The organism is Methylobacterium indicum (assembly GCF_001043895.1).
Taxonomy (GTDB): domain Bacteria; phylum Pseudomonadota; class Alphaproteobacteria; order Rhizobiales; family Beijerinckiaceae; genus Methylobacterium; species Methylobacterium indicum.
Map to the genome: position 1 here is coordinate 1 of NZ_JTHF01000145.1, position 43,623 is coordinate 43,623.

General features: G+C 71.1%; 43 protein-coding genes and 1 other RNA gene. 24 read left to right on the top strand and 20 right to left on the bottom strand.

The genetic code is table 11. The annotated features are described in order from the left end of the window. The first annotated feature begins 89 nt into the window (after window positions 1-89). From QR78_RS17800 to QR78_RS17815, 4 genes are all read left to right on the top strand, one after another. Entirely contained in the window at window positions 90-1,169 is a 1,080-nt protein-coding gene (locus QR78_RS17800; protein ID WP_048428896.1) for an MlaD family protein, read from the top strand. A 122-nt stretch (window positions 1,170-1,291) separates the two neighbouring features. Further along, window positions 1,292-1,909 carry an ABC-type transport auxiliary lipoprotein family protein gene (locus QR78_RS17805; protein WP_048428897.1) on the top strand — a complete coding sequence of 206 codons (618 nt, stop codon included), beginning with the start codon at window positions 1,292-1,294 and terminating at the stop codon, window positions 1,907-1,909. Window positions 1,910-1,971: 62 nt separating this feature from the next. Further along, entirely contained in the window at window positions 1,972-2,259 is a 288-nt protein-coding gene (locus QR78_RS17810; protein WP_048428898.1) for a toxin-antitoxin system TumE family protein, read from the top strand. Then, the gene (locus QR78_RS17815) at window positions 2,256-2,600 is read left to right on the top strand and encodes an HVO_A0114 family putative DNA-binding protein (protein WP_048428899.1); all 345 of its coding nucleotides are present in this window, start codon (window positions 2,256-2,258) and stop codon (window positions 2,598-2,600) included. Before QR78_RS17810 ends, QR78_RS17815 begins: the two co-directional genes overlap by 4 nt. Window positions 2,601-2,604: 4 nt before the next feature. On the opposite strand, the gene QR78_RS17820 is transcribed toward QR78_RS17815, so the two are convergent. From QR78_RS17820 to QR78_RS17835, 4 genes are all read right to left on the bottom strand, one after another. Beyond that, complete coding sequence (locus QR78_RS17820; protein ID WP_048428900.1) at window positions 2,605-3,225, bottom strand: helix-turn-helix domain-containing protein; 621 nt, start codon at window positions 3,223-3,225, stop codon at window positions 2,605-2,607. Between the two features lie 135 nt (window positions 3,226-3,360). Next, window positions 3,361-4,161 carry a bifunctional hydroxymethylpyrimidine kinase/phosphomethylpyrimidine kinase gene (gene thiD, locus QR78_RS17825; RefSeq protein WP_048428901.1) on the bottom strand — a complete coding sequence of 267 codons (801 nt, stop codon included), beginning with the start codon at window positions 4,159-4,161 and terminating at the stop codon, window positions 3,361-3,363. Window positions 4,162-4,204: 43 nt separating this feature from the next. Beyond that, window positions 4,205-4,918, bottom strand: coding sequence for a thiamine phosphate synthase (gene thiE, locus QR78_RS17830; RefSeq protein ID WP_048428902.1), 714 nt, complete (start codon window positions 4,916-4,918; stop codon window positions 4,205-4,207). A 165-nt stretch (window positions 4,919-5,083) separates the two neighbouring features. Next, on the bottom strand, window positions 5,084-6,067 hold the full coding sequence (locus tag QR78_RS17835; protein ID WP_048428903.1) for a DMT family transporter: 984 nt from the start codon (window positions 6,065-6,067) through the stop codon (window positions 5,084-5,086). A 247-nt stretch (window positions 6,068-6,314) separates the two neighbouring features. Between QR78_RS17835 and QR78_RS17840 the strand changes: the two genes are divergently transcribed. Further along, the gene (locus QR78_RS17840; protein ID WP_420865473.1) at window positions 6,315-7,217 is read left to right on the top strand and encodes a UDP-2,3-diacylglucosamine diphosphatase; all 903 of its coding nucleotides are present in this window, start codon (window positions 6,315-6,317) and stop codon (window positions 7,215-7,217) included. Further along, window positions 7,214-8,311: a glycosyltransferase family 4 protein gene (locus tag QR78_RS17845; RefSeq protein ID WP_048428905.1), complete on the top strand. Its 1,098-nt coding sequence runs from the start codon at window positions 7,214-7,216 to the stop codon at window positions 8,309-8,311. The genes QR78_RS17840 and QR78_RS17845 overlap by 4 nt, the downstream gene beginning before the upstream one ends. A 15-nt stretch (window positions 8,312-8,326) precedes the next feature. Here the strand turns inward: QR78_RS17845 and QR78_RS17850 are convergent, their stop codons facing one another. Next, window positions 8,327-8,770, bottom strand: a complete 444-nt coding sequence (locus QR78_RS17850) for a DUF488 domain-containing protein (protein ID WP_048428906.1) — start codon at window positions 8,768-8,770, stop codon at window positions 8,327-8,329. Between the two features lie 202 nt (window positions 8,771-8,972). On the opposite strand from QR78_RS17850, the gene QR78_RS17855 reads away from it, so the two are divergent. Further along, window positions 8,973-9,833 (top strand): glycoside hydrolase family 25 protein, encoded by an 861-nt coding sequence (locus QR78_RS17855; protein WP_089504159.1) that lies wholly within the window; start codon window positions 8,973-8,975, stop codon window positions 9,831-9,833. A 267-nt stretch (window positions 9,834-10,100) separates the two neighbouring features. Here QR78_RS17855 and mmsB read toward each other — a convergent pair whose 3' ends face one another. From mmsB to chvE, 3 genes are read right to left on the bottom strand one after another with little or no spacing between them, the layout of a single operon-like run. Further along, on the bottom strand, window positions 10,101-11,261 hold the full coding sequence (gene mmsB / locus QR78_RS17860; RefSeq protein ID WP_425284149.1) for a multiple monosaccharide ABC transporter permease: 1,161 nt from the start codon (window positions 11,259-11,261) through the stop codon (window positions 10,101-10,103). Window positions 11,262-11,315: 54 nt separating this feature from the next. Beyond that, window positions 11,316-12,899: a multiple monosaccharide ABC transporter ATP-binding protein gene (gene mmsA, locus QR78_RS17865; protein ID WP_048428908.1), complete on the bottom strand. Its 1,584-nt coding sequence runs from the start codon at window positions 12,897-12,899 to the stop codon at window positions 11,316-11,318. After that, complete coding sequence (gene chvE, locus QR78_RS17870; RefSeq protein ID WP_048428909.1) at window positions 12,899-13,963, bottom strand: multiple monosaccharide ABC transporter substrate-binding protein; 1,065 nt, start codon at window positions 13,961-13,963, stop codon at window positions 12,899-12,901. Before chvE ends, mmsA begins: the two co-directional genes overlap by 1 nt. 456 nt (window positions 13,964-14,419) lie before the next feature. Between chvE and QR78_RS17875 the strand changes: the two genes are divergently transcribed. Together QR78_RS17875 and QR78_RS17880 are read left to right on the top strand one after the other, a co-directional pair. After that, the gene (locus tag QR78_RS17875) at window positions 14,420-15,280 is read left to right on the top strand and encodes a DMT family transporter (RefSeq protein WP_082171784.1); all 861 of its coding nucleotides are present in this window, start codon (window positions 14,420-14,422) and stop codon (window positions 15,278-15,280) included. Between the two features lie 115 nt (window positions 15,281-15,395). After that, a complete protein-coding gene (locus QR78_RS17880; protein WP_048428935.1) occupies window positions 15,396-16,373 on the top strand; it encodes an extensin-like domain-containing protein in 978 nt (325 codons plus the stop codon). 181 nt (window positions 16,374-16,554) lie between these two features. Here QR78_RS17880 and QR78_RS17885 read toward each other — a convergent pair whose 3' ends face one another. The 3 genes from QR78_RS17885 to QR78_RS17895 all read right to left on the bottom strand — a co-directional run bounded on the left by QR78_RS17885 (window position 16,555) and on the right by QR78_RS17895 (window position 18,358). Further along, window positions 16,555-16,983, bottom strand: coding sequence for a hypothetical protein (locus QR78_RS17885; RefSeq protein ID WP_048428911.1), 429 nt, complete (start codon window positions 16,981-16,983; stop codon window positions 16,555-16,557). A 137-nt stretch (window positions 16,984-17,120) separates the two neighbouring features. Continuing rightward, window positions 17,121-17,477: a GCG_CRPN prefix-to-repeats domain-containing protein gene (locus tag QR78_RS17890; RefSeq protein ID WP_053220973.1), complete on the bottom strand. Its 357-nt coding sequence runs from the start codon at window positions 17,475-17,477 to the stop codon at window positions 17,121-17,123. Window positions 17,478-17,608: 131 nt separating this feature from the next. Beyond that, window positions 17,609-18,358, bottom strand: coding sequence for a lysophospholipid acyltransferase family protein (locus QR78_RS17895; RefSeq protein WP_048428913.1), 750 nt, complete (start codon window positions 18,356-18,358; stop codon window positions 17,609-17,611). A 311-nt stretch (window positions 18,359-18,669) separates the two neighbouring features. Between QR78_RS17895 and QR78_RS17900 the strand changes: the two genes are divergently transcribed. Then, a complete protein-coding gene (locus QR78_RS17900; protein WP_048428914.1) occupies window positions 18,670-19,689 on the top strand; it encodes a TRAP transporter substrate-binding protein in 1,020 nt (339 codons plus the stop codon). A 33-nt stretch (window positions 19,690-19,722) separates the two neighbouring features. On the opposite strand, the gene QR78_RS17905 is transcribed toward QR78_RS17900, so the two are convergent. Then, window positions 19,723-21,792: a putative bifunctional diguanylate cyclase/phosphodiesterase gene (locus QR78_RS17905; protein WP_053220972.1), complete on the bottom strand. Its 2,070-nt coding sequence runs from the start codon at window positions 21,790-21,792 to the stop codon at window positions 19,723-19,725. A gap of 320 nt (window positions 21,793-22,112) precedes the next feature. Then, a complete protein-coding gene (guaA, locus tag QR78_RS17910) occupies window positions 22,113-23,669 on the bottom strand; it encodes a glutamine-hydrolyzing GMP synthase (RefSeq protein WP_048428915.1) in 1,557 nt (518 codons plus the stop codon). A 141-nt stretch (window positions 23,670-23,810) separates the two neighbouring features. Here guaA and QR78_RS17915 point away from each other — a divergent pair, with 141 nt between their 5' ends. Continuing rightward, window positions 23,811-24,047: a hypothetical protein gene (locus QR78_RS17915; RefSeq protein ID WP_048428916.1), complete on the top strand. Its 237-nt coding sequence runs from the start codon at window positions 23,811-23,813 to the stop codon at window positions 24,045-24,047. A gap of 78 nt (window positions 24,048-24,125) precedes the next feature. Here the strand turns inward: QR78_RS17915 and QR78_RS17920 are convergent, their stop codons facing one another. The 3 genes from QR78_RS17920 to QR78_RS17930 form a co-directional block, all read right to left on the bottom strand. After that, a complete protein-coding gene (locus QR78_RS17920; protein ID WP_048428917.1) occupies window positions 24,126-25,058 on the bottom strand; it encodes an alpha/beta fold hydrolase in 933 nt (310 codons plus the stop codon). Between the two features lie 106 nt (window positions 25,059-25,164). Continuing rightward, window positions 25,165-26,217 carry an alpha/beta hydrolase gene (locus tag QR78_RS17925; protein ID WP_048428918.1) on the bottom strand — a complete coding sequence of 351 codons (1,053 nt, stop codon included), beginning with the start codon at window positions 26,215-26,217 and terminating at the stop codon, window positions 25,165-25,167. Between the two features lie 254 nt (window positions 26,218-26,471). After that, the gene (locus QR78_RS17930) at window positions 26,472-27,758 is read right to left on the bottom strand and encodes an RsmB/NOP family class I SAM-dependent RNA methyltransferase (RefSeq protein ID WP_048428919.1); all 1,287 of its coding nucleotides are present in this window, start codon (window positions 27,756-27,758) and stop codon (window positions 26,472-26,474) included. A gap of 111 nt (window positions 27,759-27,869) precedes the next feature. Between QR78_RS17930 and QR78_RS17935 the strand changes: the two genes are divergently transcribed. Further along, window positions 27,870-28,058: a hypothetical protein gene (locus QR78_RS17935; protein WP_048428920.1), complete on the top strand. Its 189-nt coding sequence runs from the start codon at window positions 27,870-27,872 to the stop codon at window positions 28,056-28,058. A 93-nt stretch (window positions 28,059-28,151) separates the two neighbouring features. On the opposite strand, the gene QR78_RS17940 is transcribed toward QR78_RS17935, so the two are convergent. Further along, on the bottom strand, window positions 28,152-28,571 hold the full coding sequence (locus tag QR78_RS17940) for an MAPEG family protein (protein WP_048428921.1): 420 nt from the start codon (window positions 28,569-28,571) through the stop codon (window positions 28,152-28,154). Window positions 28,572-28,712: 141 nt separating this feature from the next. On the opposite strand from QR78_RS17940, the gene ssrS reads away from it, so the two are divergent. From ssrS to QR78_RS17960, 5 genes are all read left to right on the top strand, one after another. Beyond that, window positions 28,713-28,870: non-coding RNA, 6S RNA (gene ssrS, locus QR78_RS32950), on the top strand. A gap of 10 nt (window positions 28,871-28,880) precedes the next feature. Continuing rightward, on the top strand, window positions 28,881-29,468 hold the full coding sequence (locus QR78_RS17945; protein ID WP_048428922.1) for a 5-formyltetrahydrofolate cyclo-ligase: 588 nt from the start codon (window positions 28,881-28,883) through the stop codon (window positions 29,466-29,468). 8 nt (window positions 29,469-29,476) lie between these two features. After that, entirely contained in the window at window positions 29,477-30,298 is an 822-nt protein-coding gene (locus QR78_RS17950; protein ID WP_048428923.1) for a TIGR00282 family metallophosphoesterase, read from the top strand. 177 nt (window positions 30,299-30,475) lie between these two features. Beyond that, window positions 30,476-31,528 carry a MotA/TolQ/ExbB proton channel family protein gene (locus tag QR78_RS17955; protein ID WP_048428924.1) on the top strand — a complete coding sequence of 351 codons (1,053 nt, stop codon included), beginning with the start codon at window positions 30,476-30,478 and terminating at the stop codon, window positions 31,526-31,528. Window positions 31,529-31,547: 19 nt separating this feature from the next. Further along, a complete protein-coding gene (locus tag QR78_RS17960) occupies window positions 31,548-32,561 on the top strand; it encodes a peptidoglycan -binding protein (RefSeq protein WP_048428925.1) in 1,014 nt (337 codons plus the stop codon). Between the two features lie 227 nt (window positions 32,562-32,788). On the opposite strand, the gene QR78_RS17965 is transcribed toward QR78_RS17960, so the two are convergent. Beyond that, window positions 32,789-34,621: an ABC transporter transmembrane domain-containing protein gene (locus QR78_RS17965; RefSeq protein WP_048428926.1), complete on the bottom strand. Its 1,833-nt coding sequence runs from the start codon at window positions 34,619-34,621 to the stop codon at window positions 32,789-32,791. Window positions 34,622-34,848: 227 nt separating this feature from the next. Here QR78_RS17965 and rpmE point away from each other — a divergent pair, with 227 nt between their 5' ends. Beyond that, window positions 34,849-35,085 carry a 50S ribosomal protein L31 gene (gene rpmE, locus QR78_RS17970; protein ID WP_048428937.1) on the top strand — a complete coding sequence of 79 codons (237 nt, stop codon included), beginning with the start codon at window positions 34,849-34,851 and terminating at the stop codon, window positions 35,083-35,085. Window positions 35,086-35,287: 202 nt separating this feature from the next. On the opposite strand, the gene rcdA is transcribed toward rpmE, so the two are convergent. Together rcdA and QR78_RS17980 are read right to left on the bottom strand one after the other, a co-directional pair. Next, window positions 35,288-35,812 carry a protease adaptor protein RcdA gene (rcdA, locus tag QR78_RS17975; RefSeq protein WP_048428927.1) on the bottom strand — a complete coding sequence of 175 codons (525 nt, stop codon included), beginning with the start codon at window positions 35,810-35,812 and terminating at the stop codon, window positions 35,288-35,290. Between the two features lie 723 nt (window positions 35,813-36,535). Further along, complete coding sequence (locus tag QR78_RS17980; RefSeq protein ID WP_048428928.1) at window positions 36,536-36,727, bottom strand: DUF1192 domain-containing protein; 192 nt, start codon at window positions 36,725-36,727, stop codon at window positions 36,536-36,538. Between the two features lie 214 nt (window positions 36,728-36,941). Here QR78_RS17980 and rpmH point away from each other — a divergent pair, with 214 nt between their 5' ends. From rpmH to QR78_RS18010, 6 genes are all read left to right on the top strand, one after another. Continuing rightward, complete coding sequence (gene rpmH, locus QR78_RS17985; protein WP_010300405.1) at window positions 36,942-37,076, top strand: 50S ribosomal protein L34; 135 nt, start codon at window positions 36,942-36,944, stop codon at window positions 37,074-37,076. A gap of 30 nt (window positions 37,077-37,106) precedes the next feature. Then, window positions 37,107-37,601: a ribonuclease P protein component gene (locus tag QR78_RS17990; RefSeq protein ID WP_048428929.1), complete on the top strand. Its 495-nt coding sequence runs from the start codon at window positions 37,107-37,109 to the stop codon at window positions 37,599-37,601. Window positions 37,602-37,717: 116 nt separating this feature from the next. Next, a complete protein-coding gene (gene yidC, locus QR78_RS17995) occupies window positions 37,718-39,550 on the top strand; it encodes a membrane protein insertase YidC (protein WP_048428930.1) in 1,833 nt (610 codons plus the stop codon). Beyond that, a complete protein-coding gene (yihA, locus tag QR78_RS18000) occupies window positions 39,550-40,221 on the top strand; it encodes a ribosome biogenesis GTP-binding protein YihA/YsxC (protein WP_048428931.1) in 672 nt (223 codons plus the stop codon). Before yidC ends, yihA begins: the two co-directional genes overlap by 1 nt. Further along, complete coding sequence (locus QR78_RS18005; RefSeq protein WP_048428932.1) at window positions 40,221-40,592, top strand: DUF423 domain-containing protein; 372 nt, start codon at window positions 40,221-40,223, stop codon at window positions 40,590-40,592. The genes yihA and QR78_RS18005 overlap by 1 nt, the downstream gene beginning before the upstream one ends. Before the next feature lie 113 nt (window positions 40,593-40,705). Continuing rightward, a complete protein-coding gene (locus QR78_RS18010; protein WP_048428933.1) occupies window positions 40,706-43,528 on the top strand; it encodes a bifunctional transaldolase/phosoglucose isomerase in 2,823 nt (940 codons plus the stop codon). Window positions 43,529-43,623 lie beyond the last annotated feature (95 nt).

A 43,623-nucleotide genomic window follows, 5' to 3' on the forward strand; every position in this document is an offset into this window, starting at 1 on the left:
GCGGAATGGCCCGTGCCGCGAGATCCCGATCCGGCTCTCCCCTGCCGCCCCGCCTCCCCGCCCCGCACGCGCATGGAAACCGTTAAGGCATGGAAACCCGCGCCAACAACGTCCTGATCGGCGCCTTCACGCTGGCGGTGATCGCCCTCGGCTTCGCCTTCGCGTTCTGGCTGCGCGGCTCCTCGTCGAACCAGGCCCGGATGCCGGTGCGCATCGTATTCTCGGGCGGCGTCGGAGGGCTCGCCAAGGGGGCGGTGGTCACCTTCAACGGCATCCGGGTCGGCGAGGCGACGGACGTGCGGCTCTTGCCGCAGGACCCGCGCCGGGTGACGGCGATCGTCGAGGTCAATCGCGGCACGCCCCTGCGCGTCGACACGCGCGCGCGCCTCGACATGACGATGCTGACCGGCGTCGCGTCGATCGCCCTCGTCGGCGGCAGCGCCGACGCGCCGCAGCTCGCCCCGACCAAGGACGATCCGGTCCCGACGATCTACGCCGACGCCTCGGACATCCAGGACCTGATGGCGGCGGCCCGCACCATCGCGCAGCGCGCCGACGACATGCTCCAGCGCCTCGACCGGGTGGTCGCGGGCAACGAGGGTGCGATCAACCGCACGCTGGCCAATGTCGAGCGATTCTCGAAGACGCTGGGCGACAGCGCGCCGGCCCTCGACGCCCTGACCAAGGCGGTGGACGGGCGCAAGCTCGCGAGCCTGATCGACAACGTCGACCGGTTCTCGACCGCTTTGGCCGCCGCCTCGCCGGACGTGCAGGCCGGCGTGCACGATGCCCGCTCGCTTGCCGGCAAGCTCAACGCCTCCGCCGACCGGCTCGACGCGGTGCTGAAGGGCGCCGAGGGCTTCCTCGGCTCCGCCTCCGGCGACGCCGGCAAGAGCACCTTCGCCGAGGTGCGCGAGGCCGCGATCTCGATCCGCGATGCCGGCCGTGCCTTCCGCACCATGTCGGAGAACCTCGACAAGCGCACCGCCACCCTGACCCAGAGCGTCAGCCGACTCAGCGGCGCCGGGCGGCGCGAGGTGCAGACCCTCTCGACCGACGGCCAGCGCACCCTCAACACCCTCAACAGCGCCGTGCGCAAGATCGAGCGCGACCCGTCCCAGGTGATCTTCGGCGGCAAGCCGACGTTGCCGGAATACAACGGTCGCTGATCATGTCGCCGTGCAGCACCGCCGGGATTGCACCCACGCGCGCGCCCGCGCGTTGTCGGAGCATGTTCGGTCAAGCTTCCGGGCCGGTTCCGGCCCCGTCCGCCCTCGGTTCGTCGTCCCCCATGAGCCCTTCGGTGATCACCACGGTCCGCGCCCTGGGCGCCCGCCGGTCCGGCCCGGTCCTCGCCGCCCTCCTGGCGCTCGCCGTCGGCGCCTGCGGCAGCGGCGCGGTGCCGACGACCTTCGATCTCACCGCCCTTCCGGGCGCGGCCCGCAGCGGCGCGGCCCGCCGCTCGATCGTGGTGGCCGAGCCGGTCGGGCTCCAGCCCTTCGAGGCCGACCGCATCATCGTGCGCGAGCCGGGCGGCGCCGTGTCCTATCTCGGCGGCGGCCAGTGGGCCGACCGGCTGCCGCGCCTGGTCCAGACCCGGGTCATCCAGAGCCTCGAGAACGCCAACCGGCTGAAATCCGTCAGCCGCCCCGGCGACAAGGTCGCGGCCGACACGGTCCTGATCACCGAGTTGCGCGCGTTCGACATCGATGCCGGACGCCGCGAGGCGGTGGTCGACCTTTCGGCCAAGCTGCTCCAGGAGAGCAGCGGCACGGTCGTGGCGGCCAAGGTCTTCCAGGCCCGCGTCCCGGTCGCGGAGGTCAACGCGGCGGTGGCGGCCAACGGTCTCGACCGGGCCTTGTCGCAGGTGCTCGCCGACATGGTCCGGTGGATCAACGCCGGGGGCTGAGGGCGACGGCAAGTCCGCGCCTTTGGTTGCTCCACTGATGCCGTTGCGGCAATCTCGCCGTCATGAAGGCGGCTCTGCTCCTCCGAGAGCGATTGGTTCTGGCATCGGACACATTCGCCGAACTCGTCGTATGGCGCGTTCCGCATCCAATTTCGGGCAGCGTGCACAGCTTCAAGTATCGGCTCGCCCTGGTCGTGGAAGAGCGATGCGTGCTTCGCTATGATAACGAGGCCGGGAGGGGCGACCACAGGCACGTTGGTGCGGACGAGCAGCCGGTCGCATTCACCAGTATCGACGAACTGCTTGCTGCGTTTTGGCTGGACGTGGCCGCCTGGAGGAAGCCCGAATGACGACCGTAACCATCGGGGTATCGGGAATCGCGGAGACACGGGCGAGGCTCGAGGCGGCGTTTCGTGGCGAGCCGCAGGGTGCCTACATCTCCTTCCCCTCGGTCGAACTCCTCTGGACGATCCTGACCCCCCAGCGCTGGACCCTCGTCCAGCATCTCGTCGGTGCAGGGCCTCTCAGGCTACCGGACCTCGCCGGGTTGTCCGATCGAACCATCGACGAGGTCGAGGCGGACGTCGCGGCGCTGGTGAAGGCCGGGCTCGTCGACCGCATGCCGGGCGGCGGGATCTGCGTTCCATTCGACGCCGTTCACGTCGATTTCACCCTGGGACGGGCGGCCTGAGCCGCTACTCCATCACGGCCGCCTTCATGATGACCACCATCATGGCGCGCCCGGTCGTCTCGCTGACGCAGCGCACGGTGTGGGGCCGGTCGCAGCGGTAGCGCAGGGTCTCGCCGGCCCGGGCCCGCTGCACCGCGCCGGCCACGTCGACCTCGAACTCGCCCTCGGTCACCGACAGGGACTCGACCGAGCCGCGCTGGTGGGCGTCCGAATCGAGCACGCCGCCCGGATCGGCCGAGAGGTCGTACCATTGCAGCCATTCGACGGTCTTGATCCAGCCGACGATCGCGAGCCGCATCCGGCCGTCGTCGGAGACGAGGATCGGCGTGTCGGCCCTGGACGACTTCTCGATGAAGGGTTCCTCGTCGCCGGTGGCGAGCACCCGCTCGATCGAGACGTCGAGGGCCTGGCTCAGGCGCCAGATCGTCGCCAGCGTCGGGTTGGTCTCGTTGCGCTCGATCTGGCTGATGATCGACTTGGCGACGCCGGACTGCTCGGCCAGTTCCGACAGCGACAGGTTGTAGGCCTTGCGCAGGCGCTGGATGGTCTTGCCGAGCTGTCCCGACAAGACCTGCGCCCCGCTCACAAGGTCCCTGGTGCGCTCCCGCCCCCGCTCGACGCCCATCGCCCGCCCTCGAACCCCGCTGGATCACCGCCGGTCGTTCCGCATACCGAACGCCCGTACGCTCCATCAAACGCAATCGCCGGGAGCGCGCAAGGGTTCATCGGGCCGCGCGGGGCGTTTCTTGGTGGTCGGGCCTCAGTTCCACCACGCATGGAAATGATGGACGGGGCCGTTGCCGTGGCCGACCCGCAGCTGCCCGGAGGCCGCGAGCGCGGCACTCAGGTAGGCCTTGGCGGCGTCGGCGGCCTCCGGCAGGGGCAGGCCGCGGGCGAGCCCGGCGGCGAGCGCCGCCGACAGGGTGCAGCCGGTCCCGTGGGTGTTGCGGGTCTCGATCCGGGGGCCGGCGAGGCGCAGTACCGCCTCGCCCGGGCCGACCAGCAGGTCGACGCTCTCGGCGCCGGTGCCGTGGCCGCCCTTCATCAGCACCGCCCGGGGCCCGAGCGCCAGGAGGCGCCGCCCCTGGTCGAGCATCGCGGCCTCCGAGACCGCGATCCCCTCCCCCAGGAGCACGGCGGCTTCCGGCAGGTTCGGGGTCAGCACCGCGGCGTGGGGCACGAGCTTGGCCCGCAACGCCGCGACGGCGTCGTCGGCGAGCAGCCGGTCGCCGCTCGTCGCCACCATCACGGGGTCGAGCACCACGGGCAGGCCGGCGGCGTGGCGGGCCAGCCCCTCGGCCACCGCGGCGATGGTCGGGCTGCGCGAGAGCATGCCGATCTTCAGCGCCTTGACGTCGAGATCGGTGAAGACGCTCTCGATCTGGCGCGCCACGAATTCGGGCTCGACATCGTGGATCGCCTGGACGCCGCGGGTGTTCTGGGCGGTGAGCGCGGTGATCACGCTGGCGCCGTAGACGCCGAGCGCCGAGAAGGTCTTGAGGTCGGCCTGGATGCCGGCGCCGCCGCCGGAATCCGAGCCCGCGATCGTGACGGCGATCATGTCCGGTCCCCGACCGTGCAAGTCTCGATCATGCAGGTCTCGATCATGCGGAGCCCCTCGCGGCCAGCGCCGCATCGATGACGCCGCGCAGGTCGCGGGCCCGCGCCTCGACGTCCTGGCCGGTGCCGAACAAAGCCGAGATCAGCGCGATCCCGTCCGCCCCCGCCCCGATCGTCGCGGCGGCGTTGCCGCGGTCGATTCCCGCGATGGCGCCCACCGGCAGGTTGCCGCCGCGGGCGAGGCGTGCCCGGAAGACGATGCGGTTGAGCCCGTCGAGCCCGACCGGAGGATCCGGGTTGGTCTTGCTGGTGGTGGCGAAGACGCCGCCGATGCAGGCGTAATCGACCGGCAGCCGGTAGAGCTCGTCCGCCTGGGCGGCGTTCTTGACGGTGAGCCCGACGATCGCGCCGCGCGGCAGGAGCCGCTTGGCGTCGGCCGGATGCATGTCCTCCTGGCCGAGATGCACGCCCTCGGCGCCTGCGGCGAGCGCGAGGTCGACCCGGTCGTTGACGAGGAGCGGCACGCCGGTGCCCTCGAGCGCCGCATGGATCCGACGCAGCCGCTCCACCGTCTCGCGGGCATTGGCGATGGTCTTTTCGCGGTATTGCAGCAGCGTGCAGCCCCCGGCGGCCGCCTCGGCCGCCATCCGGGCGAGGTGCTCGGCGTCGCTGCCGCAGACCCCGACATCGAGGAGGCCGTAGAGCCGCAGGTCCACCGGCACGGTGTCGGCCGGACGTGTCGCCGGGCCGGCGCTCACGGGCGGGCTCCCGCGCGGGGCGTGAGGCGGCGTGCGGACATGACGGGCATTCCCTGCTGGGCCCGGGGGCCTGACGATCGTCCCCCGGAGTAAGGGCGGCCGAGCGCGGGCGTCAACGGCCGCCAAAGATGCGCGAAGCCGTCGCCCCCGCCGTCGAGGGGGATTCTACCCCGCTCGGGCCCCGCCCGCCGCGGCCTCGCGCGCCCGCTCGACCACCAGGCGCCGCTCGCGCCAGACCACGAACACGCCGGCCGCCGCCACGATGCCGCCGCCGAGCGCGATCGAGGCGGTGGGGAGCTGGCCGAACACGAACCAGCCGATCAGCACCGACCACAGCATCGTGGTGTACTCGAAGGGCGCGACCAGCGAGGCGTCGCCGTGCCGGTAGCTCTCGGTGAGCAGGATCTGGCCGATGCCGCCGAGCACGCCGACGACGACGAACAGCGCGAGATCGGTCCAGCCCGGCATCTTCCAGCCGAGGACGAGGGTGGAGAGACCCAGCAGCGAGGTGAACAGGAAGAAGTAGAGCACGATGGCCCCGGTACGCTCGGTGCCGGTGAGCTTGCGCACCTGGATCGTGGCCGCCGCGGAGCAGGCCGCCGCCAGGATGGCGAACAGCGCGCCCGTCGTGCCGCCGCCGCCCGCGCCGCCGAATTCGAGATGCGGCGCGAGCGTGATCAGGACGCCGAGGAAGCCGACGCTGACGCCGGCCCAGCGATAGGCCTGGACCCGCTCGCGCAGCACGATGGCCGCGAGCACCACGACGAGGAGCGGCGAGGCGTAGCCGATCGCCACCGCGTCGGAGAGCGGCAGGAAGGACAGTCCGGCGAAGCCCGCGAACATGCCGCAGGCGCCGATGATGCTGCGCAGCATGTGCCCCTTGAGGTTCTGCGTGCGCACCGCCTCGATCACGCCGCCCTGCCAGCGCAGCCAGACCAGCAGCGGCGCGATGGCGATGAAGGAGCGGAAGAACACGATCTCGCCGGTCGGGAACCGGTCGGCCAGGGTCTTCACGCCCGCCGACATCAGCGTGAAGGCCAGCGCCGAGAGGACCTTCAGGCCGATGCCGAGATAGGGCCGGGCGGCCCCGCGTGCCGACGCGCCAGCTCCGGTGACCGACTGGCCGGGGACGACGAGGGGGGCTGCCATGGGCGGGGCGCTTTTCTGAGGTCGCGGGGGGAGAGGCGCGGCCGCGAGAGCCGCGGCGGGGCGTCCTGTCAGAACCACGAATCGGCACGGCCGAGGTAGAGGCCTCCCCGAGCGGCTGATCTGCGCGATCCGCATGGTCGTCTTTAAATCTCCGCAAACGAATCTGCGCCTGCATCCCCGGCCAAGGTTCGGCGATCCGCCCGCGCGTCATCAAAGTGATACGCGAATGGGGTTTGGCTGGCGCGAGATGCCGCCAAGGAGAGTGCACGTGGCCGAGGACGCCGACGCGCTTCGCGTGCGAACCCTGTTCCTCTCTGACCTCCACCTCGGAACGAAGGGATGTCAGGCCGAACTTCTGCTCGACTTCCTGCGGGAAGTGGATGCCGACGAGATCTACCTCGTCGGCGACATCGTCGATGGGTGGAAGCTGCGCTCCGGCTGGTACTGGCCGCAATCGCACAACGACGTGGTGCAGAAGCTGTTGCGGAAGGTGCGGAAAGGGTCCCGGCTCGTCTACGTGCCGGGCAACCACGACGAGTTCCTGCGCGACTTCCTCGACATGCATTTCGGCGGCATCGAGATCCAGGATCAGGTGCTGCACGAGGCGGCGGACGGCAAGCGCTACCTCGTGATCCACGGCGACCAGTTCGACCTCGTGGTGCGCCACGCCCGCTGGCTGGCCCTGCTGGGCGACGGCGCCTACACGGCGGCGCTCTTCGTCAACACCCACCTCAACTGGGTACGACGGCGCCTCGGCCTGACCTATTGGTCGCTCTCGGCCTGGGCCAAGCTGAAGGTGAAGAACGCCGTCAACTTCATCGGCCGGTTCGAGGAGTTCTTGATCGCCGAGGCCCGCCGGGCCGACGCGAACGGGGTGATCTGCGGCCACATCCACCATGCGGCGAGCCGCATGGTCGGCGACATGCACTACCTCAACACCGGCGACTGGGTGGAATCCTGCACGGCGGTCGTCGAACATTACGACGGCACCATGGAGGTGATCCGCTTCGCCGAGTGGAAGCGGGCCAGCGCCGAGGCGCCGGTGCCGCTGACCTCCCGCAGCCGCCCGGTCGTCCCGGTCGAGGACCTGGCACCTGCCGCCCGCACCCTGCCGGAGCACCCGTCCATCGGCACCCGGGCCGTCGCGTGAGGCTCCTCGTCGCGACCGACGCCTGGCACCCCCAGGTCAACGGCGTCGTCCGCTCCCTCGAGCACATGGTCGCGGCCGGCCGCCGCCGCGGCCACGACCCGGTGATGCTGACGCCCCTCGACTTCGCCAGCGTGCCGCTGCCGGGCTACTCCGAGATCCGGCTCTCGCTCGTCACCGCCCGGGGCGTCGCCGCCCGCTTCCCGGCCCTCGCACCGACTCACGTCCACATCGCCACCGAGGGGCCGATCGGGCTCGCGACCCGCCGGGTCTGCCTGGCCCAGGGGCGGCCCTTCACCACGAGCTACCACACCCGCTTCCCCGAATACCTCGCCGCCCGCCTGCCGGTGCCGGAACGCTGGAGCTACGCGTGGCTGCGCCGCTTCCACGGCGCGTCGAGCGGCACGATGGTGAGCACGCCCTCGCTCGAGCGCGATCTCGCGGGGCGCGGCTTCAGCCGCCTGATGCGCTGGACCCGCGGCGTCGACACCGAGCTCTTTCGCCCCCGCGACGGCGCGGCGGTCCCGGACGCGCTCGCCGGTCTCCCCCGCCCGTTCTTCCTGTTCGTCGGGCGCCTCGCGGTCGAGAAGAACGTCGAGGCGTTCCTGCGCCTCGATCTGCCCGGCACCAAGCTCGTCGTCGGCGACGGGCCCGACCGGGCGCGGCTCGCCGGCCTCGCTCCCGAGGCCCGCTTCCTCGGCACGCTCACCGGCGAGGCCCTGGCCCAGGTCTATGCGGCGAGCGACGTCTTCGTCTTCCCGAGCCTGACCGACACTTTCGGCATCGTGCTGCTGGAGGCGCTGGCGAGCGGCCTGCCCGTCGCCGCCTATCCGGTCACCGGCCCCCTCGACGTGATCGGCGGCACGAGCGTCGGGGTCCTGGACCACGATCTCGGCGCGGCGGCCCGGGCGGCTTTGGCGATCCCGCGCGAGGCCTGCCGGGCGGAAGCCCTGCGCTACACCTGGGAGGCCAGCGCCGACCAGTTCTACGGCAACATCGAGGCCGCCCATGCCGAGGGCGCCACGATCCAGCGGCGCCGTCGCATCGGGCTGCCGCTTCCCCGCGAGGCGCCGCTGCGGCGGGTGGGCGAGGGCTGACCGGCTCCGGTCGCCTCACGCGAACAGATCGACGACCGCGAACCCCCTCCCCGCCAGCCGATCGCTCAGGATCCGCCGGTGGCAGCGCTCGGGGTCGCGCTCGAAGCAGAGCAGGCAGGTCGGCCCGACCCCGGCCAAGGCCGCCAGCTCGTCGAGGGCGGTCTGCCCGGCCCCGGTCTCCAGCACCTCCTCGCAGTAGATCCGGCGCATCAGCGCGGCATCGTCGGCCCGGGCCGCCTCGCGGCCGGCCTTGGGCGTGCCGAGGCCGCGCAGATGCCGGTAGCCGATGCCGGCCTCGGAGAGGCCGGCTGCGAGCGCGCTCTTCGAGAAGCCGCGCTTGCGCGAGGCCGCCACCGCGCGCACGTCGGCCAGGGTCGCGACGCCCGCGTCGCGCAGGGCCGCGGCGAAACGCTCGGTATCGGCGCCTTCGTACCCGATGGTAAATAGAACCTTATCCATGCGGCGCCTCGGCAAATGCCAGTCCTCGTCGGGGCTTATGCCCGGCGGGGATCACCGCGGCGAGCCGCGGCCCCCGCCTACGTGGCTTTCGCATCACGCTTTTCAAAATTCCGTTCAGATCCCGTCAAGCTTCCATTAACCGGCCCCACCGCATCGAATAGCCATAGTGTTCCGCGTCAAGTCAGGCCGCGCCCCGATGCCGATGGAGTCGACGATCCCCTCCGCCCCGTGGTCCTCCGTCCTGTCGCGCAGCGTCCTGTGGGGCCGGCGCGCGCTGGCGGCCGCGAGCCTCGCGACGCTGGCGGCCTGCGCCGGCGGCGGGGCCGATTTCTACCCGACCAAGGGCGACGCCAAGCCCCATCCGGGCGTCGCCAAGGCGAAGCTGCACCCGATCCAGGGCATCGATGTCTCGAAGTGGCAGGGGCCGATCGACTGGACCTCGGTGAAGGGCGCCGGCACCCAGTTCGCCTACATCAAGGCGACCGAGGGCGGCGACCACGTCGACGACCGCTTCCGCGAGAACTGGGATGGCGCCGGCCGGGCCGGCGTGCCGCGGGGCGCCTACCATTTCGTGTTCTGGTGCCGCTCGGCGAAGGACCAGATGGACTGGTTCAAGCGCAACGTCCCCAACGACCCGACCGCCCTTCCCCCGGTTCTCGACGTCGAGTGGAACGGGCATTCCCAGCTCTGCCCGAAGAAGCTGCCGAAGGCCCAGGCGCTCGCGATGACCGAGTACATGCTGCGGGAGATGGAAGCCTATACCGGCAAGCGGCCGATCATCTACACCGACATCACCTTCCACAAGGACGTGCTGGAGGGAGAGCTGCCGGACTACCCGCACTGGGTCCGCTCCACCGCGGCCGAGCCCGAGCAGCGCTACGTCAACCGCGACTGGATGCTGTGGCAGTTCACCTCGACCGGCCGGGTGCCGGGCGTGCGCGGCGACGTCGACCGCAACGCGTTCTACGGTACCAAGGCCGAATGGGCCTCGTTCCTGGCCACCGATTGCGATCCGCGCAACCATCGCCGGCTCTCGGCCGCGGGGCTCTGCACCGACAAGTGAGCCCGCCGCGCCGTCGAGCGCACCCGTTCGGGGGTCAAGCCCGAACGGGCGCCGGTGCCGATGCGCCGGATGCCTCGGCGTCGACGTTTATCGATGCCAGGAGGCGGGGAGATGGTACGGCCCTCGCCTTCCGACGAGATCAGCTCACCCGTGTGATATCATCGGCCCGAGATGCTCACGCATCGGGCCGACGAACGGTCTCGACGTCGAGTTCGAGCATACGATCACCGGCGCATGACGCGGGCCCAGCGCAGAGCCCCGCCGATCTTATCGCTTGCGATAATACTGGTCGATGCTCACCGCCCCCAGCAGCACCAGCCCCTTGATGACCTGCTGGTAGTCGATGCCGATGCCGAGGATCGACATGCCGTTGTTCATGACGCCCATGATCAGCGCGCCGACCACCGCGCCGGTGACCTTGCCGACGCCGCCGGAGGCCGAGGCGCCGCCGATGAAGCAGGCGGCGATGACGTCGAGCTCGAAGCCGAGGCCCGCCTTCGGGGTCGCGGTGTTGAGGCGGGCGGCGAAGATCAGGCCGGCGAGCGCGGCCAGCACCCCCATGTTGACGAAGGTCAGGAAGGTCAGCCGCTCGGTGTTGATGCCCGAGAGCTTGGCCGCCTTCTCGTTGCCGCCGAGCGCGTAGATCCGCCGCCCGATCACCGTGCGGCTGGTGACGAAGCGGTAGAGCAGGATGAGGGCGAACATCACGATCAGCACGTTCGGCAGGCCGCGATAGGTGGCGAGCCAGGTGCTGAAGGCGACGATCACCGCGGCGACGAGCCCGTTCTTGAGCGCGAAGGCGCCGATCGGCTCGGGCGCGAAGCCCTGGCGCTGCTGGCCGATGCGCCGGCGCAGGTTCGAGCCGACGAGGATGAGGGCCAGCGCGACGCCGACCAGCACCGAGGTGATCCGCAGCGAGCCGCCGGTGACGATGTCCGGGATGAAGCCGGAGCTGAGCTTCTGGAAGTCCGGCGGGAACGGCCCGACCGACTGGCCGGCGAGCAGCGCCAGGGTCAGGCCCTTGAACACCAGCATGCCGGCGAGCGTCACGATGAAGGACGGGATGCGCAGGTAAGCCACCCACCACCCCTGCGCGGCGCCGATCAGCCCGCCGGCGACGAGGCAGAGGAGCGTGGCGAGGAGCGGATGCAGGCCCATCTGGACCATCAGCACCGCGGCGAGCGCCCCGATGAAGCCGGCGGTCGAGCCGACCGACAGGTCGATGTGGCCTGCCACGATGACCAGCAGCATGCCCAGCGCCATCACCACGATGTAGCTGTTCTGCAGCACCAGGTTGGTGAGGTTGAGCGGGCGCAGCAGCGCCCCGTCGGTGAAGAACTGGAAGAAGAGCACGATGCCGACGAGGCACAGGATCATGCCGTAGTCGCGCAGCGAGCCGGAGAAGGCCTTGGCGTTGAGGCCGGCCAGGGTCGGCGGGCGCGGCGCCTCGAGGGGAGTGGCGGTGTCGCTCATCGTTGGTCTTCAGCCTCCCGAGGTGACGATGGCCCGCATGATCGCCTCCTGCGAGGCCTCCGCGGCGGGGAGTTCGCCGACGATGCGGCCGCGATTCATGACGAGGATGCGGTCGCATAGGCCGAGCAGTTCCGGCATCTCCGACGAGATGATCAGCACGCCTTTCCCCTGGGCGGCGAGGTCGTTGATGATCGCGTAGATCTCGTATTTGGCGCCGACATCGATGCCGCGGGTCGGCTCGTCGAGGATCAGCACGTCCGGGTCGGCGAAGAGCCACTTGCTCAAGACGACCTTCTGCTGGTTGCCGCCCGACAAATTCACCGTGGCCTGGTCGATGCCCGACGAGCGGATGCGCAGGCGCTCGCGGTAGCGTTCCGCCACCGCCCGCTCGCGGTCCTCGTCGATGACGCCGCGTGCCGCGACGCCCGCGAGGTTGGCCAGCGACACGTTGGTGCGGATGTCCTCGTGCAGCACCAGGCCGTAGCCCTTGCGGTCCTCGGTGGCGTAGGCGAGGCCGGCCCGGATCGCCGTCTCGACGCTGCGGAGATCGGCGGGCTCGCCGCGCAACCGCGCTTCGCCGGCGACGCGCCGGCCGTAGGCGCCGCCGAACAGGCTCATGGCGAACTCGGTCCGCCCGGCCCCGAGCAAACCGGCCATGCCGACGACCTCGCCGCGGCGGATCGTGAGGCTCACGTCTTCCACCGCCAGCCGGTCCGGATGGAGCGGATGGCGCACGCTCCAGCCCTTCACCTCGAGCAGCGGCTCGCCGATCGTCACGCCCTCCCGCGGCGGATAGCGGTGGGCGAGGTCGCGCCCGACCATGCCCTTGATGATCCGGTCCTCGTTCAGCCGCCCGTCCGGCCCCAGCATCGCCTCGCGCGGCAGCGTCTCGACGCTGGCGCCGTCGCGCAGGATCGTGACGCTGTCGGCGACCCGGGCGATCTCGTTGAGCTTGTGCGAGATCAGGATCGAGGTGATGCCCTGCCGGCGGAAGGCTTCGAGCAGGGTCAGGAGCGCCGCGCTGTCGCTCTCGTTGAGGGAGGCGGTCGGCTCGTCGAGGATGAGGAGCCGCACCTTCTTGGAGAGTGCCTTGGCGATCTCGACGAGCTGCTGCTTGCCGACGCCCAGATCGGTCACCAGCGTCTCGGGCGCCTCGTCGAGGCCGACCCGGGCCAGCAGCTCGCGGGTGCGCGCCATGGCGAGCGGCCAGTCGATCACCCCGAAGCGCGACGCCGCCTCGTTGCCGAGAAAGATGTTTTCCGCGATCGACAGGAGCGGCACCAGGGCGAGCTCCTGGTGGATGATGATGATGCCGAGCGCCTCGCTGTCGGGAATGCCCGAGAAGCGCCGCTCCTCACCGTCGAACAGGATGCGGCCGTCATAGGAGCCGGCGGGGTAGACCCCGCTCAGCACCTTCATCAGGGTCGACTTCCCGGCCCCGTTCTCGCCGCAGACGGCGTGGATCTCGCCGGCGCGGACGGCGAGGGTGACGTCGTCGAGCGCCTTCACGCCCGGGAACGCCTTGGTGATGCCGCGCATCTCCAGGATCGGAGATGCGCCGGGCGCCACCGCGAGGGCCGGGGACGCCGCCATCACTTGACCTGCGACGCCTTGTAATAGCCGCTGTCGACCAGGACCTTCTCCCAGTTCGACTTGTCGACCGTGACCGGCTTCAGCAGGTAGGACGGCACCACCTTGACGCCGTTGTTGTAGGTCTTGGTGTCGTTGACCGGGATCTGGCCGCCGGTCGAGATCGCGTCGACCATGTCGGTCGTGACCTTGGCGAGCTCGCGGGTGTCCTTGAACACCGTCATGCTCTGGTCGCCGCGGATGATCGCCTTGACCGAGGGGATCTCGGCGTCCTGGCCGGTGATCACCGGCATCGGCTGGTCGGACGAGCCGTAGCCGACGCCCTTGAGCGACGAGATGATGCCGATCGAGATGCCGTCATAGGGCGACAGCACCGCATCGAGGCGCTTGTTGCCGTAGAAGGCGGAGAGCAGGTTGTCCATGCGGGCCTGGGCCGCCGCGCCGTCCCAGCGCAGGGTCGAGACCTTGTCCATCCCGAGCTGCTTGCTCGGCACGCTCAGCTTGCCCGAATCGATGTAGGGCTTCAGCACCGACATCGCGCCGTCGTAGAAGAAGTAGGCGTTGTTGTCGTCGGGCGAGCCGCCGAACAGCTCGACCGTGAACGGCCCCTTGCCGTCCTTGAGGCCGAGCTTGTCGACGATGTAGCTGCCCTGCAGCACGCCGACCTGGAAGTTGTCGAAGGTGGCATAGTAATCGACGTTCTTCGAGCCGCGGATCAGGCGGTCGTAGGCGATGACCTTGATGCCGCGGTCGCTCGCCTGCTGCAGCACGTCCGACAGGGTGGTGCCGTCGATCGCCGCGATCACCAGCACCTTGGCGCCCGTCGCGATCATGTTCTCGATCTGCGACAGCTGGTTGGGGATGTCGTCCTCGGCGTATTGCAGGTCGGCGGTGTAGCCCTTGGCCTTGAGCGCCTGGACCATGCCCTGGCCGTCGGCGATCCAGCGCGCCGAGGACTTCGTCGGCATCGACACCCCGACCTTGCCCTTCTGCTGGGCGGCAGCCGGGGTTGCGAGCAGCGCGGCAGCCATCAGGGCTCCGCCGATGAGGGCGACGAACGACTTCATGGTTCCTCCCAAATCCCCGCATCTTGGTCGCGCGGGGCTGCGGGTGAGTGGGGCCCGGCAGGATCTGCGTCCTGCTCATCTGCCGGGGTCGGTGTTTCTGTCGTGTGGCTGGTGCGTGGGAACGGCCTGATACTTCCGCTGGGGGAGGCTCGGGGCTAACCGACACAAGACATGGCGCGGGTTCCCTCCTCTCCCCGCGGGCGGGGAGAGGGCCGACTACACCTTGTCGTGTAGTCGGCAAGCGGAGGCAAAGCCGGAGCGAGGGTGAGGGGGTGGGTTCCGGAAGAGTCTCGTTCGGAACCACCCCCTCACCCTCGCCCTACGGGCTTGCCGAACCCTCTGAACGAGGGTTCGGCCCTCTCCCCGCCCACGGGGAGAGGGGATTTCCCGCGCTTCTTCCTATTTTCCGAAGAGCGCTGTTTCGGCTCTGCGCATCGGCGGAACGGATACCGGATCATGCAACGACACGCGGACGGGTGGGGCAGCGGGCTCCTCGGGGTGGCGATCTTCAGCGGCTCGCTGCCGGCGACGCGGGTGGCGGTGGGTGGGTTCTCGCCGCTGTTCCTCACCTCGGCCCGCGCGGTGATCGCCGCTGTCCTCGGAGCGGCCCTGTTATGGGGCCTGCGGCAGGCCCGGCCGGCGCGCGGCGACCTGCCCTCGCTCGCCATCGTGGCGGTCGGCGTGGTGCTGGGCTTCCCGCTCCTCACGGCGCTGGCGCTCCAGCACGTCACCTCGGCGCATTCGATCGTCTTTATCGGCCTCCTGCCGCTCGCCACCGCCCTGTTCGGGGTCCTGCGCGGGGGGGAGCGGCCGCGGCCGGCCTTCTGGCTGTTCTCGCTCCTCGGCAGCGGTGCGGTGGCGGGGTTCGCGCTCCTCCAGGGCGGCGCGGCGTCGCTCGCCGGGGATCTCCTGATGCTCGCCGCGATCCTGCTCTGCGGGCTCGGCTATGCCGAGGGCGCCGCCCTGTCCCGCCGGCTCGGCGGCTGGCAGGTCATCTCCTGGGCCCTGGTGCTCGCCCTCCCGGTGATGGCGCCCCTGGCGCTCGCGACCCGGCCGACGGGCCTCGCCGGGATCGGCGCGCCGGCCTGGATCGGGCTCGGCTACGTCTCGGTGTTCAGCATGCTGGTCGGCTTCGTGTTCTGGTACCGCGGCCTGGCGCGCGGCGGCATCGCCGGGGTGGGCCAGTTGCAGCTGCTCCAGCCCTTCCTTGGCTTGGCGCTGGCGGGCCTGCTCCTCGCCGAGCCGGTCGCCCCGGCGATGGTCGCCGTGACGGGACTGGTGGTCCTGTGCGTGGCCGGGGCCAAACGGTTCGCATGAGCGGACCGTCATACCCGGGAATGCGGTTCGCGTGAGCGGACCGCCCCATCCCGGGCCAAGGGCTGACGGCGAGAGTTGACGGGCCGTTTACGGCATCGGGCGCATGTTACGCATCATGCGTCGTGGCATCGTAGCGTTCTCAGCCTTCACGCTCTTCGGCCTGGGGCTTACCGGATGCGCGCTCAACCGGTTTGAGCAGCGCGAACCCTGGCGGAATCAGGCCGAAGAGGTCTGCCTCGCCCAGAAACTCGTTCGTCCGAGCGAGGACATCCAGCCGGTCAAGGAGATCGACGGGCCGGGCGTCTGCGGCATGGTCCACCCGTTCCGGGTGACCCGGCTCGCGGGCGGCACCGTCGCGCTCAAGCAGCGCATGACGCTGGCCTGTCCGATCATCCCGGAGGTGGAGGCCTGGCTCGCCGGCACGGTGCAGCCGGCCGCCCAGATCTATTTCGGCCAGCCGGTGGTCGAGATGAATTCCGGCTCCTATTCCTGCCGCGGCCGCAACAACCAGGTCGGCGCGAAACTCTCGGAACACTCGTTCGGCAATGCCGTCGACGTGATGTCCTTCCGCTTCGCCGACGGCTACGTGGTGACGGTGAAGGGCGGCTGGCGCGGCACGGAGGCCGAGCAGGGCTTCTTGCGCGAGGTCTTCCTCGGGGCGTGCAACCACTTCACCACGGTGCTGGCGCCGGGATCGAACATCTACCACTACGACCACCTGCACCTGGATCTCGCCCGCCACGATCCCCGGGGCCTGCGGCGCATCTGCAAGCCGCTGATCAAGTACGAGTCGCAGCTGCCGCCGCCCGGGACCCCGCTCTCGCCGATCCGCAAGAAGCCGACCTGGCAGCCCGCCCCCGAGCCGGCGCCGATCGACGTCGAGCAGGACGATCCCTACGGCCTGTCGCCGACGAGCGCCCGGGAGACCGGATCGAAGCTCGCCCGCGCCCCGAACCCGCATCCGGCTCCGGTCCAGGCCTACGCCCCTCCCCCGCCGCACGCGCCGCGTCCGGCGCTCGCCGTCGAACCCCGGGCCCTGCCGGAGCCGCTGCCGCTCTCGAGCCCGACCTGGTCGTCCGGACCGATCTACTGATACCAACGGTCGTCGAAGACGACCTTTGGTTCCGTTCTCGAATGTTCGCCGAGCCTCCGGCTTGGTGTCGAAAATTCGAGATGGTTCAACGGCCCCGTCGATCCCGGGCCTGCCCGGGATCGAATCGATGCGTCAGCATCTTTCGCCGTTGGTATGCCGGGCCGGTTGCACCGAACCGCCTTCAGGCCACCACGCCGCCGAGATCCGCCACCACGGCGCGGCGCGCCGCGGCGTCCTCGGCCAGGCGGTGGACGTGCATCTCGGTGGCGCCGCGGGCGCGGGCCCGCGTGAGCCAGCCGCGGCCGAGACGCTCGCGCGGGGTCTCGCCCGCGGCCGTCACCGCCACCAGCTCGGCGGTTCCGTCGCCGCCGCGGCGCACCGCGATCACCACCGCGTCGCCGACCTCGGACGGGTCGTCGTCGAGGGCGTGGATGCCGACCACGTAGCGGCGGCCGGACTGGCCGCGCCAGGCGCTCAGCGGCAGGGCCGGGGTTCCCCGGAGGCTCGTGGCCGTTCTCAGGCGCTCCTCACGCACGTCCGATCTCCTCGCGCGGTCGTTCTGGATGTCCCGCATCGCCACCGACCAGGACAGGGCTCGTTTGTTCGCCATTTGTTCCAGCCTAGTTCTGATTCCAGGGGGCCGTCAAGCACGGCCGACCGGCGTCCCGCAGATCTGGAGAGGCGGAGCGCGGGGTTCAAGCCGCAGGGCGAGGCGACGGCCGGAAAACCCGGCCGCCGCCTTCTCATTCACCAGCGGTGATGCCAGCCGTGATGACCCCAGCCACCGCCCCAGCCGACCCGATGCCAGCCGCCGCCGTAACCCCACGGACGGTGCCAGCCGACCCGGCGGTACCCGCCGTAACCCCAGGGCCGGTGCCAGCCGGCACGGCGCCAGCCGTAGCCCCAGCGCGGGCCGACGACGACCGTGCGGTAGCCGACGACCGGGGCGTAGAAGACCCGCGGCCCGAGATTCGGGCGGCACCAGCCGCGCCAGTTCCGGTGGAACCCGGGGCCGCAGCCGTCACGCGCCTCGGCGGTCGTTCCCGTGCCGACGACGGCACCGAGAGACAGGATCGCGGCGCCAGCAACCATGCTCCAACGCATCATATCCTCCTGTTGTGAGGACCATGAAATGCACGGGCGGGCAAAACCGTTGCGACATTACGAAGAGTTCATGTTGCAGGCAGACCAGCCGCTGTTACGGCTGTGCTTGCGCCGCTGGGCGACGGGGCGCCTCAGGTCTGCGCGGGACGGCCCGTCGTCGCGGCGGCCGAAGGATCGGCCTCGCGCACCAGGGCGTCGGAGGCGGTCTCGATCCGCTCCTGGAGCACCGTCAAGAAGGTGTCGCGCGGCAGGCCCGGCGGGATCACGGGCAGGAACTCGATGACGGCGGTGCCGGGCCGGTAGGTCAGGCGGCGGCGGCCCCAGAACACGCCGGTGTTGAGCGCCACCGGCAGGCAGGGCACGCCGAGGCGATCGTACATGTGGGCGACACCGAACTTGTAGGCCGGCGGCGCGCCCACCGCCCGGCGGGTCCCCTCCGGAAAGATGATCAGGCGACGGCCGTCGGCCATCGCGGCAGCGGCTTCCTCGTTCATCAGCGCCAGCGCCCGGGAGCCCTTCGAGCGGTCGATCGCCACCATCTCGCTGCGGGCGAGATACCAGCCGAACAGCGGCAGCCACATCAGCTCGCGCTTGAGGATGTAGGTGAAGTCGTCGAGCACGGTGACGAGGGCGAGGGTCTCGAGGGCCGATTGGTGCTTGGCGGCGACCAGCACGCCGCCGGCCGGTCGGTGCTCGAGACCGCGGAACTCGACCTTGAGGCCGACGATCGCGTCCAGCAGCCGCAAGATGATCCGGCCCCAGGTCTGGGCGAGCCAGATCACGCTGCGCCGGGTGGCGAGCAGCGGCAGCCCGCCGATCAGGAGCGCGGCGGTGACGAGGTAGAACGCGACGGTGAACAGGATCGAGCGGACGAGCGGCATGGATACGGGCGACAACGGCGGTCCTTCGGGCGGACGGCCCGATCGCCTCGGGCCCGGCCGCGCGGCGGACGGGAACGCGGCGCCCGGTCGAAGCGCCGCCCGCATGATGCGGTGCCCTTCCTTAGAGCATTTCGGTGCCCGCGAAAGGGCGGGTCGGCGCGGCCCGGCGGGCGGGGAAACCTGACGACGCCCACCCGGGCGACGGATGCCGGGCCGGGAAAAACGTGCTTTAAGCCTCGACGGACCCGCGCGACCGAAGACGCGGGGAGACGGAAGGGTCCGCGGCGAAGCGGACCGACCAGGAGGACGCCATGACCACGCTCACGCGCCGCCACGCGCTGCATCTCGCCGTCGCCGGCGCCGTCGCGGGCCCGGCGGTGCTGCGCATCACGAAGGCGCACGCGGCCGAGTTCAGCCTCAAGGCCGCCAACAACACCCCGGTCAGCCACCCGCTGACGATCTACATGACCAAGGCCGCCGACGCGATCCGCGAGGAGACCGGCGGCAAGGTCGACATCAAGCTGTTTCCCAACAACCAGCTCGGCGGCGACACCGACATGCTGAGCCAGCTGCGCTCGGGCGCGCTGGAATTCTTCACCCTCTCGCCCCTGATCCTCGCCACCCTGGTGCCGGCGGCCTCGATCAGCGGCGTCGGCTTCGCCTGGTCGTCCTACGACAAGCTGTGGCCGGCGATGGACGGCGATTTCGGCGCCCATGTCCGGGCGCAGATCGAGAAATCCGGCCTCTTCGCCTTCGACCGGATCTGGGAGAACGGCTTCCGGCAGACCACCTCGTCGAGCCGGCCGATCCTGAAGCCGGAGGACTTCAAGGGCTTCAAGATCCGGGTCCCGCCGAGCCCGATGTGGACCTCGATGTTCAAGGCGTTCGACGCCGCCCCGATGACGATCAACTTCGCCGAGGTGTACTCGGCGCTGCAGACGCGGATCGCCGAGGGGCAGGAGAACCCGCTGACCCTGATCGACAACGCCAAGCTCTACGAGGTGCAGAAGTACCTCTCGAAGACCAACCACATGTGGGACGGCTTCTGGCTCCTGTCGAACGGCAAGGTCTGGCGCGGCCTGCCCCAGGACGTGAAGACCGTGGTGGCCAAGCACTTTAACGCCCAGGCGGTGGCCCAGCGCGCCGACATGGCCCAGCGCGCCGGCACGACGGAGCAGGACCTGAAGGCCCGCGGCCTCGACATCCGCGACGTCGACACCAAGGCGTTCCAGGCCAAGCTGCAATCGGCCGGGTTCTACAAGGAGTGGAAGGGCAAGTTCGGCGACGACGCCTGGGCGCTCCTCGAGAAGCACACCGGCCCGATCGCCTGACCGGCCGGCGACGCCTCTCGGCGGGGCGTCGCCTTACGCGCCGGCGGGACGCACCGCCGGGGCTGCCGGCAGGACGGCGCGGCCGAACAGGTAGCCTTGCGCCTCCGTGAACCCCTCCTCGCGCACCACCGCGAGCTGGGCCGGGGTCTCGACCCCCTCCGCCACCGTCTCGATGCCGAGCCGGCGGCCGAGTTCCGCCACGATGCCGACGATCGCCCGGCAATCCGGCCGGTCGACGGCGTCGCGCACGAACGAGCCGTCGATCTTGATGCGGTCGATCGGGAAGGCGCGGACCCGGGCGAGCGACGAGAACCCGACGCCGAAATCGTCGAGCGAGATGCTGACCCCCATGGCGTGCAGGCGCTGGAGGTCGTCGACGATGCCGCCGGCGGTGGTGCTCAGCACCGTCTCGGTGATCTCGATCTCGAGACGCCGGGGCGTCAGGCCGGTGCGGGCGAGGACGTCCTGCACCGCCCGCGGCAGGCTGCCGTCGCCGAGCTGGTGCACCGAGACGTTGACGCAGATCCGGGCCTGGTCGGGCCAGGCCGCGGCGGCGCGGCAGGCCTCGTCGAGCACCCACAGGCCGAGGTCGCGGATCAGGTCCGACTTCTCGGCGATCGGGATGAAACGCCGGGGCGAGACCGGGCCGCGCTCCGGGTGCGTCCAGCGCAGGAGCGCCTCGCGGGCATTCACCGAGCCCTGCGCCAGTTCGATGATCGGCTGGTAGGCCAGGGCGAGCTGGCCCGCGGCGATCGCCTGCCTCAGGTCCCGCTCGAGGCGCATCTCGTCGCTGCGCTCGGTTTCCAGCCGCCGGGTGAACAGGCGCCAGGCGGCCTTGCCGGCGCCCTTGGCGGCGTAGAGCGCGCAATCGGCCTGGCGCAGCATCGTGTCCGGCGTCGCCGCGGCATCGGCGAGCGCGATGCCGATGCTGGCCGTGACCTGACGCGCCGGCTGGCCCTCGATGTCGTAGGGGCGGCCGAGCTCGAGCAGCAGCCGCTCGGCCAGCGGCACCGCCAATTCGCCCGCCCCCCCGGGCAGGAGCAGCGCGAACTCGTCGCCGCCGAACCGGGCGGCGAGGCCCGGCTCCGGAAGGGCCGCCCGCAGCCGGTCGGCCAGTTGCTGCAGGAGCGCGTCGCCGGCCTGGTGCCCGAGCTCGTCGTTGACCGCCTTGAAGCCGTCGAGGTCGAGGAAGAGCAGCGCCGTGCCCGCCGGCAGGGCGCCGTCGGCGGCGCTCTCCGCCAAGCGCCGCCACAGCATCGCCCGGTTGGGCAGGCCGGTCAGGGCGTCGTGGTGGGCGAGCCGGCTGATCTCCTCCTCGGCCCGGCGCTGGCGCGTCACGTCCTCGAAGGTGACGACGAACGCCCCGCCCGGAACCTCCCGCCTTACGAGCGCGATCGCCCGGTCGTCGGAGGTCGCCATCACGACGGTTTCGCCGTTGCCGAACGAGCCCCGGTGCCCGGCGAGCAGGGCGGCGCCCTCCCAGAGGCCGGCCTCGGGCCCGCCGAAGGCGAGCGCCCAGATCGCCTCGATCGGGGCGCCGACGAGATCCCGCCCGGGGGCGGGAAACATCTCGTGGAAGCGCTGGTTGAGCAGGCGCACCTTGCGGTCGGCATCGAACAGGCACAGGCCCTGCGACATGGTCGAGAGGGCGAGGTCGAGGATCAGGGCCACCGCCTCGATCTCGCCGCTGCGCTCGCTGCGGGCCGGCACCTCGCGGATGAGCTGCGCGTAGCCGGAGAGGCGCGCTCCGTCGCGGATCGCCACGATGACGGTGTGGGCCCGGAACCGGCTGCCGTCGCGCCGCGGCCACCAGCCCTCGGTCTCGTAGCGCCCGCTCTCGCGGGCCGTCGCGAGGGCGGCGGCGCTCTCCCCGGCCGGCCCGTCGCCATACGCGAAGACGCGGCCGAGGACCTCCGCCGCCGGATAGCCGGTGAGCCGTTCGGCGCCGGGATTCCAGGCCGCGACCCGCCCGTCCGTATCGAGGAGACACAGGGCCTGGTCCGCCGCGCCCCAGACGAGGGTACAATAGGCATCGTGGAGGGCGGGGGCCGTCATCGGCTCGTCGGTCTGGACCGCCATCGCCGCGCTCGCCTCGCTCCACATCGTCGCACGCTCCGTCGCGCCGGTCCGGGCTCCGTTGCCCGCGACACCGATGCGACAGATTAGGGGATTCATCCGCGAGCGTTGAGTCACTTTATCGGCCTAACCCTACTGGTCCCGGCAAGTTCTGCCTGGACGAAAGGTCATGCCGCCGCGACGGAACCTCGGGCTGTCCGGCTTGAATCGGCACGGACATTGGGTCGTAGGGCTTCCGATCGCTCGCGTCGCGATGCGGAAACCGGCTTCACTCAGATGCAGAGGGGCGACAGCTCCACCGCGCGGGATCCTGATACGAGACCGGGGCGCCAGCTCCGGATTTCGTATCACTCCCACTCGATCGTGCCGGGGGGCTTCGACGTGATGTCGTAGGTGACCCGGTTGATGCCCTTGACCTCGTTGATGATCCGGGTCGCGACGCGGCCCAGGAACGCCATGTCGAAGGGATAGAAATCCGCCGTCATGCCGTCGACCGAGGTGACGGCGCGCAAGGCGCAGACGTGGTCGTAGGTACGCCCATCGCCCATCACGCCGACGGTCTTGACCGGCAGGATCACCGCGAAGGCCTGCCAGATCGTGTCGTAGAGCCCGGCCTTGCGGATCTCCTCGAGGTAGATCGCGTCGGCCTTGCGCAGCGCGTCGAGCTTCTCGCCCGTGATCTCGCCGGGGCAGCGGATGGCGAGGCCGGGTCCGGGGAAGGGATGGCGGCCGACGAAGGCCTCGGGCAGGCCGAGCTCGCGGCCGAGCACCCGGACCTCGTCCTTGAACAGCTCGCGCAGGGGCTCGACGAGCTTCATGTTCATGCGGGCGGGCAGGCCGCCGACATTGTGGTGGCTCTTGATCGTCACCGACGGACCGCCGGTGAACGACACGCTCTCGATCACGTCCGGGTAGAGCGTCCCTTGCGCCAGGAAGTCGGCACCGCCGATCTTCTTGGCCTCGGCCTCGAACACGTCGATGAACAGGCGGCCGATCGTCTTGCGCTTCACCTCCGGGTCGGTGACCCCGGCGAGCTCGCCGAGGAACAGATCGGAGGCTTCGACGTGGACGAGCGGGATGTTGTAGTGGTCGCGGAACAGGCGCACCACCTCCTCGGCCTCGCCCTGGCGCAGCAGGCCGTGATCGACGAAGACGCAGGTGACCTGATCGCCGATCGCCTCGTGGATCAGCACCGCGGCCACCGCCGAATCGACGCCGCCCGAGAGGCCGCACAGGACCTTGGCGCCGCCGACCTGGGCGCGGATCCGCTCGATCGCCTCCTCGCGGAAGGCGGCCATCGACCAGTCGCCGGTGCAGCCGGCGATGTCGCGCACGAAGTTGCGGATGAGGAGCGCGCCGTGGGGGGTGTGGGCGACCTCGGGGTGGAACTGCACCGCGTAGAATCGGCGGGCCTCGTCGGCCACCGCCGCGAAGGGAGCGTTGGGCGAGATCGCCACGGTGGTGAAGCCGTCGGGCAGCTTCGTCACCCGGTCGCCGTGGCTCATCCAGACGGGATATTTTTCGCCGACATGCCAGACGCCGCGGAAGAGCGCGCTGTCGGCGATGATCTCGACCTCGGCCCGGCCGAACTCGGCGTGGTGCCCGCCCTCGACCTCGCCGCCGAGCTGGGCCGCCATGGTCTGCTCGCCGTAGCAGATGCCGAGCACCGGCACGCCGGCCTCGAACACGCCTTGCGGCGCCCGCGGCGAGGACTCGACCGTGACCGATTCCGGTCCGCCCGACAGGATCACCGCCTTGGGCTTCATCGCCGCGAAGGCCGCCTCGGCCGCCTGGAACGGGACGATCTCGGAGTAGACGCCCTCCTCACGCACCCGTCGGGCGATGAGCTGGGTCACCTGGCTGCCGAAGTCGATGATGAGGATCTTGTCGTGCTCGGTCGTCATGGGACGATGAGTTAGACGAGGGCCGCCCCGCACGCAACGCGTCGCGATGGCGGGGCCACGGTGCGTCCACGGCATTAACCGGACGTTCATGCGCTAACGGTGAGGGAGACGCCCCCAACCCACCAGACAAGGAGCCTCGCCATGCGAGCCATCGTCCTCGGGATCGCCGCCACCCTCGCCACCGGCCTGAGCCTGGCGCCCGCCTCGGCCATGCCGGTCGTCCCCGGCGGCACCGTCGCGCCCGCGGCCTCGGTCGATCAGGCGCAGTACGTCACCCGCCGGGTGGTCCGTCGCGGTCCCCGCTGCGTGGTCAAGGTGACCCGGACCCGGGGGCCCTTCGGCCGGGTGGTGGTGCGCAAGGTGCGCCGCTGCTTCTGACGCGCACCGCGTCCCGCACCGAGATTCGAGAGGGCGGCCCCGGGCGGGGCCGCCCTTTTTTCCATGAGAGCCGAGTTGTCATGACGGCCAAGCCGCCAGCAGGGCGCGCAGGGCGGCCACGAAGGCGAGCGGCTGGTCAACCATGACGTGGTGATAGGCCTCCGGCAGGTCGATCCGGGGCGAGCCCGGCGGCAGCAGGCCCTGGACATAGGCCGCGTCCGCCGGCCGCATCAGGTCCGACCGGTCGCCGGTGACGAGGGCGAGCGGGCAGCGGGCGTCCCGCACCATCGCGGCCCGATCGGGCAGGACGAGGCGGGCCCAGAGCGAGGGGTCGAAGCGCCAGCTCCAGCCGCCCGCGACCTCCTTCAACGATTCCCGCGCGATGAGATCGGCGACGTAGAGCGTCTCGCAGGGCTGCATCGGTGCGAAGCGGAACCGGGCGAGCGCCGCCTCCAGGGTCGGGTAGATCCGGTGCGGCGCGAAGCGCCCGTCCTCGCGCCGGCGCCCGGTGCGGCGCTCGGGGGAAAAGATCGGCGGATCGACGATCACCGCCCCGCGCCAGCGGCCGGCCTCGCGCCCCGCCTCGGTCAGCATCGGGAAGCAGCCGAAGGAATGGCCGACCATCACCGGCGGGCCCGCCGCGAACAGGCCGGCCTCGGTCGCTACGGCCTCGATCTCGTCGGCGAAGGTGTCGAGGTCGTAGGTCTCGCGCCAGTCCGATCCGCCCATGCCCGACCAGGACGGGGCCGCGACGCGATAGTGGCCTGCGAGGAACGGGGCGATGAAGCGCCACCAGCCCGCATGCGCCCCGTTGCCGTGGAGCAGCAGCAGCCCCGGACGGCCGCGCTCACCCCAGGCGAAGGTCTCGATGCCGGCCCCCTTGACCGTGACGCGCCCGACCTCCGGCGCGACCGCGACCGCGTCCCGGAACCAGTCGGGGGCCGGCGGGGCATCGCCCTCCAGGTGGCCGAGGGGGGCGGACAGGTTCGGGTCGGGGGGAAGTTCGCTCACGGGCCGGATGATGCGGCGCGGCCGGACGCCGTGTCAATCGGGATTGGAGTCGACGGTATGGTGAGGACACGCCTGATAGATCGCCCGAGTTCGAAAACCCGGTTTCTCACGCCCGGATGAATCCCCGCCGCCGTGCCCAGGTGGCGAACAAGCCGGGCCAGGCGGCGGCCGGCGAACCCGGCACGCCGAGATTGAAGCCGTGGCCGCCGCGCTCGAACAGGTGCATCTCCACCGGCACCTCGACGGCCCTGAGCGCGGAGAACATCAGCAGGGAATTGTCGACGACCGCGATCGGGTCGTCGGCGGCCTGGGCGAGGAAGGTCGGGGGTGATTCGGGCGGGACGTGGGTCTCGACCGAATAGGCGTCGGTGGCGACGCGGGTCGGGCTGTCGCCGACGAGGACGCGACGGCTCGACGTGCGGTCGAAGGGGGGCTTGAGGGTGATGACCGGGTAGATCAGTGCCGCGACGTCGGGCCGGGCCGAGAGCGCGTCGTCCTCGTCCACCGGCCGATAGAGCGGCGAGGCGAAGCGGGTGCTGGCCGAGCCCATCAGGTGGCCGCCGGCGGAGAAACCCATTACCCCGATCCGGTTCGGCTCGTAGCCGTAGCGGCGGGCCCGGGCACGGGCGAGCCGCACCGCCCGCAGGGCGTCCTGGATCGGCGCGTCGGCGCCCGCGGCCCAGCCCTCGCCGGGGAGGCGGTAGACCAGCGCGAAGGCGGTGACGCCGAGGCCGTTGAGCCAGAGACCGACCGGCACCGCCTCGTGGCCGAGATCGATGCGGCGGTAGCCGCCGCCGGCGGCGATCACCATCGCGCTTCCGGTGGGCTTGGCCGGGCGCATCACCAGCAGGCAGGGCTCGGCGACGCCGGTGACCACGCCCTCGCGGCTCTCGTCGAAGCGCGGGCCCTCGGGGTTCGGCCCCCCTCCCCCCGGCGGCGTGCCGGGCCAGAGGCGCAGCACCTCGAGGGCGGAGCCCGGCGCGGCCTGCGGCGGCGCGTCATGCCCGACGAGGCCCGCCCCACCGGCCGGCGGGACGGCGGGCTGGGCGATGGCCCCCGGAGCGGCGGTCCCCGCTGCCCCGATTCCTTGCGCCACGGCCTCCGGCGCGACGGCGAGGGCGGCCGCTCCCGTGAGCAACGTCCTGCGATGCAGCAGCATGCCGACCGTCCGACACTCTCGAAGACCCGACGACGCGGGAAGGCGTGCCGGCCGGGGTGACCCCTCGTCCACTTGGCATACGCCAAGCTGCCGCGGATGCACGGCAGAAAAATACCGGCCGGGACGGAGAGTCCCGAGCGTGATCGTCGGAACCAAGCGGACTTGCGTTGGCAGGCCAACGCTTCGCCCGCTTAGATTCTTGTTTTGCCGCAGATTTTCGGCGCCGAACCGGTAACCACTTCGGCGAAATCTGCTTAGCCGGGCCCGCGTTCCAGGAGGGCGACATAGAAGCCGTCGGTGCCGGTCCGCTCCGGACTCATCTGGATGCCGTGGGCGGTGCGGCGCACCCGCTCGGCGAGGTCCGGCGGCAGGTCGAGAGGGCGGAGGGCGACGTCGTCGCGCCGCGCCGCCAGCCCGGCCACCGCCGCGTCGTTCTCCTCCGGCAGGAGCGAGCAGGTGACGTAGACGATCCGTCCGCCCGGGCGGACCAGGCGTGCCGCGCGGTCGAGCACCGCCTCCTGCTCGGCGACCCGGGTCGCGAGGCTGCCGGTGCGCAGGCGCCACTTCGCGTCCGGGTTGCGCCGCCAGGTGCCCGCGCCGGTGCAGGGCGCGTCGACGAGGACGAGGTCGGCGGTGCCGTCGAGGTCGGCCATCACGTCGGGACGGCCCTTGCCGCCGCGCGGCGTGCGGATCTCCGCCGTCGCCCCCGCCCGGCGCAGGCGCTCGTGGATCGGCGCGAGGCGGCGCGGATCGCCGTCGGTGGCGATCAGCCTTCCCTCGTTCCTCATCAGGGCGGCGAGGGCCAGGGTCTTGCCGCCGCCGCCGGCGCAGAGATCGATCACCGTCATGCCGGGCCTCGCGCCCGAGAGCCGCGCGGCGAGCTGCGAGCCCTCGTCCTGGATCTCGAACCAGCCGTCGAGGAATTCCGGCTCGACATGCAAAGCCGGGCCGCGCCCGTCCTCGCCGAGCGGCACCCGCAAGCCGTCGGGCGCCAGCGGCGTCGGCTCCGCGTCGAGATGGGCGAGCGCCTCCCGGGTCGTGTCCCGGTTCGCCTTCAGGGTGTTGACCCGGATGTCGAGGGGCGCCCGGCGGGCGAGCGCCCGCAACTCGGGCAGGAGGTCGTCGCCCAAGGCCGCCGCCAGCGACGGCACGATCCATTCCGGCACGTCGCCGGCGACGTGGACCGGCGCCTCCGCCAGGGTGCCGGTCTCGAGCCGGTGCCGCTCGGCCTCGGTCAGCGGGGCGGGGGCGAAGCGCTCGCCGGTGAAGAGGTCGGCGATGGTCTGGGCGGCGAGGCCGCGCTGGAGGCGCAGCGAGCCGATCAGCACGGCGCGGGGAGAGTCCTCGCCCATGATCCAGGCCGCGGAGGCGCGGCGGCGCAGGGCGTCGTAGACCAGGGTGGCGATGGTGGCGCGGTCGCCGGAGCCGGCGAAGCGGTGGGCGAGGCCCCAATCCTTGAGGGCGTCGGCGACCGGGCGGCGACGCTCGGCGATGTCGGCCAGGACCTCGATGGCGGCGGAGAGGCGGGCGCCGGGGGTCATCGCGAAACCGCCACGGTCGTGCCGCGGGACCGGCGCAACACGGCCAAGCTTTCGGCCCGGACGGTCCCGACACCTTGGCCGTTCGTTCCCGAAGACCGGAGTACCGCCCGCATGATCCGTCGTCCCATTCCGTCCGCCCTCGCCGTGAGTCTGGCCGCGTTGATCGCGCTGTCGGCCGGCGCCTGCGCCACCGCCCCGGCGGCGCCGGCCGTCGACCTGACCCCGCCGCCGCCCCGGCCCTACGACGCCAAGACGCAGCTCGAATACGGCAACCCGCCGCCGCGGGCCCCGCGCTACTGAAGCCGCCCCCTTAGCCTCCTCGCGCCGCCAAGGCGAGGAGGCGCATCGCCCCGCCGCCCGTTTCCGGGCAATCAGGCGAGCAGGATCCCGCCGTCAGGCGAGCAGGATCTTGAGAGCGAGGACGAACCACATCGCCAGCAGCACGAGCGCCCCGGCGAGAAAGGCCTGGAAGCGCCGGATCACCACGTTGCTGGTGGCGTAGATGCCGGCATGCACGATCCGGGTCAGCACGAACAGCCAGGCGAGGCCGATAAACAGCGTGTCGGTCTGCCGGGTCGCCAGCGCGAGCCCGACGACGACGTAGAACAGAACCGGCAGCTCGAACTGGTTGGCGAAGGCGTTCGAGACCTGCTGCACCGGCGCCGGCCAGGTCCGCTCGCCGAGCGAGACGTCCTTCACCTGTACGGCCCCCGCCCGCGCCGCCGCGAAGCGCACCCGCCCGGTCCAGAACAGGAGGACGAAGGTCAACAGGACCTGGACGAAGACGGGGGCGAGGAGGGCCTTGAAGCTCATGGCGGTGCGATCCGTAGTGCGATCCGTGGCGGAGATGGTGGACGGGCGGGCGGCTCCGGGGAGGTTCCACGCCCGCGCCTGCCTCCAAATCCCCCGGACCGCCCCCTTTCGCAACGGGCGTCGCGGCGCTACATGAGGTCGGCGGGGCTGCGGCTCTCGTCAGGAGACACATTCCCCGGGGCCTTATCGACTCCCTCGGGAGCTGTCACTGCCCTGGTCCGTGGACCGGGGCATAACGGCGCCCACCTACTTCGTAGGTTTCCCGGGATCGATTCTCCAACGGCTCTCGTGGCCCCGCGCTGGATACTGATGACGATCGACGCTTCCCCCGATTCCTCGAAGGCGACCTTGCGCAAGGCGGCCTTGGCGCGGCGGGACGGGCTGACGGTCGAGGCGCGAAACGCCGCCTCCCGTCGCATCGCCGAGATCGTCCTCTCCCTCCCGGATATCGCCCGCGCCGAGGTGGTGTCGGCCTACTGGCCGATCCGCAGCGAGGTCGACGTGCGGCCGCTGATCGCGGCTCTGCGGGCCCGCGGCCAGGCGGTGGCGCTGCCGCAGGTGACGCCCGACGGCCTGGTGTTCCGTCTCGCGGCCGAGGGCGACGCGCTGAGCCACGGCGGCTTCGGCCTGAGCGAGCCCGGGCCGGACGCGCCGGCGGTCGATCCCCGCGCGCTGCTGGTGCCGCTCGCCGCCTTCGACCGGCGCGGCCACCGCATCGGGTACGGCAAGGGCTATTACGACCGGGCGCTCGCCCGCCTCGACGCGCGCGAGCGCGCGCTCGCCATCGGCATCGCCTTCTCGGCCCAGGAGATCCCCGTCGTACCGGACGGCCCGTACGACCGGGCCCTCGACGGCATCGTCACCGAGGCGGGCCTGATCCACCCCACCGGAGACTGAACACCGCCATGCGCCTTCTCTTCCTCGGCGACGTCGTCGGCCGGCCCGGCCGGCTCGCGGTGAGCGAGCGTCTGCCGGCCCTGCGCGAGCGCTGGCGCCTCGATTGCGTGGTGATCAACGGCGAGAACGCCGCCGGCGGCTTCGGCATCACCGAGAGCATCTGCGACGAGCTGATCAATGCCGGGGCGGACGCGGTGACGCTCGGCAACCATTCCTTCGATCAGCGCGAGGCAATGGTGTTCATCGCCCGCCAGCCGCGGCTGGTGCGACCGGCCAACTACCCGCCCGGCACGCCCGGCCGCGGCGCCACGGTGGTCGAGACGCAGAGCGGTGCCCGGGTCCTCGTCGTCAACGTGATGGGGCGGATCTTCCTCGACCCCCTCGACGATCCCTTCGCGGCGGCCGAGCGCGAATTGTCGGCCTGCCCGCTGCGCGACGCCGCCGACGCGGTGATCGTCGACGTCCATGCCGAGGCGACGAGCGAGAAGGAAGCCTTCGGCTGGTTCCTCGACGGGCGGGCGAGCCTGGTCGTCGGCACCCACACCCATGTCCCGACCGCCGACCACCGCATCCTGCCGGGCGGCACCGCCTACATGTCGGATGTCGGCATGTGCGGCGACTACGATTCGGTGCTCGGCATGCAGAAGGACGAGCCGGTGCGCCGCTTCCTGCAGAAGACCCCCGGCAGCCGGCTCGAAGCCGCGACCGGCGAGGGCACGCTCTGCGGCATCGCGGTCGAGACCGACGATGCCACCGGTCTTGCCCGGCGGGTGAGCCCGGTGCGCCTCGGGCCGCATCTCGAGGAAACCTGGCCGCGGCACTGGGACTAAGCACTTTCGGACGATGCGACCGGGGCAGGACAAGTCCGGCGCCGGCTTGATCGCCCCGGCGGCACCCGGCACAGTGACGGCGCCGCTGCCTTGAGGGAATTCTCGAGGTCGGCGGCGACCCGGCATCCCGGGCGCGGCGCGATCGGGCCCCGTCCGCCACAGTGAGTACGGCCCGCGATGGCGGCGAGCGCTGCGTCCCCTCCCCTGACCTCGCCGCGGATCTATCTCATCCGCATGGTGGTCTTCCTGGTCCTGGCCGGGTTCCTGGCCTTCGTGCTGTACCGCCAGATCGTCCCGGCCTTCATGGCCAATCCGGGCCTCAACGGCCTGATCCTCGGCGCGACGCTGATCGCCATCGTGATGGCCTTCGGGCAGGTGCAGCGGCTCTTCCGCGAGGTGCGCTTCGCCAACCGCACGGCGACGGGCGGGCCCGATCCGGGCACCCCCCGGGTGCTCGCCGCCCTGGCGCCGGCCCTGCGGGAGGCGAAGGACGGACGGCCCCACCCGCAAGGACAGTTCCAGCCGCTCCTCGACACGGTGGCCTCGCGCCTCGACGAGGGGCGCGAGATCCTGCGCTACGTCGGCGGGCTCCTGATCCTGCTCGGCCTGCTCGGCACCTTCTGGGGTTTGATCGACACCCTTTCGGCAGTGGGCGGCGTGATCCGCTCGATGCGGGCGGGCGGGGGCGACGCCGCGGTGATGTTCGACGAGCTCAAGAGCGGGCTCGCGGTACCGCTGTCGGGGATCGGCCTCGCCTTCTCGGCCTCGCTGTTCGGCCTTGCCGGCTCGCTGGTGATCGGCTTCCTCGACCTCCAGGCGGGCCAGGCCCATACCCGGTTCTACAACGAGCTGGAGGACTGGCTCGTCACCGCCGCCGGGCCGGCGCCCGCGCCGGTGCCGGTCCCCGTGACGGTACCGGCGGCAGCGGCCGCCCTCGCCGGCACCGCCCCGCGCCCGCCCGAGCCCGCGCCCCGCGACCAGAGGAGCGAGACCGCCCTGAAGGAGGTCGCCGACGCGATGACGCGGCTCGGCACGCTGGTCGGCGACGGCACCGCCCACAGCCGGGCGAGCACCCAGGCGATGGCCAACCTCGCCGAGGGCATCCAGGGCCTCGTCCAGCACATGCGGGCCGAGCAGCAGATGATCCGCGACTGGGTCGAGGCCCAGGCCAACCGCGAGCGCGAGCTGAAGCAGGTGCTCGACCGCCTCGCCCGGGAGAAGGTGGAGTGAGCGCCGGAGACCCCGCCTGATGGCCGGCCGCCTCGTCCGGCGCGACCGCGCCCTCAACGTCTGGCCCGGCTACGTCGACGCCCTGACGACGCTGCTGCTCTCGGTCGTCTTCCTGCTGACCATCTTCGTCACCGGCCAGTTCTTCCTGTCGCAGGAATTGTCGGGCCGTGACACGGTGCTGGAGCGGTTGAACCGCCAGATCTCGGAACTCACCGACCTCCTGGCGCTGGAGCGCTCGGGCAAGCGGGCGCTGGAGGAGAGCGCGGCCTCCCTGCGGGCGAACCTGTCGGGATCGGAAGCCGAGAGGAAGCGCCTCCAGGGGCTGCTGGCCAGCGGCCAGGGCGCCGAGGGCAAGGCGGCGGAGCTCGGCCGTCAGCTCGACGCCGAGAAGGGCACCAGCGCCCGGGCGCTGAGCCAGGTCGACCTCCTCACCCAGCAGATCTCGGCGATGCGCCAGCAGCTCGCCGCCCTCGAGGACGCGCTCGCCGCCTCCGAGACCCGCGACCGCGAGAGCCAGGCCCGCATCGCCGACCTCGGCAGCCGGCTCAACGTGGCGCTGGCGCAGCGGGTGCAGGAACTGGCGCGCTACCGCTCCGACTTCTTCGGGCGCCTGCGCCAGATCCTCGGCAACCGCCCCGACATCCGCATCGTCGGCGACCGCTTCGTGCTGCAATCCGAGGTGCTGTTCTCCGCCGGCCAGGCGGTGCTGAAGCCCGAGGCCGGCCCGGAGATCGACCGGATCGCCAGCGCCATCCTGGAACTCAACCGCCAGATCCCGGCCGACATCCCGTGGGTGCTGCGGGTCGACGGGCACACCGACGCGCGACCGATCAACTCCCCGCAATTCCCGTCGAACTGGGCGTTGTCGGCCGCCCGCGCCATCGCGGTGGTGCAGTACCTCGTGGGCAAGGGCATCCCGCCCCAGCGGCTGCTCGCCGGCGCCTTCGGCGAGTTCCAGCCTCTCGAATCCGGGACGAGCGAGGAGGCCTATGCGCGCAACCGCCGGATCGAGATGAAGCTGACGGAGCGCTGAGGTTTCAAATCCCCACCGAGCGCTCCTGCCGCGCTCCGGGTCATCCCGGGGCCGCGAAGCGGAGCCCGGGATCCGGAAACGCAGGACGCTCGGAAGAGAGCGGAACGCACCCCGCTTCGTTCCTTCCCCCTCCGCGACATTCCGGGTTCCGCTCGGACGGACCCGGACTGTCGCGGGGGGGTCATGCCGTTCGTGGGAAGAGCGCGCGATTCCTCCCTTGCGCGGGTCTACACCTCCGCGACCTGCCGCTCCCCGGACAGGTCCGCCCCGGCCCCAAATTGCAGCGCCGCCAGCTGGGCGTAGAGCCCGCCGCGAGACAGCAGCGCGTCGTGGGTACCCTGCTCGGCGATGCGGCCGTCCTCCATCACCAGAATGCGGTCGGCGGCCCGGATGGTGGCGAGGCGGTGGGCGATGACCAGCGTCGTCCGGTCCTTCATCAGCACGTCGAGGGCGGCCTGCACCGCCCGCTCGCTCTCGGCGTCGAGCGCGGAGGTCGCCTCGTCGAGGAGCAGGATCGGGGCGTCCTTGAGGATCGCCCGCGCGATCGCGATGCGCTGGCGCTGGCCGCCCGACAGCGTGACGCCGCGCTCGCCCACGAGGGTGGCGTAGCCCTGCGGCAGGGCGCGAATGAAGCCGTCGGCATGGGCCTGCGCGGCGGCGTGCTCGACCTCGGCCTCGCTGGCCTCGGGCCGGCCGTACCGGATGTTGTCGAGGATGCTGCCGCTGAACACGGTCGGGTCCTGCGGCACCAGGGCCATGCGGGCACGCAGGGCCTCGGGCTCGGCCGCGTCGGCCGGCACGCCGTCCACCCGCACGGTGCCGGATTCCGGGTCGTAGAAGCGCAGCAGCAGCTGCAGCACCGTGCTCTTGCCCGCGCCCGAGGGGCCGACAAGGGCGACGCGCTCGCCCGGCGCCACCGTGAAGCTGAGGTCGTGCAGGGCCGGCAGCTCGGGCCGGGTCGGATAATGGAAGCGCACCCGCTCGAAGGCGATCTCGCCGCGCGGCGGGGCCGGCAGGGCGCGAGGCCGGTCGGGAGCGCCGATCGCCGGCACGGTGTCGAGGATCTCGGCGAGGCGCTCGGCGGCGCCGGCCGCGAGGGTCAATTCGCCGTAGACCTCGGAGAGCTGACCGAGCGCGCTGGCGCCGAACACCGCGTAGAGCACGAACTGCGACAGTTGGCCGGCCGAGAGCGTGCCGGCGGCGACCCCTTGCGCGCCGTACCACAGCACCCCGACGACGCTGGCCGAGATCAGGAAGATGGCGACGCCGGTGAGGAGCGCCCGCGCCCGCGCGGAGGCGCGGGAGGCCAGGAACGCCTCCTCGGAGGCGGCGGCGAAGCGCCGCGCGGTGGCCGACGCCATGCCGAAGGCCTGCATGGTGCGCACCGCGCCCACCGCCTCGGTGGCGAAGGCCGAGGCGTCGGCGAGCCGGTCCTGCGCGGCCCGCGAGCGCCGCCGCACGCCGCGGCCCGAGAGAATCAGCGGGAAGACGATCAGCGGGATCGCGGCGAGCACCAGCACCGAGAGCCGCGGGCTCGTCCATACCATCATGCCGATCGCGCCGGCGAACAGGAAGAGGTTGCGCAGGAGGATCGAGAGCGAGACGCCGAAGACCGACTTCACCTGCGCGGCATCCGCGGTGAGGCGCGACACCAGCTCGCCGCTGCGCGCCCGATCGAAGAAGGCGGGATCGAGGGTGGTGAGGCGCGCGAACACCGCGGCGCGCAGATCCGCCACCACCCGCTCGCCCAGCGTGACGACGCAGTAGTAGCGGGCCGCGCTCGCCACCGCGAGCACCGCCACCACGCCGATCAGCCCGCCGAAATAGGCGTCGATCATCCCGACCTCGCCCACGCCCGGCACGTGGTGCACGAAGCCGAGATCGACCACCCGCCGCACCGCGATCGGCACCACCAGGGTCGCGCCGGAGGCGGCCACGAGCGCGACGATCGCCGCGGCGATCCGGCCCTTGTAGCGCGCCGCGAAGGGAAAGAGGGGCTTCAACGCCCCCAGGGCGGCGCGGGGACGGGCCGTCTCGGGTCGTGCAGGGGATCGTGCCATCTAGCGTGCCATGTGCGGGTGTCGTGCTGTCCGGGTGCCGGCGCTTGTTTGGCGCACGGAGGTGAGGTATAGGCCGCCGCTCATCCGATTACGCGCGATCAATGGCCGCGGCCCGAAGCGGAGCGTTCGGCGCGGGTCGCACTCTTTAGGAATTCGTCATGGCAAAGCAAGCAGCCCCCGCCGCCAAGCAGGCGGTCCCCGCCGGCAAGTCGGTCGCGACCCCCAAGGTGGCCCGCACGGCGACCGAGCACCCGGATTACCACTTCATCAAGGTGGTGCTGACCGACGGCAGCTCGTTCATGACCCGCTCCACCTACGGCAAGGAGGGCGACACCCTGAACCTCGACATCGATCCGAGCACGCACCCGGCCTGGACCGGCGGCGAGCAGAAGCTCATGGATCGCGGCGGCCGCCTCTCGCGCTTCAACTCGCGCTTCGCCGGCATCTCGTTCAGCAAGAAGTAAGCCCCAGGAAGTACGCCTCAGGGCCGCTGCTTCGCGCGAAAAAAGCCCCGGCCTCACGGCCGGGGCTTTTTTCGTGCCTGCCTCTCCTGCGCAACCGCCGCCGAGCGCGCGGAACCACCCTCCCCGCCCGATGCGACACGCATCACCGGCCTGCCCCGTCGGGACAGGCCGGTGATGCGATCTGTCAGGTGCGACGCCGGTGTCAGCCGAAGGCGACGCGCAGCATGTCGTGCTGGGCGAAGACCGGGCTCACCCGCGGCTCGGGGGTCGGACGGTCGTCGGAGATCAGCCGGTCGAGGTGCAGGATACGGGCATGCAGCCGCTTCGACTGGCCGATCAGGGCCTGGAGCGACAGCGGCAGCTCGGCGACGAGGACCGGGGCGGCCTCGTTCGTCTCCGCGGTGGTGAGGCGGACCCGGGTCTTCTCCTCGGCGGCCTCGCTCAGGCTCAGCTCGCCCTCGGAGACCGCGCGCTGCACCAGGAGCCAGGACGCGATCTGCATCAGCCGGGTGGTGAGCCGCATGCTCTCGCTGGCATAGGTCAGGGCGGCGTGGCGGGCGAGCAGGCGCGATTCGTCCCGGCCGGGCCCGTCGAGATAGGCCGCGGTCTCCTCGACGAGGGTCATGCCCTCGCGGAACAGCAGCTTGAAGCTCTCGGAGGCCACGAAGGTCTCGCCGAACCGCACGGTGGGCTGCTCGTCCCGAAACATCACGTCCATCACGCCCATGATCCCTCCTGTGCCACCGCGACGCCGGTCCCGCCTCGATACGGGACATTCACGGTGCGCTCGGGCTGACTGGCGCAACGATAGCGCCATCGGGCGAGCGGCGCGCCGTCAACGAAAAGTTAACCTTAACGTCAACGCGGCCGGGGGACGGACGATCCCGGAGCTGTGGAGAAATCGGAGCGGAAAAAAAGAAAGCCGCCCCGGTGGGGCGGCGAAAGAGTCGTACAGGGAGGCATCAAACAGAGTGGACAGAAAAACCACTCGACATCCAGAAAGCTGGACCGGCTTGGTTATCGCCCGGAAGGCTTAAAAAATGGTTAACGCTGTCGGTCGTTCGCCGGGGAAGCGGCGGGGCGGCAAGGGGATGGCGGGGCGACGGCAGGGAATCGGACCGGACGAACCGACGGATTCGAGATCGGGCACCTCCCCTCCCCCGGAGAGGCAAGGCGGCCCGTGAAAGGAAAGACGCGGGTTCCCCTCTCCCTACGGGCGGTGAGGGAGGAACCCGCACCTCTTTCCGTCGCCGGCCAGCCTGCGTCCGCGGCGGCATCGCCGGGACGAAAGCCCCGTTAGACCGAGTTGGAGCGTGGACCGCGCATCATGAGTGCCCCGGCCGCGCGCGCCGACGAATGCGATCGGTGCCGGGCCTCTCCGATCCCGCCCCGCCGTCCCGATCCGGAACGGCCGCGCCCGGACACGTCCCGCTCCGGGACCGGGACGGCCTCAGAACTTGAATGCCGCCCGCGCCGCTTCCTGCGAGGCCTGCTTGCGGCGGCGATCCTCCTCGAGCCGGGCGATCTCCCGGCGCAGGGCCTCGATCCGCTCGTCGAGGTCGGAGACCGACAGGACCGAGAGGTCCTGACCGATCTCGTGGACGTTGCGCGGCCGCGTCCCGCGCTCGGCCTCGTCGAACATCGGCATCTCCCTTGAAAAACGATGGTCCGGCGGTCCTTGCCGGGCCCCGGGCGGATCCTTAACGCGATTGACTCGCAGGGGCCATTCCGCCATACACCGGCGCGACGTGACCGCGCCCCATTCGGGCGCGGTTCGCTTTCGTCGAGACATTCTGGACCACGAGGGCCTCGGCGGCGCCACAGGCGCGGCCGGCCCCGGCCTTCGGAGACATGCCGTGAAGAGAACCTATCAACCGTCCAAGCTCGTGCGCAAGCGCCGCCACGGCTTCCGTGCCCGCATGGCCACCGTCGGCGGCCGCAAGGTCATCGCCGCCCGCCGCGCCCGCGGCCGCAAGCGCCTGTCGGCGTAAGGGCATCCCGCGGTGCCCGAGCGCGCCGCGATGCCCGGCGGTGAACCGCCGGTCGGCCGGATCACCCGGCGCCCGGACTATCTGGCGGCGGCCAAGGGCCGCCGTTTCCATACCGAGCGCCTGACGGCGCAGGGCCGCCTGCGGGACGATGGACCGCCGGGCGGCCTGCGCGTGGGCTTCACCGTGACGAAGCGCGAGGGCCACGCCACCGAGCGCAACCGCATCCGCCGCCGCCTCAAGGTCGCGGCGCAGATCGCGGCGATGCAGGCCGGGCCGGCGCAGCGGGACAAGCCCGCCGACGTCGTGCTGATCGGCCGGCGCGACGCCCTCTCGGCGTCCTTCGCCCAGCTGGTCGACGACGTCCGGCAGGCCCTCGGCGTGGTGACGAAGCCGAAAGCGCCGCGGGATCCCTCGAAGGACACCGGTCGCCCCGCACGCAGCGGGGGACGGGGCCGCGGCGGGACGCGGGGCCCGGGCGGGACCGAAGCCGCGCCGCAGGGCGCGCCCCCGAAACGGAATTCGTGAGGCGGTCCCGGGAAGCCGGAATCGCCTCGTCGTGTTGGTCGTGAGGGCCGGATGCGCGCGGGCCGCCTTGGCCCGTCCGTCGGCCCCGCTCTTTTGGCGGCAGGCGTCGCGGGTCCATGAGTAACGACAAGACGAACATGATCATCGCCGTGGTGCTGTCGCTGGCAGTGCTCCTCGGCTGGAACTACTTCGTCAGCGCGCCGCAGGTGGAGCGCCAGCGGCAGGAGCAGGCCGCCAAGCAGGCGCAGGCGGCGAAGGACGGCCCGGCGGCGAGCCCGCGCGAGGGCGGTCCGGCCAGCCCGCTGCCCGGCACCCTGCCGGGCGCGCCCGGCGGCAGCCCGGCGCTCGCGGCCAACCGCGCCGAGGCGCTGGCCCGCTCGCCGCGGGTTCGCATCGACACTCCGGCGCTCGCCGGCTCGGTGGCGCTCAAGGGCGGCCGCATCGACGACGTGCTGCTGAAGAACTACCACGAGACCGTCGACAACTCGTCGCCGCGCATCGAGCTGCTCTCGCCGACCGGCTCGGCCAACCCGTACTACGCCGAGTTCGGCTGGGTGGGACAGAATGCCGGTGCGCTGCCGGGCGGCGACACGCTCTGGACCGCCGAGGGCGACGTGCTCACGCCCGAGAAGCCCCTGGTGCTGACCTGGGACAACGGCGCCGGCCTGACCTTCCGCCGCACCATCTCGGTCGACGACAAGTTCATGTTCACGATCGCCGACACGGTCGAGAACAAGGGCGCCAACGCCGTCAGCCTCCTGCCCTACGGCCTCGTCTCGCGCTGGGGCAAGCCGCACACGCAGGGCTACTACGTGCTCCACGAGGGCATGATCGGCGTGCTCGGCGACAAGGGCCTGCAGGAATACACCTACGACAAGCTCGGCAAGGAGAACCCCCTCGGCACCCCGGGCACCCGCGGCCTGTCCTGGACCGGCGTGACCGGCGGTTTCCTCGGCATCACCGACAAGTACTGGGCCGCCACCGCGATTCCCGACCAGAAGACGCCCTATACCGGCTCGTTCACCGAGCGCGACGAGGGCGCGACCAAGGTCTACCAGGCGAGCAGCCTCGGCGAGGCCAAGCAGCTCGCCCCCGGCGCCACCGTGTCGTCGGAGCAGCGCCTCTTCGCCGGCGCCAAGGAGGTCGGCACCATCGACGGCTACGAGAAGTCGCTTGGCATCAAGCGCTTCGACCTGCTCATCGACTGGGGCTGGTTCTATTTCATCACCAAGCCGATGTTCAAGGCGCTGGACTTCTTCTACCGGCTCTTCGGCAACTTCGGCGTCTCGATCCTGATCGTCACCTTCCTGCTGAAGCTGCTGTTCCTGCCGATCGCCAACCGCTCCTACGTCTCGATGGCCAAGATGAAGGCCGTCCAGCCGGAGATGACGGCGATCCGCGAGCGCTACGGCGACGACAAGGTGAAGCAGCAGCAGGCGATGATGGAGCTGTACAAGAAGGAGAAGATCAACCCGGTCGCCGGCTGCTGGCCGGTGCTGGTGCAGATCCCGGTCTTCTTCTCGCTCTACAAGGTGCTGTTCGTCACCATCGAGATGCGGCACGCGCCGTTCTTCGGCTGGATCCGCGACCTCGCGGCGCCGGACCCGACCTCGCTGTTCAACCTGTTCGGCCTCCTGCCCTACACGCCGCCGGACTTCCTCCACCTCGGCATCTGGCCGCTCATCATGGGCGTGACGATGTTCGTGCAGATGAAGATGAACCCCGCGCCGCCGGACCCGGTCCAGGCCCAGGTCTTCACCTTCATGCCGATCATCTTCACCTTCATGCTCGGCTCGTTCCCCGCCGGCCTGGTGATCTACTGGGCCTGGAACAACACCCTGTCGGTGATCCAGCAATACGTGATCATGCGGCGCAACGGGGTGAAGGTGGAGTTGTGGGACAACCTGCGCTCGACGTTCTCCCGCGCACCCAAGGCTGCGAAGAGCTGATGCAGCACGAGCCTCAAACGGAGGCCGAGAAGGAAGCCGCCCTGCGCGAAGCGGGGCGGCTGCTCTTTGCCGGCTCGGCCGACTTCTTCTACGCCGCCGACAAGCTCGCGATCCTGCCGCCGATGCGGGGGCACGAGATCGCCTTCGCGGGCCGCTCCAACGTCGGCAAGTCGAGCCTGATCAACGCGCTCACCGGCCGCAACGCGCTGGCACGCACCTCGCACACGCCGGGGCGCACCCAGCAGCTCAACTTCTTCGACATAGGCGGCGGCAAGCTCGTCCTCGTCGACATGCCGGGCTACGGCTACGCCGCGGTCGAGAAGGCGAAGGTGGCGGCCTGGACCGAGCTGATCCACGACTACCTGCGCGGCCGGGCCAACCTCGCCCGGGTCTACGTGCTGATCGACTCGCGCCACGGCATCAAGCCGATCGACGCCGAGGTGCTGGACGGTCTCGACAAGGCCGCGGTCTCCTACCAGATCGTGCTGACGAAATCGGACGCGCTCAAGAAGCACGAGATCGAGGCCCGGCTCGACGCGACGAGGACGGCGATCGCCCGGCGGCCGGCGGCCTATCCGGAGATCATCCTGACCTCGAGCCGCACCGATGACGGCGTGACCGAGCTGCGCGCCAGCATCGCCCGGCTTCTCTCCGAGCGCGGGGAAGCGTGATGCATCCGGCCGACCGGATGCTGATCGCGCTCGCCGGCCTCGCCGGCGCGCTCGGCGTCGGCCTCTCGGCAGCCGCCGCCCACATCGCCGGGGCGACGAGCCTCGCCACGGCGGCGCAGTTCCTGCTGTTCCATGCCCCCGCCCTCCTCGGACTCGCGCTGCTCGCCGGCAGCGGGCGGGCGCATCCGATCCCGGTGCGGATCGCCGGCTTCGCGCTCGCGCTCGGTCTCGCGCTGTTCTCCGGCGATTTGTCGGTCCGGGCCCTCCTCCAGGTGCCGCTCTTCCCGATGGCGGCGCCGAGCGGCGGCATGATCCTGATCGTCGGCTGGGTGCTGGTCGCGATCACGGCGTTCTGGCCCGCGAAGCGCTGACGTTCGATCCGGCGCACCGTTTTTCGACCCTACGGTCAAGCTTCCCTCACCTCTCCCTCTGGACAGAACCCACCTGCGGTCCACATCTGCGACAACCACGCGGAGACCCAGGCATGAACCCGCTCAAGAAACTGCACGCCGAACAGGACCAGGCCGTCTGGCTCGATTTCGTGGCCCGGGGCTTCGTTCAGGAGGGCGGGCTCAAACGCCTGGTCGACGAAGACGGGCTGCGCGGCGTCACCTCCAACCCGGCGATCTTCGAGAAGGCGATCGGCCACTCGGACGAGTACGACGACGCCATCAAGGCGGCGGGCGACGAGCGGGTGATCGACCTCTACGAGGGTCTGGCCATCGCCGACATCCAGGCGGCGGCCGACGTGCTGCGCCCGGTCTTCGACGCGAGCGGCGGGCAGGACGGCTTCGTCAGCCTGGAAGTGTCGCCCTACCTGGCGCTGAACACCGCCGAGACGCTCGAGGAGGCGCGCCGCCTCCACAAGGCGGTCGCCCGCGACAACCTGATGGTGAAGGTGCCGGCGACGCCCGAGGGCATCCCGGCGATCCGCGACCTCACGGCGGACGGCATCAACATCAACGTCACGCTGCTCTTCGCGCAGGACGCCTACGAGCAGGTCGCCAACGCCTATATCGAGGGCCTGGAACGCTTCGCGGCCGCGGGCGGCGACGTCGCCCGGGTCGCCAGCGTGGCGAGCTTCTTCATCAGCCGCATCGACGCGGCGGTGGACAAACTTCTGGACGAGAAGGTCGCGGCGGGTGGCGACAAGGCGGCGCTCGAAGGCCTCAAGGGCAAGGTCGCGATCGCCAACGCCAAGCTCGCCTACCGGCGCTACAAGCGCCTGTTCTCCGGCACCCGCTGGGACAAGCTCGCCGCCAAGGGCGCCCATCCGCAGCGCCTGCTCTGGGCCTCGACCGGCGTCAAGAACAAGGCCTATTCCGACGTGCTCTACGTCGAGGAGCTGATCGGCCCCAACACCGTCAACACCATCCCGCCGGCGACGATGGATGCGTTCCGCGACCACGGCACGGTACGGGCGAGCCTGGAAGAGGGCGTCGACGAGGCCGAGCGGGTGCTCGCCGATCTCGCCAAGACCGGCATCGACCTCGACGCGGTGGCGCGCCAGCTCGTCGAGGAGGGCGTGCAGCTCTTCGTCGACGCCGCCGACAAGCTGCTGGGTGCCGTCGCCGGCAAGCGCCAGACATTTCTAGGGAATGGCCTCGACCGGCAGGCGCTGGCGCTCGGCAGCCTCGACGAGCCGGTGAAGAAGGCCATCGAGACCTGGCGCAAGGACGGCCTCGTGCGCCGCCTGTGGCAGCGCGATGCGAGCGTCTGGAGCGGCGCCGACGAGGCGCAGTGGCTCGGCTGGCTCACCATCGTCGAGGACGAGCTGGCGAAGGCCGCCGACTACGCCGCCTTCGCGACTGAGGTGAAGCAGGAAGGCTTCACCGATGCGGTGGTGCTCGGCATGGGCGGCTCCAGCCTCGGCCCGGAAGTTCTGGCTGAGACCTTCGGACAGCAGCCCGGCTTCCCGCGCCTGCGCATCCTCGATTCGACCGATCCGGACGAGGTCCGGGCGGTCGAGGCCGCGGTGAACCTCGAGCGCACGCTGTTCATCGTCGCCTCGAAATCGGGCTCGACCCTCGAGCCCAACGTCTTCCGCGATTACTTCCTCGGCCGGATGCGCGACGTGGTCGGGCATGACAAGGCCGGCCGCCACTTCGTCGCCGTGACCGATCCGGGCTCGGCGATGGAGAAGGCCGCCAAGGACGACGGCTTCCGGCGCATCTTCTACGGCGTGAAGCAGATCGGCGGGCGCTACTCCGTGCTCTCGGCCTTCGGCCTGGTGCCGGCCGCCGCGATGGGCCTCGACGTGAGGGCGTTCCTGGAGAGCGCCCGCACCATGGTGCGCTCCTGCGGCTCCGACGTGCCGCCGGACCTGAACCCGGGCGTGCAGCTCGGCCTGGTGCTGGGCAAGGCGGCAACCGAACAGGGCCGCGACAAGGTCACGCTGATCGCCTCGAAGGGCATCGACACCTTCGGCGCCTGGGCCGAGCAGCTCATCGCCGAATCGACCGGCAAGGAGGGCAAGGGCCTCATCCCGATCGACAACGAGCCGCTCGCCGCACCCGCCGCCTACGGTCAGGACCGGGTCTTCGTCCAGCTGCGCCTGGAGGGCGCTCCCGATTCCGGCCAGGACGCCGCCGTGACGGCCCTGGAACAGGCCGGCCACCCGGTGGTGCGGATCGACCTCGCTTCGAAGGCGCATCTGCCGCAGGAATTCTTCCGCTTCGAGATCGCGACGGCGGTGGCGGGCGCGGTGCTCGGCATCAACCCGTTCGACCAGCCCGACGTCGAGGCGAGCAAGATCAAGACCCGCGAACTGTTCTCGGCCGCCGAGAAGGACGGCGCGCTCCCGGCCGAGACGCCGGTGGCGGAGGACGACACCTTCGCGCTCTACACCGACGCGGCCAATGCCGACGCCTTGCGCAAGGCCGGCGCCGGCTCCGACCCGGTGAGCTGGATCAAGGCGCAAGCCGGGCGGATCGGGGCCGGCGACTACGTCGCGCTACTCGCCTACGTCACCCGCAACCCGGAGCATCTGGCGGTGCTCCAGGAGACCCGGCTGGCGCTTCGCGAGGCCAAGCACGTCGCGACCTGCGCCGAGTTCGGGCCGCGCTTCCTGCACTCGACCGGCCAGGCCTACAAGGGCGGGCCCGACAGCGGCGTCTTCCTCCAGATCACCTCGGAGGCGCCCGACCTCCCGATTCCCGGCCGCAGCCTGGGCTTTGCCACCGTGATCGCCGCCCAGGCGCGGGGCGATTTCGGCGTCCTGTCCGATCGCGGCCGCCGGGCCCTGCGCGTCCACATCAAGGGCGATGTGGCCAAGGGGCTCGACCGGCTGAAGTCGGCGCTTAGTTAGGGCTAGCGCGAGGGCTCCTCTCTCGGGCCGACTAATCAACACGACGCCGTTGCACCTGCTTTTCTGGGTGAGCGCTCTCCCCTCCCCCTTGTGGG

Bases quoted from the DNA above. Each gene is read 5' to 3' on its own strand.
- chvE (WP_048428909.1), bottom strand. From the start codon at position 13,963: ATGAAGTCGTTCGTCGCCCTCATCGGCGGAGCCCTGATGGCTGCCGCG.
- QR78_RS17955 (WP_048428924.1), top strand. From the start codon at position 30,476: ATGGCGGCGAGCGCTGCGTCCCCTCCCCTGACCTCGCCGCGGATCTAT.
- QR78_RS17930 (WP_048428919.1), bottom strand. From the start codon at position 27,758: ATGACCCCCGGCGCCCGCCTCTCCGCCGCCATCGAGGTCCTGGCCGAC.
- QR78_RS17940 (WP_048428921.1), bottom strand. From the start codon at position 28,571: ATGAGCTTCAAGGCCCTCCTCGCCCCCGTCTTCGTCCAGGTCCTGTTG.
- QR78_RS17875 (WP_082171784.1), top strand. From the start codon at position 14,420: ATGCAACGACACGCGGACGGGTGGGGCAGCGGGCTCCTCGGGGTGGCG.
- guaA (WP_048428915.1), bottom strand. From the start codon at position 23,669: ATGACGACCGAGCACGACAAGATCCTCATCATCGACTTCGGCAGCCAG.
- QR78_RS17960 (WP_048428925.1), top strand. From the start codon at position 31,548: ATGGCCGGCCGCCTCGTCCGGCGCGACCGCGCCCTCAACGTCTGGCCC.
- QR78_RS17885 (WP_048428911.1), bottom strand. From the start codon at position 16,983: ATGGCGAACAAACGAGCCCTGTCCTGGTCGGTGGCGATGCGGGACATC.
- QR78_RS17815 (WP_048428899.1), top strand. From the start codon at position 2,256: ATGACGACCGTAACCATCGGGGTATCGGGAATCGCGGAGACACGGGCG.
- QR78_RS17880 (WP_048428935.1), top strand. From the start codon at position 15,396: ATGCGTCGTGGCATCGTAGCGTTCTCAGCCTTCACGCTCTTCGGCCTG.
- yihA (WP_048428931.1), top strand. From the start codon at position 39,550: ATGCAGCACGAGCCTCAAACGGAGGCCGAGAAGGAAGCCGCCCTGCGC.
- QR78_RS17890 (WP_053220973.1), bottom strand. From the start codon at position 17,477: ATGCGTTGGAGCATGGTTGCTGGCGCCGCGATCCTGTCTCTCGGTGCC.
- QR78_RS17980 (WP_048428928.1), bottom strand. From the start codon at position 36,727: ATGTTCGACGAGGCCGAGCGCGGGACGCGGCCGCGCAACGTCCACGAG.
- QR78_RS18005 (WP_048428932.1), top strand. From the start codon at position 40,221: ATGCATCCGGCCGACCGGATGCTGATCGCGCTCGCCGGCCTCGCCGGC.
- mmsA (WP_048428908.1), bottom strand. From the start codon at position 12,899: ATGGCGGCGTCCCCGGCCCTCGCGGTGGCGCCCGGCGCATCTCCGATC.
- QR78_RS17800 (WP_048428896.1), top strand. From the start codon at position 90: ATGGAAACCCGCGCCAACAACGTCCTGATCGGCGCCTTCACGCTGGCG.
- rcdA (WP_048428927.1), bottom strand. From the start codon at position 35,812: ATGGGCGTGATGGACGTGATGTTTCGGGACGAGCAGCCCACCGTGCGG.
- QR78_RS17950 (WP_048428923.1), top strand. From the start codon at position 29,477: ATGCGCCTTCTCTTCCTCGGCGACGTCGTCGGCCGGCCCGGCCGGCTC.
- QR78_RS17935 (WP_048428920.1), top strand. From the start codon at position 27,870: ATGATCCGTCGTCCCATTCCGTCCGCCCTCGCCGTGAGTCTGGCCGCG.
- QR78_RS17905 (WP_053220972.1), bottom strand. From the start codon at position 21,792: ATGTGGAGCGAGGCGAGCGCGGCGATGGCGGTCCAGACCGACGAGCCG.
- thiD (WP_048428901.1), bottom strand. From the start codon at position 4,161: ATGATCGCCGTCACGATCGCGGGCTCGGATTCCGGCGGCGGCGCCGGC.
- QR78_RS17965 (WP_048428926.1), bottom strand. From the start codon at position 34,621: ATGGCACGATCCCCTGCACGACCCGAGACGGCCCGTCCCCGCGCCGCC.
- QR78_RS17895 (WP_048428913.1), bottom strand. From the start codon at position 18,358: ATGCCGCTCGTCCGCTCGATCCTGTTCACCGTCGCGTTCTACCTCGTC.
- QR78_RS17840 (WP_420865473.1), top strand. From the start codon at position 6,315: ATGCCGCCAAGGAGAGTGCACGTGGCCGAGGACGCCGACGCGCTTCGC.
- QR78_RS17925 (WP_048428918.1), bottom strand. From the start codon at position 26,217: ATGCTGCTGCATCGCAGGACGTTGCTCACGGGAGCGGCCGCCCTCGCC.
- QR78_RS17850 (WP_048428906.1), bottom strand. From the start codon at position 8,770: ATGGATAAGGTTCTATTTACCATCGGGTACGAAGGCGCCGATACCGAG.
- QR78_RS18010 (WP_048428933.1), top strand. From the start codon at position 40,706: ATGAACCCGCTCAAGAAACTGCACGCCGAACAGGACCAGGCCGTCTGG.
- QR78_RS17810 (WP_048428898.1), top strand. From the start codon at position 1,972: ATGAAGGCGGCTCTGCTCCTCCGAGAGCGATTGGTTCTGGCATCGGAC.
- QR78_RS17835 (WP_048428903.1), bottom strand. From the start codon at position 6,067: ATGGCAGCCCCCCTCGTCGTCCCCGGCCAGTCGGTCACCGGAGCTGGC.
- QR78_RS17855 (WP_089504159.1), top strand. From the start codon at position 8,973: ATGGAGTCGACGATCCCCTCCGCCCCGTGGTCCTCCGTCCTGTCGCGC.
- QR78_RS17915 (WP_048428916.1), top strand. From the start codon at position 23,811: ATGCGAGCCATCGTCCTCGGGATCGCCGCCACCCTCGCCACCGGCCTG.
- QR78_RS17990 (WP_048428929.1), top strand. From the start codon at position 37,107: ATGCCCGGCGGTGAACCGCCGGTCGGCCGGATCACCCGGCGCCCGGAC.
- QR78_RS17945 (WP_048428922.1), top strand. From the start codon at position 28,881: ATGACGATCGACGCTTCCCCCGATTCCTCGAAGGCGACCTTGCGCAAG.
- QR78_RS17820 (WP_048428900.1), bottom strand. From the start codon at position 3,225: ATGGGCGTCGAGCGGGGGCGGGAGCGCACCAGGGACCTTGTGAGCGGG.
- QR78_RS17900 (WP_048428914.1), top strand. From the start codon at position 18,670: ATGACCACGCTCACGCGCCGCCACGCGCTGCATCTCGCCGTCGCCGGC.
- QR78_RS17805 (WP_048428897.1), top strand. From the start codon at position 1,292: ATGAGCCCTTCGGTGATCACCACGGTCCGCGCCCTGGGCGCCCGCCGG.
- yidC (WP_048428930.1), top strand. From the start codon at position 37,718: ATGAGTAACGACAAGACGAACATGATCATCGCCGTGGTGCTGTCGCTG.